The organism is Heyndrickxia sporothermodurans (assembly GCF_003055045.1).
In the GTDB taxonomy this organism is placed as follows: Bacteria; Bacillota; Bacilli; order Bacillales; family Bacillaceae_C; genus Heyndrickxia; species Heyndrickxia sporothermodurans.
The window spans coordinates 1-57,671 of record NZ_NAZB01000004.1; the positions used below are offsets into that span (position 1 = coordinate 1).

General features: G+C 36.6%; 46 protein-coding genes, 2 pseudogenes, 1 riboswitch and 1 other annotated feature (1 of these 50 running past the window's edge). Of the genes and pseudogenes, 34 read left to right on the forward strand and 14 right to left on the reverse strand.

Going from position 1 to position 57,671, the window contains the following annotated elements:
- Positions 1-19 precede the first annotated feature (19 nt).
- The gene (locus tag B5V89_RS00625) at positions 20-517 is read right to left on the reverse strand and encodes a GNAT family N-acetyltransferase (protein WP_108070027.1); all 498 of its coding nucleotides are present in this window, start codon (positions 515-517) and stop codon (positions 20-22) included.
- Positions 518-719: 202 nt separating this feature from the next.
- On the opposite strand from B5V89_RS00625, the gene htpG reads away from it, so the two are divergent.
- From htpG to B5V89_RS00665, 8 genes are all read left to right on the forward strand, one after another.
- A complete protein-coding gene (htpG, locus tag B5V89_RS00630; protein ID WP_108070029.1) occupies positions 720-2,597 on the forward strand; it encodes a molecular chaperone HtpG in 1,878 nt (625 codons plus the stop codon).
- A gap of 488 nt (positions 2,598-3,085) precedes the next feature.
- Positions 3,086-3,763, forward strand: coding sequence for a PspA/IM30 family protein (locus B5V89_RS00635; RefSeq protein WP_108070031.1), 678 nt, complete (start codon positions 3,086-3,088; stop codon positions 3,761-3,763).
- 97 nt (positions 3,764-3,860) lie between these two features.
- The gene (locus tag B5V89_RS00640; protein ID WP_108070033.1) at positions 3,861-4,889 is read left to right on the forward strand and encodes a TFIIB-type zinc ribbon-containing protein; all 1,029 of its coding nucleotides are present in this window, start codon (positions 3,861-3,863) and stop codon (positions 4,887-4,889) included.
- On the forward strand, positions 4,886-5,674 hold the full coding sequence (locus B5V89_RS00645; RefSeq protein WP_244913423.1) for a TPM domain-containing protein: 789 nt from the start codon (positions 4,886-4,888) through the stop codon (positions 5,672-5,674). The genes B5V89_RS00640 and B5V89_RS00645 overlap by 4 nt, the downstream gene beginning before the upstream one ends.
- Positions 5,675-5,708: 34 nt before the next feature.
- On the forward strand, positions 5,709-6,686 hold the full coding sequence (locus tag B5V89_RS00650) for an SPFH domain-containing protein (RefSeq protein ID WP_108070035.1): 978 nt from the start codon (positions 5,709-5,711) through the stop codon (positions 6,684-6,686).
- Positions 6,687-6,841: 155 nt separating this feature from the next.
- Positions 6,842-8,212 (forward strand): 23S rRNA (uracil(1939)-C(5))-methyltransferase RlmD, encoded by a 1,371-nt coding sequence (rlmD, locus tag B5V89_RS00655; protein ID WP_108070037.1) that lies wholly within the window; start codon positions 6,842-6,844, stop codon positions 8,210-8,212.
- A 465-nt stretch (positions 8,213-8,677) separates the two neighbouring features.
- On the forward strand, positions 8,678-8,938 hold the full coding sequence (locus B5V89_RS00660; RefSeq protein ID WP_066229970.1) for a hypothetical protein: 261 nt from the start codon (positions 8,678-8,680) through the stop codon (positions 8,936-8,938).
- Between the two features lie 442 nt (positions 8,939-9,380).
- Positions 9,381-10,397: a transglutaminase-like domain-containing protein gene (locus B5V89_RS00665; protein ID WP_066229972.1), complete on the forward strand. Its 1,017-nt coding sequence runs from the start codon at positions 9,381-9,383 to the stop codon at positions 10,395-10,397.
- A 694-nt stretch (positions 10,398-11,091) separates the two neighbouring features.
- Here B5V89_RS00665 and B5V89_RS00675 read toward each other — a convergent pair.
- Positions 11,092-11,661 (reverse strand): Uma2 family endonuclease, encoded by a 570-nt coding sequence (locus B5V89_RS00675; protein WP_107920422.1) that lies wholly within the window; start codon positions 11,659-11,661, stop codon positions 11,092-11,094.
- A gap of 333 nt (positions 11,662-11,994) precedes the next feature.
- Between B5V89_RS00675 and B5V89_RS00680 the strand changes: the two genes are divergently transcribed.
- The 6 genes from B5V89_RS00680 (at position 11,995) to B5V89_RS00705 (ending at position 19,735) form a co-directional block, all read left to right on the forward strand.
- The gene (locus tag B5V89_RS00680; RefSeq protein ID WP_066229982.1) at positions 11,995-12,978 is read left to right on the forward strand and encodes a LacI family DNA-binding transcriptional regulator; all 984 of its coding nucleotides are present in this window, start codon (positions 11,995-11,997) and stop codon (positions 12,976-12,978) included.
- A 150-nt stretch (positions 12,979-13,128) separates the two neighbouring features.
- Positions 13,129-14,370, forward strand: coding sequence for an MFS transporter (locus B5V89_RS00685; protein WP_066229985.1), 1,242 nt, complete (start codon positions 13,129-13,131; stop codon positions 14,368-14,370).
- Between the two features lie 72 nt (positions 14,371-14,442).
- Entirely contained in the window at positions 14,443-15,852 is a 1,410-nt protein-coding gene (locus B5V89_RS00690) for a glycoside hydrolase family 32 protein (protein WP_066229993.1), read from the forward strand.
- Positions 15,853-15,904: 52 nt separating this feature from the next.
- Entirely contained in the window at positions 15,905-16,900 is a 996-nt protein-coding gene (locus B5V89_RS00695; RefSeq protein ID WP_108070039.1) for a carbohydrate kinase family protein, read from the forward strand.
- Between the two features lie 141 nt (positions 16,901-17,041).
- Positions 17,042-17,344: a hypothetical protein gene (locus B5V89_RS00700; protein WP_244913424.1), complete on the forward strand. Its 303-nt coding sequence runs from the start codon at positions 17,042-17,044 to the stop codon at positions 17,342-17,344.
- Positions 17,345-17,650: 306 nt separating this feature from the next.
- The gene (locus B5V89_RS00705) at positions 17,651-19,735 is read left to right on the forward strand and encodes a sigma-70 family RNA polymerase sigma factor (protein ID WP_108070041.1); all 2,085 of its coding nucleotides are present in this window, start codon (positions 17,651-17,653) and stop codon (positions 19,733-19,735) included.
- A 42-nt stretch (positions 19,736-19,777) separates the two neighbouring features.
- Here the strand turns inward: B5V89_RS00705 and gad are convergent.
- Positions 19,778-21,145 (reverse strand): annotated as a pseudogene (gene gad, locus B5V89_RS00710) (glutamate decarboxylase).
- A gap of 734 nt (positions 21,146-21,879) precedes the next feature.
- Between gad and B5V89_RS00715 the strand changes: the two are divergent.
- From B5V89_RS00715 to B5V89_RS00730, 4 genes and pseudogenes are all read left to right on the forward strand, one after another.
- Entirely contained in the window at positions 21,880-23,733 is a 1,854-nt protein-coding gene (locus B5V89_RS00715) for an LXG domain-containing protein (protein WP_108070043.1), read from the forward strand.
- The gene (locus B5V89_RS00720; RefSeq protein ID WP_231553261.1) at positions 23,730-24,020 is read left to right on the forward strand and encodes a hypothetical protein; all 291 of its coding nucleotides are present in this window, start codon (positions 23,730-23,732) and stop codon (positions 24,018-24,020) included. The genes B5V89_RS00715 and B5V89_RS00720 overlap by 4 nt, the downstream gene beginning before the upstream one ends.
- A gap of 199 nt (positions 24,021-24,219) precedes the next feature.
- Positions 24,220-24,351: pseudogene (locus tag B5V89_RS00725) on the forward strand (transposase); the annotation flags it as partial.
- A gap of 53 nt (positions 24,352-24,404) precedes the next feature.
- Positions 24,405-24,614: a hypothetical protein gene (locus B5V89_RS00730; protein WP_108070045.1), complete on the forward strand. Its 210-nt coding sequence runs from the start codon at positions 24,405-24,407 to the stop codon at positions 24,612-24,614.
- A 173-nt stretch (positions 24,615-24,787) separates the two neighbouring features.
- Here B5V89_RS00730 and B5V89_RS00735 read toward each other — a convergent pair whose 3' ends face one another.
- Both B5V89_RS00735 and B5V89_RS20680 read right to left on the reverse strand, forming a co-directional pair.
- Positions 24,788-25,666: an IS3 family transposase gene (locus tag B5V89_RS00735; RefSeq protein WP_425319814.1), complete on the reverse strand. Its 879-nt coding sequence runs from the start codon at positions 25,664-25,666 to the stop codon at positions 24,788-24,790.
- A gap of 38 nt (positions 25,667-25,704) precedes the next feature.
- Entirely contained in the window at positions 25,705-26,016 is a 312-nt protein-coding gene (locus B5V89_RS20680; protein ID WP_066229168.1) for a transposase, read from the reverse strand.
- Between the two features lie 1,148 nt (positions 26,017-27,164).
- A riboswitch (cyclic di-GMP riboswitch) is annotated at positions 27,165-27,249 on the forward strand.
- Between the two features lie 210 nt (positions 27,250-27,459).
- Here B5V89_RS20680 and B5V89_RS00740 point away from each other — a divergent pair.
- The 4 genes from B5V89_RS00740 to B5V89_RS00755 all read left to right on the forward strand — a co-directional run bounded on the left by B5V89_RS00740 (position 27,460) and on the right by B5V89_RS00755 (position 34,347).
- The gene (locus B5V89_RS00740) at positions 27,460-29,238 is read left to right on the forward strand and encodes a methyl-accepting chemotaxis protein (protein WP_108070049.1); all 1,779 of its coding nucleotides are present in this window, start codon (positions 27,460-27,462) and stop codon (positions 29,236-29,238) included.
- A 96-nt stretch (positions 29,239-29,334) separates the two neighbouring features.
- Positions 29,335-32,925 carry a non-ribosomal peptide synthetase gene (locus B5V89_RS00745; protein WP_108070051.1) on the forward strand — a complete coding sequence of 1,197 codons (3,591 nt, stop codon included), beginning with the start codon at positions 29,335-29,337 and terminating at the stop codon, positions 32,923-32,925.
- Between the two features lie 11 nt (positions 32,926-32,936).
- Positions 32,937-33,611 (forward strand): 4'-phosphopantetheinyl transferase family protein, encoded by a 675-nt coding sequence (locus tag B5V89_RS00750; RefSeq protein WP_066235524.1) that lies wholly within the window; start codon positions 32,937-32,939, stop codon positions 33,609-33,611.
- Positions 33,612-33,846: 235 nt separating this feature from the next.
- On the forward strand, positions 33,847-34,347 hold the full coding sequence (locus B5V89_RS00755; protein WP_066235522.1) for a YehS family protein: 501 nt from the start codon (positions 33,847-33,849) through the stop codon (positions 34,345-34,347).
- Between the two features lie 219 nt (positions 34,348-34,566).
- Here B5V89_RS00755 and B5V89_RS00760 read toward each other — a convergent pair whose 3' ends face one another.
- Entirely contained in the window at positions 34,567-35,175 is a 609-nt protein-coding gene (locus tag B5V89_RS00760; protein WP_108070053.1) for a TetR/AcrR family transcriptional regulator, read from the reverse strand.
- Positions 35,176-35,428: 253 nt separating this feature from the next.
- Between B5V89_RS00760 and kynU the strand changes: the two genes are divergently transcribed.
- Positions 35,429-36,712 (forward strand): kynureninase, encoded by a 1,284-nt coding sequence (gene kynU / locus B5V89_RS00765; protein ID WP_108070055.1) that lies wholly within the window; start codon positions 35,429-35,431, stop codon positions 36,710-36,712.
- 80 nt (positions 36,713-36,792) lie between these two features.
- The gene (locus B5V89_RS00770) at positions 36,793-38,187 is read left to right on the forward strand and encodes an amino acid permease (protein WP_244913425.1); all 1,395 of its coding nucleotides are present in this window, start codon (positions 36,793-36,795) and stop codon (positions 38,185-38,187) included.
- Between the two features lie 118 nt (positions 38,188-38,305).
- Here B5V89_RS00770 and B5V89_RS00775 read toward each other — a convergent pair whose 3' ends face one another.
- Positions 38,306-38,887, reverse strand: coding sequence for a Uma2 family endonuclease (locus B5V89_RS00775; RefSeq protein ID WP_066235516.1), 582 nt, complete (start codon positions 38,885-38,887; stop codon positions 38,306-38,308).
- Between the two features lie 607 nt (positions 38,888-39,494).
- Between B5V89_RS00775 and B5V89_RS00780 the strand changes: the two genes are divergently transcribed.
- Entirely contained in the window at positions 39,495-40,115 is a 621-nt protein-coding gene (locus B5V89_RS00780; RefSeq protein WP_108070057.1) for a TetR/AcrR family transcriptional regulator, read from the forward strand.
- A 188-nt stretch (positions 40,116-40,303) separates the two neighbouring features.
- A complete protein-coding gene (locus B5V89_RS00785) occupies positions 40,304-41,818 on the forward strand; it encodes a DHA2 family efflux MFS transporter permease subunit (RefSeq protein ID WP_108070059.1) in 1,515 nt (504 codons plus the stop codon).
- Positions 41,819-42,007: 189 nt separating this feature from the next.
- Here B5V89_RS00785 and B5V89_RS20685 read toward each other — a convergent pair whose 3' ends face one another.
- From B5V89_RS20685 to B5V89_RS00805, 4 genes are all read right to left on the reverse strand, one after another.
- Positions 42,008-42,277 carry a type II toxin-antitoxin system RelE family toxin gene (locus B5V89_RS20685; protein ID WP_066235508.1) on the reverse strand — a complete coding sequence of 90 codons (270 nt, stop codon included), beginning with the start codon at positions 42,275-42,277 and terminating at the stop codon, positions 42,008-42,010.
- Positions 42,270-42,491, reverse strand: coding sequence for a hypothetical protein (locus tag B5V89_RS00795; RefSeq protein WP_066235507.1), 222 nt, complete (start codon positions 42,489-42,491; stop codon positions 42,270-42,272). The genes B5V89_RS20685 and B5V89_RS00795 overlap by 8 nt, the downstream gene beginning before the upstream one ends.
- 89 nt (positions 42,492-42,580) lie before the next feature.
- The gene (locus B5V89_RS00800; protein WP_108070061.1) at positions 42,581-45,256 is read right to left on the reverse strand and encodes a YhgE/Pip domain-containing protein; all 2,676 of its coding nucleotides are present in this window, start codon (positions 45,254-45,256) and stop codon (positions 42,581-42,583) included.
- Positions 45,257-45,456: 200 nt separating this feature from the next.
- Positions 45,457-46,056, reverse strand: a complete 600-nt coding sequence (locus B5V89_RS00805; RefSeq protein ID WP_280523946.1) for a M15 family metallopeptidase — start codon at positions 46,054-46,056, stop codon at positions 45,457-45,459.
- A gap of 270 nt (positions 46,057-46,326) precedes the next feature.
- Here B5V89_RS00805 and B5V89_RS00810 point away from each other — a divergent pair, with 270 nt between their 5' ends.
- The 3 genes from B5V89_RS00810 to B5V89_RS00820 are packed head-to-tail and all read left to right on the forward strand — an operon-like array spanning position 46,327 to position 48,553.
- Complete coding sequence (locus B5V89_RS00810; protein WP_107921237.1) at positions 46,327-47,109, forward strand: transporter substrate-binding domain-containing protein; 783 nt, start codon at positions 46,327-46,329, stop codon at positions 47,107-47,109.
- A 21-nt stretch (positions 47,110-47,130) separates the two neighbouring features.
- Complete coding sequence (locus B5V89_RS00815; RefSeq protein WP_066235497.1) at positions 47,131-47,793, forward strand: amino acid ABC transporter permease; 663 nt, start codon at positions 47,131-47,133, stop codon at positions 47,791-47,793.
- 16 nt (positions 47,794-47,809) lie between these two features.
- Positions 47,810-48,553 carry an amino acid ABC transporter ATP-binding protein gene (locus tag B5V89_RS00820; protein WP_108070063.1) on the forward strand — a complete coding sequence of 248 codons (744 nt, stop codon included), beginning with the start codon at positions 47,810-47,812 and terminating at the stop codon, positions 48,551-48,553.
- Between the two features lie 59 nt (positions 48,554-48,612).
- Here the strand turns inward: B5V89_RS00820 and B5V89_RS00825 are convergent, their stop codons facing one another.
- Positions 48,613-49,857 carry an aminopeptidase gene (locus B5V89_RS00825; RefSeq protein ID WP_066235493.1) on the reverse strand — a complete coding sequence of 415 codons (1,245 nt, stop codon included), beginning with the start codon at positions 49,855-49,857 and terminating at the stop codon, positions 48,613-48,615.
- A 470-nt stretch (positions 49,858-50,327) separates the two neighbouring features.
- On the opposite strand from B5V89_RS00825, the gene B5V89_RS00830 reads away from it, so the two are divergent.
- The 3 genes from B5V89_RS00830 (at position 50,328) to B5V89_RS00840 (ending at position 54,463) form a co-directional block, all read left to right on the forward strand.
- Positions 50,328-51,791 (forward strand): protein adenylyltransferase SelO, encoded by a 1,464-nt coding sequence (locus B5V89_RS00830; protein ID WP_108070098.1) that lies wholly within the window; start codon positions 50,328-50,330, stop codon positions 51,789-51,791.
- Positions 51,792-51,838: 47 nt separating this feature from the next.
- Positions 51,839-52,054, forward strand: a binding site (T-box leader).
- Positions 52,055-52,096: 42 nt separating this feature from the next.
- A complete protein-coding gene (locus B5V89_RS00835; RefSeq protein WP_108070065.1) occupies positions 52,097-53,959 on the forward strand; it encodes an arginine--tRNA ligase in 1,863 nt (620 codons plus the stop codon).
- A 183-nt stretch (positions 53,960-54,142) separates the two neighbouring features.
- Positions 54,143-54,463 (forward strand): nucleotidyltransferase domain-containing protein, encoded by a 321-nt coding sequence (locus tag B5V89_RS00840; protein ID WP_066235478.1) that lies wholly within the window; start codon positions 54,143-54,145, stop codon positions 54,461-54,463.
- A gap of 676 nt (positions 54,464-55,139) precedes the next feature.
- On the opposite strand, the gene B5V89_RS00845 is transcribed toward B5V89_RS00840, so the two are convergent.
- Positions 55,140-55,676, reverse strand: a complete 537-nt coding sequence (locus B5V89_RS00845) for a histidine phosphatase family protein (RefSeq protein ID WP_181294579.1) — start codon at positions 55,674-55,676, stop codon at positions 55,140-55,142.
- Between the two features lie 83 nt (positions 55,677-55,759).
- On the opposite strand from B5V89_RS00845, the gene B5V89_RS00850 reads away from it, so the two are divergent.
- The gene (locus B5V89_RS00850) at positions 55,760-56,062 is read left to right on the forward strand and encodes a hypothetical protein (RefSeq protein WP_066235475.1); all 303 of its coding nucleotides are present in this window, start codon (positions 55,760-55,762) and stop codon (positions 56,060-56,062) included.
- 34 nt (positions 56,063-56,096) lie between these two features.
- Here B5V89_RS00850 and B5V89_RS00855 read toward each other — a convergent pair whose 3' ends face one another.
- Complete coding sequence (locus B5V89_RS00855) at positions 56,097-57,230, reverse strand: LuxR C-terminal-related transcriptional regulator (protein WP_108070068.1); 1,134 nt, start codon at positions 57,228-57,230, stop codon at positions 56,097-56,099.
- A 224-nt stretch (positions 57,231-57,454) separates the two neighbouring features.
- Between B5V89_RS00855 and B5V89_RS00860 the strand changes: the two genes are divergently transcribed.
- Positions 57,455-57,671, forward strand: the start of a protein-coding gene (locus B5V89_RS00860) for an SDR family NAD(P)-dependent oxidoreductase (RefSeq protein WP_108070070.1). 539 nt of this gene lie beyond the right edge of the window; only the first 217 of its 756 coding nucleotides appear in the window; the start codon lies at positions 57,455-57,457; its stop codon lies beyond the right edge, outside the window.

Consider the following 57,671-nt stretch of genomic DNA (forward strand, 5'->3'; position numbering starts at 1 on the left):
TAGAACTTTTTACAATACCCTATTTAAGCAATTTATAAAGATAGTACTCATTAACCGGTTTTCCATCAATGATTAAAGAATGAACCTTTTCTCCCTCAATAATAAAGCCCATTTTTCGATATAAATTAACAGCTTTAACATTATCTTTTATGACGGATAGTTCTAGTCTTGTAAACCTTTTTTCTTTTGCCCATGCAAACAAGCTTTCGAAAAGACGGGAGGCAACACCACGTCCTCGATAATTTTCTTTAACACCTAATACTAGATTTGCTGAATGTCTAGTCCGTTTTACGCTTCCTCCAATTGCAACTATATACCCAATGAGCTTTTCGTCGTCCTCTGCAACTAAAATGATCGAACGGTCATCATTTAAAAAGTTTTCGATTCTTTTTTCTTCTTTCTCAAGATCGATGACTCGTTCACCCGGTTCATAAAGCATAAATCCAGATTCATCAATTTCTTTACATAGCTGTGCAAATGCAAGTGCATCAGTTTGCTGTATAACTCTTATATTCATTCATCTCAACTCTTTCAATAGTGATTACCGAAAAGGTTTCGTTAGGAGGGCCAAAAATTCCTTCTTTAAGACCAAAGAATTAACCCTCCAATAAATTGACAGTAACCAATCATTTATGTTATTAAAATAATGTAGTTAGCACTCTTCGTGTTAGAGTGCTAAAATGAAAGATAGAGTATTTAATTTGGAAGGAGATACGAAAATGGCAAAGAAGGAATTTAAAGCAGAGTCGAAACGACTGTTAGAAATGATGATCAACTCCATTTATTCTCAAAAAGAAATCTTCTTAAGAGAATTGATTTCTAATGCTAGTGATGCGATCGATAAAATTTATTACAAAGCATTAACAGATGATTCATTACGTTTTGATAAAGACAGCTATTTTATTAAAATCGATGCTGATAAAGAAAATAGAACATTAAAAATCTCTGATACTGGGATTGGGATGACAAAGGAAGAGCTAGAAAACAACCTTGGAACGATTGCGAAAAGTGGATCCCTCGCATTCAAAAATGAAAATGAATCAAAAGATGGCCATGATATCATTGGTCAATTTGGTGTCGGCTTCTACTCCGCGTTTATGGTTGCCGACGAGCTAACCGTTATCAGTAAAGCACTAGGCAGTGATGAGGCATACAAATGGGAATCAAGAGGTGCCGATGGGTACAGCATTGAGCCATGTGATAAAGATTCCGTTGGTACTGAAATCACTCTGAAAATTAAAGAGAACACGGAAGATGAACAGTATGACGAATATTTAGATGAATATCGCTTAAAAGCCATCATCAAGAAATATTCCGATTTTATCCGCTACCCAATCAAAATGGAAGTAACAAGCAGCAAGCTAAAAGAAGGCAGCGAAAACGAATATGAAGAGTTCAAAGAGGAACAAACCATTAATAGCATGGTTCCGATTTGGAGAAAAAATAAAAGCGAGCTAACACCTGAAGATTATGACAATTTTTATCAAGAAAAACGTTATGGCTTCGATAAACCGTTAAAACATATTCATATTAAAGTCGATGGGACAGTAAGATACAATGCGATTTTATTTATTCCGGAAAATATTCCTTTCGATTATTACTCGAAAGAATTTGAAAAAGGACTAGAGCTTTATTCAAATGGCGTGTTAATTATGGAAAAATGCTCTGACCTGCTTCCTGATTACTTTAGCTTTGTAAAAGGAATGGTTGATTCAGAAGATTTATCTTTAAACATTTCACGTGAAATCTTACAACAAGATAAACAATTGAAATTCATTGCGAAAAACATTAAGAGCAAAATTAAACGTGAATTGGAAAGTCTGTTAAAAGACGACCGTGAAAAATATGAAAAGTTCTATAACTCGTTTGGCAGACAATTGAAATTTGGCGTTTACAACGATTTTGGCCAAGATAAAGACGTGTTGCAAGACTTAATCATGTTCTATTCATCAAAAGAGAAGAAACTAGTTACTTTAGATGAATATGTATCAAGAATGCCTGAAGATCAAAAATACATTTATTATGCAACAGGCGACTCAATCGATCGAATCGACAAACTGCCGCAAACAGAACTTGTCTCTGAAAAAGGATATGAAATTCTTTACTTCACTGATGATGTTGATGAATTCGCAATCAAAATGCTTATGAAATATAAAGAAAAAGAATTCAAATCCGTTTCTAGTGGTGACTTAGGCATTGAAGAAGAAAGTGAAAAACAAACAGAATCTGAAGAGAAAGAAAGCAAAGAACTTTTCGATTATATGAAAGAAGTATTAGCTGACAAAGTGAAAAATGTCAGAGCTTCTAAGCGCTTGAAATCACACCCTGTTTGTTTAACAGCTGAAGGCGAAGTATCCATCGAAATGGAAAAAGTTCTAAACGCAATGCCAAATAATCAGCAAGTAAAAGCAGATAAAGTGTTAGAAATCAATGTGAATCATGAAGTGTTTGAATCATTGAAAGCAGCTTTCGAACAGGACAAGGACAAAGTAAAACTATTCACGAACCTTTTATACAATCAAGCCTTGTTAATTGAAGGTTTACCGATCAACGATCCGGTTGAGTTTACGAATGATATTTGTAAAGTAATGGTATAAAGGAAAAGGGTTGTCTGAACAAAAAGTGTCAGACAACCCTTTGTTTTTTTAGGACTAATTGTTAGGAATTACTATGATTTATTTACTATCAGTTTTAAATTAAAATATCTTCTTTTGTGACAAATTGGGTCATATTTCTACAAAACTATTAATCAAACGTTTGATTAAATTGGGCAATGCCATGATATAACTGGGATTAGATAATTAATCAATCGTTTGATTAAAACATCTTTTCGTAGTTTTGGTATATAAAGATGAAAGTTAATTTCAAGTTTGTAAAGTTTCGTAATCGTTTTGTCCAAGTGAAAAAATGAAACTTTTTTTAAAGAAACTCAGTATATAGTATTAATAAAAGTTTTATCTGTTCTTTATGAAGATGGTATTGCATAGGTAAAGGATAGAGTGCAGATTATGTAAAGCAATCAGCTATGATAGTAGATAGTGAAATTTTAAAATTGATGATAAAGAATAAGGAGGAATCACATAAGATGAGTATTATTACAAGATTTAAAGATATTATGTCCAGCAATATTAACGCATTATTAGATAAGGCGGAAAATCCAGAGAAAATGATCGATCAATATTTAAGAAATTTAAATAGGGATTTAGGAAAGGTAAAATCAGAAACGGCGTCAGTTATGGCGGAAGAGCAGCGGTCAAAAAGGGCGTTGACTGAGTGTCAGGATGAAATGGAGAAGATGGAACGTTATGCTGTAAAAGCATTAGAAGCGGGTAATGAAGGCGATGCGAGAAAGTTTCTAGAAAAGAAGGGTTCATTAGGAACGAAATTTACGGAACTACAAGCCTCTTATCAATTGGCATCTTCTAATTCACTGCAGATGAAGCAGATGCACGATAAACTTGTTGCAGATATTGGTGAACTAGAATCAAGAAGAAGTATGTTAAAGGCAAAATGGTCAGTTGCTAAAACACAAGAACGGATAAATAAGCTAGGGTCATCCGCGGCAGATTCTGGCCATTCAATTTCAGCTTTTGGACGAATGGAAGAGAAAGTGAATCGTGCTTTAGATGAAGCGAATGCGATGGCTGAATTGAATGCTGGTCCAAAGGATGATATTGAGGATTTAACCGCTAAATACGACGATTCTCCCAATGTAGATAATGAATTAGCTGCGTTGAAGGAGAGAATAAAGAATAATGGATAACTCCTTTTTGGAGAGGGATTGACTCAAAACGGTTTTATCCAGTGCTTAACAACTATCCATTATAACCTTTGCTTGATAAATACGAGGTGAGTAAAACGTGATACTTCATTATAAATGCCCGAGCTGTGGCAGTGACATGGGGTTTGACAGTGAATCCGGAAAATTGTCCTGTGAAAGCTGTGGGAACCAAGAAACAATTGAAAATTACCCAGAAGAACTAATCGAATCAAGATTTTCCGAAGACGAGGCAAAGGAATACCATTGTGAGAATTGTGGAGCGGTGTTAATTACCGAAACAGAAACTGTAGCGACAAGCTGCAGTTTTTGCGGTGCTGGTGTAGTTATAGCAGATCGCTTATCAGGTCATCTTGCACCGGCAAAGGTTATTCCGTTTACAATTAGTAAGGAAGAGGCTAGAGAAGCTTTTAAGAAATGGTGCAGAAAAGGGCTACTTACTCCTAAAGGATTTATGAACGCGGATCGAATTAAAAGTATCACAGGAATGTATGTGCCATTTTGGCTATTTGACTTAAATAGTAAGGTGCAAGTTGATGCAGTTTGTACGAAGGTCCGAACATATACAAGAGGAGACTATATTTATACGGAAACGAAATATTATGATGCTTTTCGAGATTTGAATCTTGATTATGTAAAAATCCCTGTTGATGCGTCTGAGAAAATGAATGATGAGTTAATGGATAAGCTGGAGCCTTATCCATATGAGCAGCTAAAGGATTTTAAAACCCCATACTTAGCGGGTTATATTGCTGAAAGATATAATTATTCGGATGAAGAATTGCTTCCTCGGGCGAAGGATAAAATTAGCGGATATATTGACTCTTATGTTAGTTCTACTTTTTCCGGCTATCATTCCGTAAGCTATAGAAATAAGCAAGTTGATACGAGAAATGTGAAAAGTGATTATGTGCTTCTCCCTGTATGGATGGTCAGCTATGATTATAATAAATCCGAGCATACTTTTGCGATGAATGGACAGACAGGAAAAGTCGTTGGAAAACCACCTACTAGTAAGGGGAAAGTGGCTATGTGGTTTGGCGGAATTGCCAGCGGCACCTTTCTTGCCTTAAAATGCTTCTCCTTATTTATGGGAGGTGGCTTTTGGTGAGTAAAGCGAGAAAAATTGGCCATTTCTTTATGTTATTGTCCATCATTTTTGTGTTATTTTTACCTAGAATAACAGCGCAGGCTGAATCGCTTAATCAAAAACAATTCGTGTATGATGATGCAAAATTGTTAACGAAAGAAGAAAAGGCAGAGTTAGAGGCATTATCGAGTAAATTGAGCAAGGAAAGAAACACAGCTTTTCTCATCATCACTGTCAATGGAACAGAAGGAAAAAACTTCGTTCAATACGTGGAGGACTTTTACGATGAAAAAGCCCCGGGGTATGATAAGCCTCATGGAAATACAGCAATATTATTCATTGATATGAAAAATAGAGATGTGCATATAGCGGGATATAAAAAGGCAGAAGATTATTTAGACAATAAGCGCATTGATTTAGTTCTTGATAAAATAACTCCAGATCTATCAAATGGTGATTATTTTCATGCATTCTCAAAATTTATAACTCTTTCACATGAGTACATGGGATACAGGCCGGGGATTAGTCCAGACAATTTAGTGTTTAAGTGGTGGTTTCAGTTACTCATCGCTATAGGTGTTGCTGGGCTTATCGTTGGTTTAATGGCCTATAGATCAGGAGGAAGAGTTACTGTAAATTCACATACGTATTTGAATAGTAATCAATCGAGAATCATTAATAAGTCTGATCGTTTTGTTAGACAAACCGTGACCAAACAGAAAAAACCATCTAATAATAATAACAGTGGTGGAGGCGGAATTTCCAGAGGGGGCCATTCTCATAGTGGCAGCAGTGGCAAGTTTTAACTATGTAATAAAAGTAGAAAGGAGCAGATGCTAGGTGTCTATTTTTAGAAACCAATTTGCTAATGTAGTAGAATGGGAAGAATTCAGAGATGATATGATTTTCTATAAATGGAGAAATCGTGAAATTAAGAAGGGAAGTCGATTAATCATTCGTCCGGGCCAAGATGCGATTTTCCTAAACAATGGAAAAATTGAAGGTGTATTTAAGGATGAAGGCGAATACGATATCGAATCGCAAATCATTCCGTTCTTATCGACCTTGAAGGGATTTAAGTTCGGCTTTAACAGTGGCATGCGGGTGGAAGTCCTTTTTATAAACACGAAGGAATTTAATGTAAAATGGGGAACCAAAAATGCGATTAATATGCCTGCACCAGGGCTTCCAGGCGGAATTCCAATCCGTGCGAATGGCACATTTAATTTTAAGGTAAACGATTATACTGCCTTAATCGATAAAATCGCTGGTGTAAAGGAACAATACTTAGTAGAAGATGTGAGGACACGAATCACGTCCATCCTTGATCAGTTATTCATGAAATGGATCGCAAGGGAAGGTAAGGATATGTTCAACCTTCAGGCCAACTCCTTTGAAATTTCAAAAGGGATTCAAGAGGACTTAGATATGCAGCTCATTGATATCGGCTTATCAATAACCGGTTTCAACGTCATGAGTTTCAATTATCCAAAAGAAATTCAAGATATGATTACAAAAAATGCGTCATTTGGAATGGTTGGAAATGTCGATCGTTATCAGCAAATTTCGATGATTGATGGGATGGCATCTGGTAAAATGTCCGGGAGCGGGACAGCATCAGATATGGCTGGAATGATGATGGGAATGAATGTTGCAAATCAAATGATGAACCAGATGAATCAAAATCAGCCTAATCAAGCTCCTTCACAGCCACAGGCGCAGGCAGATGGGCAAAAGAAACCAAACTTCTGCCCGAATTGCGGAACCAAAACGGGGGAGGCAAATTTCTGTCCGAACTGTGGTCAGAAGCTTATATAACAAAACCGCTTATGATAAACCAGTTTTTCTTTTTTTAGAAATCTGGTTTGTTTTTTTGTAAAGGATATTCCTCGTCCTATGACTTCGCAAAGAAAACAATAGTGTGATACAATCGTTTCATTATATAAATCGGTACAAAGTAAAGGAAGAAACACATGAAAATTCAGCTACCCGTTCAAAAAAATGATTATATAGATGTCACGTTTGTTGATTTAACCCATGACGGAAATGGCGTGGCCAAGGTCGATGGCTACCCAATCTTTGTCCCCAATACTTTGCCGGGTGAAAAAGCAAAGGTAAAAGTGATAAAAGTAAATAAAGGCTACGGCTTCGGACGTTTAATCGAATTGTATGAAGCAAGCCCTTACAGAGTCGAACCGGACTGCCCAATTTATAAGGAGTGTGGCGGATGCCAGCTCCAACACTTAAGCTATTCAGGTCAGTTGAAAGCAAAGCGCAAACAAGTACAGGACGTTCTACAAAGAATCGGAAAGCTCGAAGATGTCGTTGTTCACCCTGTTCTCGGAATGGAGGATCCATGGCGCTACCGCAATAAAGCGCAAGTTCCAGTAGGTGAACGAGAAGGCGGACTCATCGTTGGGTTTTATCAAAACCGCAGCCATGACATTATTAACATGGAAGCCTGCTTCATCCAGCAGGAAAAAAATGATGTAGTCGTTCAAACGGTAAAAGAAATTTGTGACCGCTACGGAGTCCGCGCGTACAACGAACAAACACATAAAGGAACACTACGCCATATTATGGCGCGCTATGGTATGAAAACAGGCGAAATTATGATTGTCCTCATTACCCGTACGGCAGAACTTCCAAATAAGAAATCTATCATTGAAGAAATCATAGCTAAGCTGCCTGATGTGAAATCCATCGTCCAAAATATTAATCCGAAACGAACAAACGTCATCTTTGGCGATGAAACAAAAGTACTCTGGGGAGAAGAAGTAATTTACGATTATATCGGCAACATCAAATTCGCCATTTCAGCTAGATCTTTTTACCAAGTAAATCCTGAACAAACGAAGGTCCTATATGACCAAGCATTAAAATATGCCAACCTAACCGGCGAGGAGACCGTCATTGACGCATATTGCGGCATCGGTACAATCTCACTCTTCCTTACGGAAAAAGCAAAAAAAGTATACGGGGTTGAAATCGTCCCTGAAGCCATCGAAGACGCCAAGCGAAACGCTGAACTCAATGGAATTTCAAATGTGGAGTTTGCTGTTGGCGAGGCTGAGAAAGTGATACCAAAGTGGTATGAAGATGGAATCATTGCAGATGTATTAGTCGTTGATCCACCACGAAAAGGCTGTGACGAAACCTTGTTGCAAACGATTATTGATATGAAACCGAAGAAGGTTGTGTATGTTTCATGTAATCCTGCGACATTAGCAAGGGATTTGCGAGTGTTGGAGGATGGCGGGTATCGGACGGTTGAAGTGCAGCCGGTGGATATGTTTCCGCAGACGACACATGTTGAGTGCGTTGCAAAATTAATACTAATGTAAATTAAAAGAGCCAAGCCTATATGGCTCTTTTAATTTTGAGCTGTCTTTGCCTATGAAATTAAAATTAGGGACTACATCGTGTAGAACAAATTGGGAAGCAAAAAAATTCGGGCCGTGCTAAGCATCAATAAAAAGGTGACAATGTTTTATGATAATATGGAATTAATAGTTTTGTTAGGAAGAGTGATCTAGATATTACACTAAATTAAATAAGGAAAAGAGACGATTTAAATTAAAAAATATAAAGTTGAGTGGGTGGTATTCAACGCCTACAATCTTCCTTCTAACTATTTAAAAAGAGTCTATCCTAGCATATGCGAGGGAAGAGGCGGAGAAGGGCAATGGAAGAGGCTAAAATGGTTTAAAAAGTGTTCTTACAGAGGCATGTATGTTATCTGGAGCAAACCTAGTGTTAGAATAAAAAAATAATGAAATAATATCACTTATGAATGGAGGCGCATGTGAATGAAATGGTCTGAAGTACGTCAACATTTTCCGGAACGGTGTGTCTTAGTAGAAGCTTTAAAATCAAAAACAAGAGGAAAAGAAAGAATCATCGAAGAGATGTCAGTAATTGATGACTTTGAAAACGGCAATGCAGCATGGAAAGTGTATAAAAAACTGCATTCTGAAAATCAAAACCGCGAATTATATATCTTTCACACCAATAACGAAGAAATAAAGGTAATCGAGCGGTCATATATAGGAGTGCGTAGAAGAGTATGAAACTTCAAATGGATAATCACTATACGGACTATATGGGGGTTCAGCGCTATTTGAAGACACCCTAGCGTTGGGTAAGATTTTAATATCAGGCTGTAATATCCTTTAATTGCAAGTAGTTCAGTTTTGGAGTACAAAATGAAAATTAGTACTTCAAATTGGACTACTTTTTTTGTATGCCTTCGATATACAATTCAACACACATATTGGTATAATTTTGTGGCAAAAGTTGATTAAATGTTAGAATTTTAGAATAACTATGTATCCTTAAATATGAAGTTATCATTTAACAACTCAGAACAACAAAATGACCAATAAAAGTATAAATATAAAGGGGGCGGTTAATTATGCTAAATCTAAAACAACTAACTGGGGTTAAAAAGATTTGAACGGACGTATCATACCCCTATAAACTACCGACGTTCTAAAAAAACGGAGGACTTAAATGGTAAGTTATGTGAATGAAATTGAACAATTAATCAATGGTAAAGTTTCTGATGTCAAAAAATCAGCTTCAAAGGTTAATCAGGCAAGGAATCAAGATAAGTGGGAAGGCACTCAAATTGAACAAATATTTAAACAACGAACCTATTGCCATCCCAAAGCTGATATTATTGTAGATTTAATTAGACAAATTCCTAGCCAATATGATAATCAGCAAAAAGTATATTGGATATTCAATTGGCTGGTATCGAATATTAATTATAGCCGTCTAAAGCAGCCCCATTTTCCATTAGTACGAACAGATGTTGACACACTTTCATTAAGGGAAGGGACCTGTGGGGATTTTTCAAATTTATTCGTTTCTTGTATGCTTCATTTGGATATTCCAACAAAATATGTTCGAGTTAAACGAGATGTTTATAATGACGAACAGGACCATATATGTGCAGCTTTTTTTGACGGGGACCGTTGGATGTTAGTTGACCCAACGCCATCCTACGGGCTTATAAATGGTTGGGATATTCGCCATAAGGAAATTGAATTAATAGAACCTGAAAAACATTGGGAAGAGTTACAAAATGAAGAATACCAATGGTTTTCAATTGCAATGAACAAATATAATGATGCTGCAATTTCTGGAATACTCTTTGCCCCGTGGATTCACGAATCAATTATTCATACTACCAAGGACCAGACAAAAACGGTATTCTTTTTATTAACTTTTGATAAAAACTATAATTGGAAACTATGGGTAACTTATCACGAGCAATCTGCACGGAAAAGGAGCTGTCCTATCCGATTGCGTTCAACTAAGAAAGGGGTTTATGAATGGGACGAGTGTTTAGATGATACACTTGAAGTATGGGATGAAAACCGTTGGGAATCGAAAGGTTTTTTACTAGAAGGTGATTTATCCAGAAATAGCCTTCTAAAAACCGTAATAAAGGAAATAAGAATGGTAGAGCCCTCAATATTAGAAATAATTTATTTTATTGAAGATAGGGCAAATCAAAAATAAATTTAAAATTACCCAATATGTGAAAACGCTTGGAAACCAAACCCTCTTTAATCATTTAGAGTAAATAATTCGTTAAAACCAAATTATTATTGATAGTAACCTTAGTGTGACCTGCACCATCACCTTCTTAAAACAGATGATAGGGTGGAGATGAAGTTTTTACTACATTTCCGACCTATTTTTTTGCCCATATATAGCTTGCATAGATTGGTAGAAATTATTATCCATTTAATTTCTAATAATTTGTTCCTTAATATGCATACTTCCATACTAAACATTAATAATGATGAGCTTGCGGTAACGAATTTTTCGGATAAATTGGCCGAAGGATCTAAAGTAGTGATCGTTGACAGTAAAACAGGTAAAACACTGAACAGCTTTGAGACGAAACATCCAGTAGAAAAATTGTCTTATATTCAACAAAAATTTTATACCGTTGATAATACCGATAACACGATAAGTATTTATGACAATCATGGAAAAGAGCTGAAAACCATAAATGCACCCACAATGGTGATAAATTTTCTCCTTGTACATTAAATTTTTCGGTCTCAAAACAGATTCGTTGATATGATTTTCACTAATTCATCAGTTGCCCACATTGCTTGTAAGTAAGATAATATATGCAACGTAAGAAAAGAGCCTTTCCATAAGGAGTGGCTCTTAAATATTAGGAGAGTCAAATTAAAGTTATCTATGCAAATATTCGATTTAGGTCTAATTTAAAATCGGGAAAAAGATTAACTGAAATTGTATCATCTTTTGTAAAGACTCCCTGAAACTTGTATTGAGCATCGATTAAAAGATGTATTTCTACAGAATTGTTAACCGGGTCAACAATCCAGTATTCGTGTACACCTGCTTTTTCGTAAAGTTGATATTTCTTCCAACGATCTAACTTAACAGATGAAGGTGAAAGGATTTCGATAATCATATCCGGAGCCCCTTTACACCCCTTATCATCAAGCTTTTCTTTATCGCACACAATTGATAAATCGGGTTGAACAACATTATTTATATCATCGTCTCGTTTGTTATCTGCCAAAAGCCGTACGTCGAATGGCGCGAAAAAAACTTCACAATCTTTTTCTCGCAGGAAAACTGAAAAAGCTGTAGATAATTCCCTGAGAACCTGTTGATGCCTGCGTGAAGGGATAGGAGACATATTAAAAATTTTTCCATCAATTAACTCAAGCCTTTCACCTTCATTCCATGTTAGATAATCGGCATATGAATATTTCTCTTTTTCGTTCGGAATGGCCATTAAAACATTCCTTTCAACTTATACTTACCCATATTTTATCATAATCGAAAACCTTACACATCTTTCCGTATTACGATCAGGTGCAGGAGTTAAACGTTTGGATTTTATCGTTTTTTTACCTATTATTCTACTGCCTTACGTTGGAATCCTTATTTTAGATATTTCGCACGAAAAATCAATAAATATAAAACTATTGGAAAGTACGTTCCGGATTTTATAATGTAATATATTGGATTGGTTATCATTGGGTATGTTGGTAATAGGGTGGGCGAATATTCTTTTATGATATAATATAATTGGTTGATTTTTGTAGAGATTGCAGGGGGACTTATAATGAAGCCTAAAATTGAAGACGTGGCAAAATTAGCTGGGGTTTCACCAACTACAGTATCACGTGTTTTAAATAATCGCGGTTACATAAGTAATGAAACAAGAGATAAAGTGCAAAAAGCGATGAATGAACTCAACTATTTTCCTAACGATGTTGCACGTACATTATTCAATAAACGTTCAAACTTAATTGGCTTAATTTTGCCAACAACATCCAATCCTTTTTTTGGTGAACTTACTTTCCATTTAGAGAACATTTGTGCATCTTTGGGATATAAAGTGTTACTTTGTAACAGTTTAAACCAGATTGATAAGGAAGAAAAATATTTAGAGATGTTATTGAGAAATCAAGTGGATGGAATTATCGTTGGCACACATAATCGAGGTATTTTAGATTACCACAAGCAGGGTTTAGCAGTTGTTGCTATTGACCGTTATCTCTCAGAAACGATTCCTGTTGTAAGCTCTGATAATTATGAGGGTGGGAAAATGGCGACCGATCTACTAATTGAAGATGGTTGTAAGTGTATTGCTCTGATAGATGGAGTGGGGGAATTAGAAACACCAGCAAGATTAAGAAGAAAAGCGTATGTAGATTTGATGGAGGAGTACGGAAGGGCCCCCATTATTTATGAAATTCCGGAAGTATTTGATAAGAAAAGCCAGCAGGATGTCATTAGCAGATTGTTTCATGAGTGTCCGGAGGTCGACGGCGTTTTTGCAACAAACGATATATTTGCCGCATCCTTTATAAATGAAGCCACAAGCCGAGGAAAAAATGTACCAGGCGATGTGAAGGTTGTGGGTTATGACGGAACGGAAACAGCTCAAATTTTATTGCCTCAATTAACAACTATTAAGCAGCCTATTGAATTAATCGCCAAAACAGCGATCGATATCTTACTAAAAGAAATAGAAAGAGAATTTACTGATTTTCCACTAGAAACACGGCTCCCTGTTAAATTATCAAAAGGGACATCAGCGTAAAGACATTGCTTATTGCAGTGTTTTTTATTTTTTTTATATGTCAACGGGTTGACATATGAAAGCGGTTGACATATAATCTCCTTGAAAGTGCTTTCACCTAAACTATTTTTTTAAAAATAATTTAGACCCTACTATACGAGGAGAATGAACATGAAGGAATCAAAAACTCTCTATTGGAAGTTAAGTGCTTATTTTTTCTTTTTCTTTTTTACTTGGTCATCTAGTTACTCTTTGTTTTCCATTTGGTTAGGGCAAGAGATGAAATTAAGCGGGACAGAGACAGGTATCATCTTTTCTGCGAACGCAATCTTTGCATTATGTATGCAGCCGCTTTATGGTTATATCTCTGACAAAATAGGTTTAAAGAAAAATATCTTGTTCTTTATCAGTATTTTACTAGTACTTGTCGGGCCATTTTATATTTATGTTTATGGACCGCTGTTACAATATAATGTTCTATTAGGTGCAATTGTTGGAGGACTTTACTTAGGAATCGCCTTTCTCGCGGGGATTGGTGCAATCGAATCATATGTTGAAAAAATCGGCCGTAAATATGGTTTTGAATACGGGAAATCAAGAATGTGGGGTTCACTTGGCTGGGCGGCTGCTACCTTCTTTGCAGGACAACTGTTTAATGTCAATCCGAATATTAACTTTTGGGTTGCCTCTATTTCGGCGGTTATACTAGTAGGTATTATCATCTCTGTAAAGGTAGAGATCACAAATCAGGAAATAGAGAGAGCCGAGTCCATTACATTGAAGGATGCCGGACAGCTCTTTTTTTTAAAAGATTTTTGGTTCTTCATGCTGTATGTTATTGGGGTTACCTGTATTTACGGTGTTTATGATCAACAATTCCCTGTATACTATTCATCGTTATTCCCGAATGAGGCAATGGGAAATCAAGTCTTTGGATATTTAAATTCATTCCAAGTATTTTTAGAAGCAGGCATGATGTTCCTTGCCCCATTTATCGTTAATAAACTAGGTGCGAAGAACAGTTTAATTTTGGCGGGATTTTTAATGGCCATAAGAATTATCGGTTCAGGACTTGTTGTTGGACCAATTGGAATTTCATCTATGAAATTAATCCATGCGGTTGAATTACCAATTATGCTAATTGCTATTTTTAAATATTTAGCCGCTAATTTTGATACACGTTTATCTTCTGTATTGTATTTAGTAGGATTCCAATTTGCTAAACAGGTTGGTGAATCGATTCTTTCACCAATTGCTGGCCGATTATATGATAGTATTGGTTTTCGTCAGACCTATCTCACACTGGGTGTGGTTGTCCTAACCTTTACCATTATTTCAATTTTTACTCTATTAAACTCTAAAAAAAACAAAAGAACTAATCAACCTGTAGGTATGTTAGAAGAAGTCGTGTAGGAGGTTTTGTAAGTGTTAACACAATCTAAAATTCAACAAGCAGAAGAAGCCCTTCAGAAGGCAAAGGTGAAAATGAATCATCGGTATCGATTAGGATACCATATCATGGCTCCTGCAAACTGGATTAACGATCCGAATGGTTTAATTCAGTACAAAGGGGAGTACCACGTGTTCTATCAACATCACCCATTTGATGAAAATTGGGGACCTATGCACTGGGGACACGTGAAGAGTAAGGATTTGGTCCACTGGGAACACCTGCCGATTGCCCTTACACCGACAGAAGACTATGAAAAAGATGGTTGCTTTTCAGGAAGTGCAGTAGATGATAATGGGGTATTAACCTTAATTTATACAGGGAATATCTTTGTTGATCGTGAAAAAGATATAGTTGATCAATCACAATGCATTGCGACAAGTGTAGATGGAATTCATTTTACAAAAGAAGCCGCCAATCCGGTGATTTCAAAGCACCCAAAGGAAGGATCCGGACATTTCCGGGATCCAAAAGTGTGGAGACATGGGGAGTACTGGTATATGGTTCTAGGCACTCGAAAAGGAAATACCGGTAAAGTGATTCTGTATAAATCAAAGGATTTAAGACAATGGGAGTATCTTGGTGTCTTGGCTGAAAGTGATGAAACCCTTGGGTATATGTGGGAATGTCCGGATTTTTTTGAACTCGACGGAAAATATGTCTTAATATTCTCGCCACAAGGTATGGAAGCAAAAGGAGATTTATATAATAATCTGTTTCAAACAGGTTACTTAATCGGTGAGTATGATTACGAAACAAATAAGTTCATACATGGTTCCTTCACTGAATTAGATCATGGGCATGATTTCTATGCTGTCCAAACACTCCTAGATGATAAAGGCCGCCGAATCGCGATTGGCTGGATGGATATGTGGGAATCAAATATGCCAACGAAGGAAGATGGCTGGTGTGGTGCATTAACACTGCCAAGGGAATTAACATTAGGAGAAAATATCGAAATCTTAATGAATCCTGTTGAGGAGTTAACTTTTTTACGTGAATTAAAGAATAGTGTATGTACCGATAAATCTTTCTCTGGAACTCATTTAGTTGAAACAAAAGAGGATCTAATTGAATTAAAGCTAGAATTTGACTTGACGAAAACCGCTGCTGAATCTGTTGGCTTGAAAATTCGTGGAATTAACCAAGAAGAGACTACATTACTGTATCAAATAGAAAATCAAAAGTTAACGCTCGATTGCACTAAGTCCGGTAAGGGTGAAGATGGGGTTAGACGAACAAAGGTCGAATCGAATCAGGTACTATCCTTACGAGTGTTTATTGATCGATCCTCTATAGAGGTATTTGTTAATGATGGTCAGGCAACGTTGACTAGCCGCATTTATCCCAAAGAGGAAAGATTAGGTATCGAACTATTTACTGAAAATGGCGATGCCCATGTAATTGATTTTACCTATTGGAAACTAAAGGATATATGGAGATAAAATACAAAGGAACAAGCGTTATGCGCTTGTTCCTTGTTTTGGGGTGAAAACATTGAAAAAAGTTTTTTGTATTGGTGAAACATTAATCGATTTTATTCCAGCTCAGAAAAATAAAACATTGAAAGAAGTCACCAGCTTTGAGCGAGTTGCCGGCGGGGCACCCATGAATGTTGCGATAGCTGTAGCGAAATATGGTGGCAACTCTGTCATGTTAACTAAAATAGCCAATGACCATTTTGGCGATTATATAATGGACATACTTAAGGAAAATGGAGTAGACACTTCATACTGTTTACGAAGCCATGAAGGCGAGACCGGGTTAGCGTTTGTTTCTGTGGATCAAAATGGGGAAAGAAGTTTTAATTTTTATCGGAAAAATGCCGCAGATTTATTGCTTTCACCAGAAGAGGTAAAGTCAGAATGGTTTCAGCCGGGGGACCTTCTCCACTTTTGTTCAGTTGATTTAATTGAAAGTCCGATAAAACTAACACATAAAAAGGTTATTGAAGATTTTAGGAGAATAGGCGGAATTGTGAGCTTTGATCCAAATGTCCGGCTTCCTTTATGGCCAGATGAAGAGAGCTGCCGCCGAACTATTCATGAATTTTTGCCGTTGGCCGATATAGTAAAGGTTTCTGATGAAGAATTGACTTTTATAACTGGGATTGAAACAGAAAATGAAGCAATCCAATCTCTTTTTACAGGAAATGTAAAAGTAGTGATTTATACAAAAGGAAGTAAGGGAGCTGTCATTTATTTGAAAAACGGAAATCACTATGAAGACAAGGGATTTAAAGTGACAGTAGCTGATACAACCGGCGCGGGTGATGCTTTTATCGGGGGATTCCTATCAGAATTACAATCACTAGACATAACGATTGAGAATCTTTGTGAAAAAGTTAGCGAAAACCATCAGCGAATCCTTGCATTTGCTAATGCAAGTGGGGCCCTAACTGCCTCCGTTAAAGGAGCCATTCATGCTGCTCCGGCCAAACATCATGTATTGAATTTCATCGCTACTCAACGGGATAAACAGTGTTTACAATGAAAAGATTTAGAGACTGGTAATGAAATTCTGGCGGCTGTTACCCATAAAATTTTTGCATAAGCTTTATAGCGCGATAACGACTGATGTAACAATACTGCCGAATCTGGTGTATTTTTAGACAATGCTGTGTGGATTGCTGTGGTGGCCTGTAATAGTGGTTCCCATTGGAAGGCCAATAAAGATGCAGCCGAAAAATATGGAACTGGTTGGGCAACAACCGCTGCTGCGGGTTACGTATCGGGTGCTGATCAATATGCAGGTGCTAGTTCTGTGGATAACCAAGCATTATTTGATGACTTATGTAATCCTCTCCAATCTCTAACAACATTTAAGCAATTATTATCCGGTACATCTGATAACAGCGATACAAATAACAACAACGATAACGGTAATACAAACAATACACCGCAAGAAGATCCTTATCAAACCGGGGCTGAGTTTTAGAGTATCGCTGTACTTGGAACAATATAAGTTGATCAACAACTTTCAAAAATAAAAACAAAAAAGCTATCACTTGATTAAATGTGATAGCTTTTTTGTACCTTTCTTGCAATTACGCTTTAAAAGAAATCATGTACAATAAAAAAGAAAGGGATAATATTGTTTTTTAGAGGGGAGATTTTATACGGAAAACATCTAAGAATAAAAATCAGAATAATGATAACCTTTTTAAAAGAAAGAATGATAGAGTAGTATTAAAATACAACTTTCATTAGGTTTAATGAGAATATTCGAGGGGGGAATGCGTTGATGATTCCAGCAAAAATAGAGCCCACTTTCATTACTACAAAAAGAGAAAAGGGCATGGAATCCATCATCGATTGGTTCGATCTGCATAAACAGTCGTTCTATACTTTGGGGTGGTCCTATCTTAGGAATCAAATGCAAATGGGGGAGCTTTTTTACCGGACCATTATAAATGTCCACAAAGAGTTGCCACGATTAAAAAAAGAAACATCATTTGAAACGAAGGTTACATCTATTTTTATACAAACCTGCCGGGAGCTTTCTAATGAAAAAAGTCCACAAGCTATAGAGGAAAATGAAACACACCAGCAATTTTTTAATGTCCTTGATCAGTTGAATAAATATGAGAAAGAAGCGTTGACCCTCACTTATATAAAAGGACTTTCGCAGGAGGAAGTGGCACATCTTCTCCAAGTTTCAGTAGAAAAGTTGAAAGATCATTTGTTCTTTGGAATCCAGTCGCTTAGAAAAGGAATGGGCTATGAGCAAGCATTTAATGGCTGTAATGAATACCATAGGAATTACGTTGATTACTTAGAAAAAAATCTTGATCGTTCTAAAAAGATAGATTTCGAGGTACATATGCATCAGTGTCAACACTGTCGGGAGGATTTGGCGTCCTTTCAAGAAGTCATGGTAACTTTGTTAAACTCAACCAAAAGGATGTTTGAAGAATTCCATGTACCTTCTGATTTCATGGAAAATGTCAGAGCAAGGTTCGCGGAAAAGGAAAAGAACAGAAAATTGAAAAACAAGAAACGCAAAAAAATAGGGATTGCTATTGCAAGCCTTTTCGCATTGTTAATAGGTATAGGGATATTTACTGGCTCATTTACTAATCTTTACTATACATGGACAGAAGAAGATCCAGAATTGCGCCCATTTCTGCAAAAAGGCTTGGGTGAAAGGCTGAACTTGGAAGCTGAAAACAATGGGATAAAAATTAAAATTAAGAGTGCGATTGCTGATGATATTCAGACACTAGTTTTTTATGAAATAGAAGACACAAAGGGAGATAATCAATATCTTATAGATAATGGGGAAGGGGTTTCTGTCGATAACGAAATTGAAATGAATAGCGAAGCAGATTTAAGGTTCTATCCTCCTGATCTAAAATCGGATATAAACAAGAAAGAAAAGAACGTGTATCACGGAAAGATTAGTCTGCAGCCACTTTTAAAAGATAAAGGGGTTATAAAACTTTCAATTACACAGCTTCAGAAGTTAGTTCGTGATTCCTCTAATAGGAATAGCGTATGGGGTTACGAGGGCATGGAAGAAGCAGAATCCGGGAAGTGGAACTTCGAGATTCCTTTAACAAAAAAGCCATCTTTTGAATATGCCTTGAATGGAGAAACGGAGATTGAGGGGATTCCAGTTCGTTTTGATAAGTTAACCGTAGCTCCAACAACAACGGTTCTGGACTTTGCTATTAATAATGAACGGACGGATAAGCAAGTCGAGGGTCCTAATTTTGACAATATAGTAGTAAATGATAAAAAAGTGAAAGCTGATTTGTATAACGGTTATTCCGCTGAATATGTCGGGGATTGGATCATTTATCAGTCGAACTTTAACCCTCTTTTTGGAGAAAAACCAAAAAAGGTAAACGTTCAATTCGCTTCTGCTCGATTAACGTTTAAAGACGAAAAAACTATTGAACTGGATGCTTCTAAAAAATATCCTCAAACCTTTGAATATGCGGGAAGTAAAATCTCCATTGACAAGGTGAAGGTTGGAAAACCTACCAAGGTTGTAATAAGCAATTCTGAAATTAAGAATCGTGCATACGAGACGCTCGACTTTGAATTTTTTGGTGATGGTAAAAATGAACCGAGTTCAATGGAAAGTGAGACTCAAGGAGTGCTCGTTGATAAAAACGGTAAAGAATACGATATGAATTTAAACCCTTTCGCATATGAAGAAATCGAGCAGCCGCGTTATTTCGAAACTGTTTATAATATGACATTACAAACCGACAATCCTAAAGAAAAAGTGATTCCCAAAAGATTGGTTATTCATGGATATAATACAATGAAATATATCGATGATGTTGTGAAGATTTCTGTGAAGCATAAAAAGGAATAATCATCCAAGCCCAGTGTCGAAACTGGGCTTTTCTAATATAGATCAATGGCGAAAATTAATGTCGCAGTATGTTTCATGTGGCGTTGGGTGATCCAAAGAATTTAGATAAGATACGGCCTGTTTAAGGTTATTCAAGAATAATTGAGCCATATTAATGGAAAATTCATTTCGAACGACAACACGCATAATTGTTACATTTTCCATGTTTGCAGGTAAAGGATATGCTGGAACATGCCAGCCAAATGCAAGTAATTGGTGAGATAAATTGTAAAGAGACCAATTGGAGGTGGATCCTTCTTTCAGTCGCCAAGTTACTACCGGAATATCTGAGCCATCTGTCAAAATTTCAAATGGTCCTATTGCTTGAAGCTTGCTGCTAAGAAAATGTGCTATTGTTTGAGAGGCTTTTTGTACCTCATAGTACCCGGCTCTTCCTAGACGGAGGAAATTATAATATTAAAGCAGTACTTGGGCGCTTGGGCGAGAAAAGCTCAGGGCGAATGTTGGGAAGTTCCCACCTAAATAGGATACATGAAAGATGAGATCTTCGGGGAGATCTTCAGTTTCACGCCAAATGACCCATCCAATACCCGGGTATACTAACCCGTATTTATGTCCGGAAACATTGATGGATTTTACCCTAGGCAGCTGAAAATCCCAAACTAATTCTGGCTGAAGGAAGGGTGCTACGAAACCACCCGATGCAGCATCAACATGTATTGGTATATCGAGACCCGTTTTTGACTGAAGTTCGTCTAAAGCCTTTGCGATTTTCTCGACTGGTTCATACAGGCCAGTATAGGTCACACCAAAAGTAGGCACCACACCGATTGTGTTTTCATCTACCGCAGCAAGTACCCCTTCAGGATCCATAGTAAGGTGATCTGGTGTAATGTTTACATAGCGCGGTTCTACATCCCAATAGTTCGCAAATTTTTTCCATACAATTTGAACTGCCGAACTAAAGACGATATTTGGCCGATGAATGGACATGCCTTGCTTCTTTCGTGCTTTTTGCCACCGCCGTTTCAATGCAAGCCCTCCAAGCATGCATGCTTCTGATGAACCTGATGTTGAAACACCAATTGAATGAAGCGGATCAGGAGAATGCCAGAGCTCGGCTAATATTCTAACACAACGATTCTCTATCGCCATTGTCTGTGGATATTCGCACTTATCAATGAGATTTTTGTTGTATGTTTCTGCATAGAGACGATCTGCGGTAGGTTCCATTCTAGTAGTAACGAATGTTGCAAGATTAAGAGTAGGTTTGCCATCCAACATCATTTCATCAAGTATCATTTGTATTGCTGATTCGGGTTGCATGCCTATTTCGGGTATTTGAAACTGAGAAATGACGTTATTCCCATTACGAAGGGAAGGATGTTCAAAATAATTGTAAGGAAACATTTTTTGGTCGGAGTAGCGTTGTCGCCATTTTGAACGGCTACTCCTTACCGGCTTTCTGAACTTGTTATATGGATCATAAATTGAATTCCTTGAGCTTTCTGCTCTTTTCCCCCTATGCGAAGGTAAATGTGTATAGTTTGGCAGGTAAGGATTAACCTGGCTATAGTACGGCCGATACGGTTTATAAGAGATATTCACCAAGCCTCCCTTATTCAACAATTATTTTATAAGTATGAAGAACAATTTTAATCTAGAAGAGGTTAGAAGGAATTTCGTAACAAAGGGGATTTCTTATCGATAATTTTCCCTTGGTTATTTTTTGTGAAAATTATTTGAATTTCTTGATTAAAAAATTCTAATCTACAAAAAATCCATTCCTAATATCCACAATGTGTAATTTAATGGAAAGTATCAGCGCAATAAGAACCGCAAATCTTCAGTTTTTCACCCCTCAATGATAAAAAATTATTTAAATAGGAGTAAAGACCCTCTATTTCACAACAAAAATTCAAATTGACTCTATTTATCCTTAGTTGGATAATATAACCATAATTATTTCGCGACTTAATGTGCAAAAACTTCTATATATCTATCAATCTTTTTTACTAAAAAGTGAAATAGCCGCGAAGTAAGCGATTAAAAGTAAGAAAGAAGAGTATCTGGACAATTTCAGGCGATGAAATAGAAAGCTGGTGAAAAATGAAAGTACTTGATGTTCACGGTTCCGTGCTGGTATGGATCAAATTCAAGAACGACTGGAAGCATTGAATGAGCAAATTGAACAATTACAGCATGCCATTGACGGAATCATTACACTGGAAGATTCGTTAAAAGGGAAAAGCGGCGAGGCAATTCGCTCCTACTATCAAGAAATTCATCAAACATTTCTACTCTTTTTTCAATCCTTTCTCGCAAATTATGATACGATGATAGAAAATATGAAACATTCCCTGCATGGGCTAGAACCAGATGAAAATGGGTTGATAAACGAAGTTTTTCTTGATTACAACTTAGAATATGGCCTAAAAAAGGTTGAAAGTGTAACAAGTTCACTAACGGACGAAGGCAATCGCATCATGCAGAAAGTCAGTGATATTGTCCACTTACCAAAATTACAAGATGACGAAACAATGCATCAAATTAAACAGGCAAAAGAAAAGGTGAAGACGACTCTTCATCAGCTGCATTCTTTTGACAAACAAGCAACACGATCACTGGATTCCGTTCGTAAAGACATTCAAACGATGTCCCGATTTATCGAACAAATGGATTCGAATCTTAAGGGAAACAAGGAAATCATCACCAACTTTACACCTCAGAAATTAATGAGGGAAGAGTCCTATCGGAGTCTACTAGGTGAATTCGTACAAAAAGGAAACATGACTCCCATTCAAACGATTCATAGGGAAGCTTACGGAAACTACAAAAGTATTAAATACCTGGTCTATCCAGACGGGCTTATCGTTATGGAATACCAGAAGATTGGAAAGGACTCAAATGTTTATTATGAAGTCGTCACAGATATCCCTAAGGAAGTCCAAGACGGCGCAAAGGTAGGAATCATTGAACCAACAATTGATAACATCTTGAAAGGAATATATGTAGGTTCCGGGCAAGCAGTAGGAGATACCATTGAGGGCTGGAAAGGCCTTTACAAATTGGCCGAAAAATATCTAGGTCCCACCTCAAGCCCCGACCTTCTAAGGAAAGCAGGCTTAATCGGAACCGACCTTTACCTTGATTCAAAAGCTGTATTCGGAAGAGCTGTTGATACAGGCAAATATATGGTGAAAGCTGTAAAAGACGGTTTTGTACGGGATGTCATCAACGGAGATGCGGAAAGTAGGAGTGAATATTTTACTTATCTTTTTACGACTTTAGGAATTGGAGTTTTAGGCGATAAAGGGATCAGCAAAATTGGCAATCTAGGTACGAAAGTTGGCGGATTTGGCGGGATAACAACAAAAGTTGAGGGACTGAGTCCGTCTTTGGGAACTGTGACAGCAGGACCCATTCCTTATAATGTGATGAATCGTCTGGAGGATCAGATTCAGCTAGTGGCGAGGAAAGCGTTTGGGGATGGTACTAAGGGTATAGATAATGCTACTGTTACTAACAAAAGAAGTAATTTATATAGAGGTGATAGTTTACTTCACTCTCCAACTAGACCAAATGGAACTGGTAAACCTCATATATCGAGTTCAGGTGATTTAGTTCCAGCGAGTAAGGAAGGTTTATATAAAGGGCGACAAGTGACTGTTACAGAGCATATACTTGGAGGTTACAGAAAAGGAGCTAAATCTAATAGTCCTTATACTAGTTTTACAAATAATAAAAATGTGATTGGAAATTATGGAGAAAATGCAATTGAACTAGATATATCAGCCTTACGGAAAGATATACAGTCTGGAAAGGTAAAAGACGTTGTTATACTCTCTCCAAAGCAAATTCAAAAGTTAATTGAGAGAGATACTGTTTCTTCTGATTTTTGGAAGAATAGAGCGATTAACTGGACTAAAAGGGACAATGAATATTTGATTAAAGGGGAAGTTCCTAGCCAATATATTAAGGTTTTGCCTAAGGAGTGAGAATTTTGAAACTATACTATTTAAACGAATTTTTAGGAGATATAGTCAATATTAATGTTGAAGGAATGTGGATTAATGCTAAAATTATCCCTTCAAAAAATATAGACAAATTCAACGATTTTTTTTCGGCGATTGTTGATGAGGAAAATGATTTTGAAGAAACTAATTATAGCGAAGAATGGTTAGATGATAGCAATTGGTATATTATTGATAATGAAAATAGGAAAAAGGGTATATATATACCTGCGGTTTATCCCGATGGGGAAATTAGCTGGAGATGGAGATGAATTATATATAGAAAATATTGATTATAATTGATTATATTGAGAAGTTATTAATAAACCTTGATTGGCAAAATGTCTTTCAAGGTTTAATTTTTGTGGGCGCTGCCTAGTGCCGAATGAACTGCTTATTATTTTCGAAGCGGAGATAAGGATTGTAAGCCCTTTATGAAGTTTAATCAAATTATTTAGTACCTGTAACACCATTAAAACGTTAGGGATGCAGCTTGAAACCATGCCAGGAATTGATACGGTTACTTCATCCGCTTTAATTGCAGAGATTAGTGTTATTCATTGGTTCACAAACTCTGACAAACTAGCAAGATATGCAGGAATTCCAAGATAACTGCTTCATCAGCATTTAAAGATAGAGCTACTGCAGAAAAAGTAGTGAATAAAACTTTTAATGATCCGACCAATGCTAAGAAAATAGAAAATTGGATGAATAGCTCCTCAAAGGATAATTTAGTGTTAAATTATAAAGGTGATGGTACACCAATCGGTAGAGGTGTTAAGAGAGGCACAACTCAAGTTGAAGACTACTCAAATGCTAAAATCGGATTAACCCCCGTATTTTGGACACTATCTCTCTTAATCTAGCTTTTTCTTAAAATTACATTGTTTTTCGTTTCCTTTTGTCCTTTTTGGAGTCTAGCCATTTCTTCCATTCCATCAAGGGTAAAGGCTTCGCCCGACTATCGTCGCCCTTGATTCCACTCCAGAAATAGCTGTTTTTATTTTGGGACAAAAGGAAGAAAAAATGGAAGGGCAGATTAAACCCGAACCTCTTTGATTTGCATCTTTTCCTGCATTTGTTTCTTGTAAAATTCCATTGGTGATAAGTCTAAAATACTAGAATGCATGCGTCTCTCATTGTAGTAAACCATGAATTCTGTGACAACTTCATAGACCTGTGCATATGTTTCAAATTGCCATCTGGATAAGCAATCATCCTCAAAGATCCGATGGAACGACTCAATATGGGCATTCATATTCGGTGTTTTCGGTGGAATTCTTTCGTGCTCAATTTTGTAATTTTCACAAAACTCCTCAAAGGTATGGGAAATAAACTGTGGTCCATTGTCTGTTCGAATCACAGGTTTTTCCAATTTATCGAATTGTTGGCGTTTAAATAAAGCACGCTGCAACGCTTGAATCACGTCGCTGCCTGTACAACTAAGGCCGATATGGTAATCCACAATGCTTCGGTCATAGACGTCGATTATAGACATGACAAAGAAAAATCGATCTTCACCTTCGATGAAACCGTACTTAATGTCTGCCTCCCAAAGTTTATTAGAACAGCTAATGATGCGGTTTCGTGCTAGTTTTCTAGGGTATGAGACTTTCTTTTGCCGTTGCGGGCGTAAAATATCAAGTTCTTTGCACAACCGGTAAACTTTTTTCTTGTTAATGATAAGATGGTATTTTCGACGAAGTAATTTTGTTAATTTACGATAGCCATAGTTGAAGCCATCGCCTGCAATTTCTTCAAGTAGGTATTCTTTGATTTGTTCATCAGATACCTTTTGGCCGTCCTCTTTGATGGAATAACCGGGTGCTGGCCGTCCCTCACTTACTTTCTTCTCTTCCACACGATAGTTCTTTTGATAATAGTATGTGGATCGAGAAATACCAATGATTTTCAGCACTTTTTTGATCGGGTAGCCTTTTTGAATCCAACTATCGGCTACTTCAAGTTTTTCAGCAAGTGAGGGTTTTTCTTTTTTATAAGATCTCGTAGAATGGCGATTTCAAGGTCTTTTTCGCCTAGCAGTGTCTTAAGTCTTTCGTTTTCTTTTGACATCTCCTTTGGATCAAAATCAGGTATTACGGCAACATCTACATCTCCATACTGGCCATTTTTGTATTCGGTGCACCAACGACTTACCATGTTGGCATTTAGGTTATAACGACGAGCTACTAGGGTCTTATTCCCTGTATCGATCGCCTCTTTGATGACTTGTAATTTAAATTCTTTTGAATGTTTTGTTCTTGGCATGATGTCAACCTCCTTGGTACATTAAGCAGTATAAAATAAATCACTCTTATTGTCCAAGTTCATTTAGGGGCTTATAAGAAATGGTACGTAAAAAGAATTTATTGTTTAGGCAGAATGCTCTATTTTTCAACAGTCACAGTTTAATTACATGCAATCTAAATTTGATTTCCTGAGAGAAAGTAGTAGAGATTACTATAACATTTAAAGGAAAAAAATAATTTTATTTAGAACACTATTAGTAGAACCTTGAAGGGGTATTTACCTCAAGTTTTTTTTATATGAGGGGCTACCCAGTGCGAATAAACTCCTATTTAGAGAATCCCTAAGGAAGTCCAAGAGACGCAAAGGTATGAATCATCGAACCAACAGATGATAATTTCAGGCAAAGCAGTAGGAGATGCCATCGAGGGGTGGAAAGGCTCTTATAAATTGGCTGAAAAATATCTGGGTCCCACCTCAAGCCCCGACCTTCTATTGAAAGCCGGCTTCAGATGAAGAAACAGATACCTATATGTGCCCTAATCAGAAACGTATTGAATTTCAATATCATTCTGTCCTCACATTAATGGCAGGGAATTTAAGAAAATTCCCGCTAACTACTAAAGTAATATAAGGATTCACCTTTCTCACTATTTGATGCTAGTTATATCCCAGACTCTTTTTTTTCACAAAATCACAAGCGCACTAGATGCTAAAGCGAGTCTGATAAATAAGCGGAGAAAGTTCCCTTAATTAGCATAATAGCACTGAAATTAGCTAAAATAGACGGAAGTTTTCCGGCTATTTACTCAAAAAACATGAAAATAGGTAATTTTTCTTTGCTTAATCGGAAAATTTCCGCTTATATCCCCCAAACCAAACTTTATTCAGCAGTATAACCGGAGAATCTCCGCTTATTTATATATCACTAGTTACTCAATAATGGTTTGCACAAAAAGTTCACATTTTTAAAGTAATTCCCTATTTTATTATTCACATATAACATTTTACCCTGTATAATGTCTTGGTATGGGTAAAATTAACCAAGTAATCCTCTTTTACTTGAGTATAATATCCTATTGGATTGATAGTTATTTAGGTCTACTTATACATCCTATCTCTAAATTAGAAACAGATTTCTAGCTAATACAATTTAATAAAGGATTACCTTATGATAATGGCAAACTTATTGAAAGATAAGGACGCAAAGCTACGGATCTAAGGCTTATAAGCTAGGACCGCCGGGTTACCAAGAAGGATTGGAAATTTGAAATGAGTTTAGAAGTATAGCTATAGCTTCATTTAATTTCATTTTATTAGAAGCTCACCAATCTTTAATTGGTGAGCTTTTTTTCTTGTGTAAAACCTTTATTAAACCTCTATATTTGATGGAAGCGCATGGCTGGTAATGAAAGAGTATAGACCTAGTGATTTGGTAATTATCTGGAGAGATTTAATAAAATAATGAAAGGAATGATTATTTTGAAGAAGTTCTTTAGTTTTGCAAATGTTTCATACAAAGCGCGATTTACGATGGTAAGCGTCATAAGTACATTAGTAGTTGCTATTGTTGTTACAAGCATTAGTTATTTTTCAGACATGAATTTTCTAATGGATAAGTTAGCAACCGATTCGACCAACACGGTAAAGGCTTGGTCAAAAGATTTAAATAATGATGATATTTTATCCTTAATGGAAAGTAAGGATGAGAATAGTGAGATTTCGAAAAGTCTTGTCGAACATTTTGATAAATTAGCAAAATATCAACCTGCAGTGGCCCAAGGGTACATTTTTGGGACTGAGTTGAAAAATGGTACAGATACGAGTGTTGTTTCAGGACCAACCTTTCTTATGGAGGATTTCAAGAAATCCAATCTTAACATCGGAGATATGTATACACAGCCTGAAATCATTGCCAAAGCCATTAAGAAAATGAAAGAGACAAAGTCATTAGTCTCTTCTGAACCCTATAAAGATTCTTTTGGAACATGGATTACGGTGTTAAAACCAATTATGAACGCGCAAGGTGATGTAGTAGCTTATTACGGAGTAGATTTTGAAGCAAAATCTTATATTGAGGGTAAACATCATGAAACGCTGATTATTATTAGTATTTTAATAGGATTATTGATTGTGGCATCAGTGATTCAATACTTTATTATGAACAGAGCATTTAGACCTATCCAGGGCATGATGGTTGGGATTGAAAAGGTATCAAATGGAGATTATTCAGTTAAATTAAAAGAGACGAAAGGTGAGTTTGGTCAATTAGCAGTTAAATTTAATGTGATGGTTGAAACGGTTGGAAAACTCTTAAATTCGGTGAAATCTGCATCTAGTGAGACTACAGATCATGCGAATACTCTTTACTCCTCAGTGGAAGAGTCAGGTAAAACAATTGAACAGATAACAAGTGAAATTACCGAAATGTCGTCGCGTTTTAATACTCAGACGGAGGCAACAGATGAAGTTCTCCAATCTTTACAAGAATTAGCTACTGGTGTTGATTCAGTTGCACGTAATTCAACAGATGTCAGTGAGCTTTCTGTTAAAACGGAAGAGCAAGCTCAAATAGGGAATGAATCAGTCAACAAAGTTAAAGAGCAAATGGCCTATATCAGTAGTTCAACGAAAAATTCGGAAGATAGCATTTTAGCTTTGAAAACACGCTCAGATGAAATCAGTAAGATTGTTCAGTTAATAACCGACGTCGCAGACCAAACTAACTTATTAGCTTTAAATGCTGCCATTGAAGCTGCAAGGGCAGGAGAACAAGGAAAAGGATTCGCAGTAGTAGCTGATGAAGTAAGGAAACTTGCAGAGCAGTCAAGGGAATCAGCTAAGCAGATTGAAGAACTTATTTCCGGTATTCAAACTGAAACAGAGAAAGCAGTTGAATCCATTCAAAGTGAAGCAAAATTTGTTGATGAAGGGGTCAAATTGGTAGAAGAAACGGAGAAAGTTTTCTCTGAAATCTTGCATTCTGCTGGTAAAGTAGCTGTTCGTATACAAGAAGTATCGGCGGCAACACAACAAATTGCTGCAGGGAACCAACAAGTAACATCAACTTTTGAACAGTTATCGGTAATCACAAATCAAAATAATGAAACAGTAGAGACGATCTCGGAAAATATTCAGGAACAAGAAGCAACTTTTAAAACAATCATCCAATCAGCTAAAGATATGAGCCAAGTGGCAGAAGGTTTAGATAGTGTTGTATCAACTTTAAAGGCTGAAAGATAGGTATAAAGGTGAATGGACAGGTGTTCGTGATGGAAATCTAGAACACCTGTTAGAGCTTTATGAATCTACCATAAATAATTGAAGGATAGAGGGATTATGACAAAACAGATTAACATCAAAGCAAATATCAATGAAATTATTAATACGTTAAATTTTCCAGTAAAACAAGAACTGAAATCAACTTCCAATAAATTCAAAACCTCCTTAAAAAACTTACCCTATACAGACAATGTTTTGCTTGTAACAGCTTTTATTTCATGGATTCATCGCATGACAAATGAAGAGACGGTTTCTCTAGATATACATAAGGATGGTCAATTTTACCCGTTGGAAATCACTTTCTCAGAGGAGACTACAGTTAAAACAGTAGTTTCTATGGTACAAGAAGCTCTTTTAAAAGACGGAGTAGAGGCTAGTACAAACCATATTATATTCACAGATAAGCAAATCGATGACGTGGAAGGTAATGTATTTCAGTTGGTTGTAGAAGGGAATAGCTTCTATTTAGCTGGAACAGAGCAAATAATTAATGCCAATTTTGAGCAACGCTACTTATCTAGCTTCAATATTCTAGCACTTGACCTTAATAACAATAAAGAAAAGGCGGTACTTGATTTAGAAATATTAACACCCGAAGAAGTAGATCTATGGAAAAGCATCAACGATAATAAAAAGGACTTTCCGAAGGGGGAAACCTTACACGGTATCTTCTCTAAAACGGCTAGAAATTATCCTAAGAAATATGCCCTTTCCAATGAATCTGAAAAAATTACTTTCCGAGAATTAGAGAAATACTCCAATCAAGTAGCAAACTATTTAGTAACGAATGGGGTCAAAATAGGGGATTATATCGCCGTGTATATGGAAAGAAGCATTGAGGCCATTGTTGGAATGTTAGGGGTCATGAAGGCGGGAGCGGTATATGTGCCGCTAAGCCCGGACAACCCAAACGAGCGAAATGCATATATTATGCAGGATGCGAATACAAAAGGCGTTCTTACAAATCGGGAAAGCATGCATCTCATTGATGGCGTAGCGCCTGAAGATGCACAAATAATGAACATTGAAAATATTGCCGGCCCAGCAACACCTGTTCATGTAGATGTGAAAGCGACGGATATTGCATATATTATTTATACTTCAGGGTCAACGGGGAAACCAAAAGGGGTTAAAATTCCACATAAAAGTATTATCACATTTGGCTACTCCGAATTAGAAATTTACGATATTACGAGTGAAGATACGTTAACACAATTTTATACATTAACTTTTGATGCATCGTTACTGGAGCTTTGCCCGATGATTTTCACTGGTGCATGCTTATATATGCTTTCAAAGGAAGAACGGTTAGATGTAAGTCTATTTGCAGATGCCATTAAGCGCGAAAATATCACGTCAGCCATGATGTTACCGATGAGTGCGTTGAAGCAGTTCTCCTTATATGCAACAGATAAAGATGTAGAAGCTTTTCGTAACTTAAAATATTTTGGAGTCGGAGGAGAAGCTTTAACAGGAGAAACCGCTCGTTTATTCCAAAATCGCTTTGGAAATATTCCATTAATTAATGTGTATGGACCGACGGAATGTTCCGTACTCTCCACCACTTATACTGTGACAGATAAGATACCGGAAGACTTAGTCAATATTCCAATCGGAAAACCATTGAAGAATTATTCCGTTTATATTGTAAATGAAAAGGATCATTTAAATCCAATTGGTGTACCAGGTGAATTGCTTATTGAAACAGAAGGCCTGTCTGAAGGATATTTAAATCTACCGGAAAAAACTTCAGAGGTATTCGTAAAAACTCATCTATCCGATCATTTGGTGTACCGTTCCGGAGATATTGTGAAACTTTTAGATGACGGAAATATTGAATTTGTTGGTCGGAAAGATTCCCAAGTGAAAATTCGTGGATATCGTGTCGAAATGGGTGAAATTGAAGATAAGCTATTGCAAGTAGATTTCATCGAAGACGGCGCCATTGTAGCAGCAGATGTTAACGGCGACAAAATTCTGGTTGCATACTATAAACAAAAAGATAATGAGATTGGATCACCAAAAGCGGTGTTAGACTTTTTAACCACAAAGGTACCTAAATATATGATTCCTTCTTATATCATAGAGTTAGAGGATCTGCCGCAATTACCAAGCGGAAAGATTAACCGCAAAGAGTTAGCCGCGCGACCAATCGAGTTGAAGTCAAGCTTTGATGAGGATAAAAAGGCGCCTTCAAATGAAGTCGAGGAAAAATTTGTTGAAGCATGGAAAAGTGTTCTCGGACTATCATCAGTCGGTGTCGATGAGAACTTCTTTGAAATTGGAGGTCACTCGTTAAAGGTTCTAGCGACGCTATCAATCTTAAAAAAGGATTTCCCAACCTTAAAAATCAATGATTTCTTCACCTATCCGACGATTGAAGCATTAGCTCAAAAGATTAGGCACGATCAGGTAGTAGAAACAGAGGAAAATGTATTTACTAACTTAAAGGAAACAGATTTATATGAACATCCAAAACGCTTACATACAAATTTGGATTATAAGGCAGTTTCGCAAACGGGAGTACTATTAACAGGGGTAACGGGCTATCTTGGTTCGCATATTTTAATCGATTTAGTAAGAGATACTAATACAACCGTTTATGCATTAGTAAGAGCGAAATCCCGGGAAGAAGGCTTAGAACGTTTAAAGTCAACGCTTAGTTACTATGCACCACAGAATTTCTATATTAACTATAACTTGAAAGACCGAGTGGTTGTTATACCTGGTGACTTCACGAAAGCTGATTTGGGCTTATCTAAAGAAGACTATGCAAAGGTCCAAGAAAAAGTGAATTCGATCATCCATTGTGGTGCAGATGTACGCCACTTTGGAAGCAAAGAAGAATTCACGAAGACGAACGTGGATAGCACGAAGAATTTATTAAAGCTAGCCGAACAATTATGTAATGCTCGTTTTCATTATGTGTCGACATTAGGAATCCCTGAAGACCTCGCAATGGAAGGGAATTGGGATAGGTTCTTACAGGCTACTAATATAGCAGATGCTCCCGAAATTATGAGCTTATATACTAATAGTAAACTGGAATCGGAGAAATTAGTCGAGGAGTATTATAAAAAAGGATTGCCCGTTACCATTTATCGTCCGGGAAACATTACTTGTCAATATGAGACGGGCATGTTTCAAATGAACATTAATGATAATGCTGTTTATCGAATGTTAAAAGGATTCATCCTCTTAGGTGTAGCACCGGATGTGGACTATAAAATGGACTTTACTATGGTTGATTTTGCAAGTAAATCGATTACGACGATTGCTATGTTAGATGAATCTATCGGTGGAGTTTATAACATTTGCAATCCATTGAATATCTCTTATAAAGAATTTATTCAATCAATAAACGACTTTGGGTATGACATAAATTTATTACCTCAACAAGAATATGTAGATTACTTGTACTCCGATCAACCGAAGGATAAGGAAGGCTTGGAGTTAGCAATGGCAGGTTTAGAGGGAGACGGTGCTAAAGATTCGCCACTTGTTTACACTTGTCCTCATACAATGAGTGTGTTGAATAAAAATGGGGTGAAAGTGCCAACTCCAGACAAAGCTTTTGTTTTTCGTATGCTAGAGCATGCTATACACGTAGGATATTTCAATCGACCTGCAGTTTTAGCGAGAGTATAAGTAGATGTAAAATGCTGTCCAAAGATAATACAATAAGAATTTGTCAAATATCAGCTAGCTTTAACCCTAGAGTCTATGATCAATTATTTCGTTTCATCAATACGGGTGAAAAAGATTATTTAATGAAGTACAAAAAATTTGCAGATAGGTATAATTCCTTACTCGCATTATCGTTGGCAAAGAGGTTAGCTAATAAGAAGCTTAATGTGCAATTGAGTCTATTACATACCGAGCTTGGCCAACCATATTTAACGGGTCATCAAGAGCATATTTCTATATCACATTGCGAGAATACGATTGTAGTTGCAATGTCTACTAATAAAGTTGGGATAGATGTGGAAAAAAATCTATCAACACTAGGATATGAATTTGAATTATTTTTAGCTGATGAGGAATATGAACTTCTTAATAATAGTAAAAACAAGGTTGATTTTATTACAACGCTATGGACATTAAAGGAAGCCTACTTAAAGTTAATAGGAAGAGGTTTTTTCATCGACCCTACAAACATTTCTTTCAACAAGATAAAGGAAAGATGGTTTTTAAAAGATGACTTTTGTTCCTTTTTTTCAAGAGATTTACCGAATGGTATGAAATTATCTATAGCTTCTGAAGTGGAAAAAGAAATCAACTTTGAAAAAGTTACAGAATCTGAACTAATAGAATGGTTAAATAACAGCATATAAAAAATGTACTAAATTCTGAGTGTACATCTGCTGTATTTGGAAGAGATAGTTACACACTAAACACGCATGGAAGTAATATCGCAGAAGAAGCAGGTTCCCAATATGGGAAAAACCTGCTTCTTTTAATGTTTGAGCGGCAAATACACTTTCTTCGGATAAGTTTTGTTGGTATATTTAATTGAAGTTGAATTATATTTTTTAAATAGGGTTGCACAAATTATACGGAGGTCTGAAGATGGACAATAACGATATATTAATTCGATTACGATACGCGTTGGAATTAAAAAATAAAGAGATGGCAGAGATATTTAGACTTGGCGGCATAGAGGTATCAGTACCGGAGGTGGTCAAGATACTCATAAAGACATATGATGAGGAGGATTTCGAGAATGAAGATCAAATAAAATGTACACATAGTATGTTGGATTCATTTTTAAATGGCCTGATAATTTACAAAAGAGGGAAACAAGAGCCGAAACCTGGACAAGCTAATCCTCCGGAAGCTCCTTTAAAGACTAGTGGAAATGTGAATAATCTTCTTTTAAAGAAAGTGAAAATTGCATTGGCTTTAACGACGGAGGACATGCTAGATATTTTTAAACAGGCAGGGTTACGGGTATCAAAGGCAGAACTAGGGGCTTTATTACGAAAAGAAGGACATAAAAATTATAAAGAGTGTGGAGATAATTTCGCTAGAAACTTCTTGAAAGGGCTAGCTATCCGATATAGGGGATAGCATTCTGATGACTTAAAAGGTGACCACTTGCTTTCAAATAATCTTTATAAAATGAGCTATTATTGACCAATATGTTTCCATATATACATATGCTTATATGCATGTTACGGGTTGGTTGCGAAAGCTCCATTAAATAATAGTAGATGGAATGGGAAATCCATAAAAGATACCGCCATTCCATCTACTTTGATTAATCGTTTTGTTGATGATAACAACTACTTAAATATAAAGTCCATTGACATATAAGACAGTAATGGAGTTGGCAATCTCCTCGACTGAGTAGGGAAGCTCGTTTCGTACAATTTCCCACAGGTACATTTCATTCATGAAAAACCAGCCGCGTGCGATTAGCTCATGATTTAATTCAGATCTGGCCAACCCTTTTTGTTGGGCATAAGCTACGTCATCTGAAATTCTATGAATAAATTTTTCGCGAATCGCTTTCCACTTATCCGAAATTAAACTAGAAACACCAATTGCCTGTTCAAAGACACGTAACATCTCCCGTTCGGCTTCCGCTAGTAATAAAAAGGATTTTGCCTGATGTTTAATTATTTTCTCTGCCTCCGTTTTAGATTGTGGTAAAAATGAGATTTCCGCAATCTCATAAAAGCGATCCATAACATCCTCCATCAATACAATTAAAAGCTCCTCTTTTCCTTCAAAATGTACATAGGCTGTCCCATAACCAATATTTGCCTTTTTTATCATTTGTGAAATCGTTGCTTTTTGAAATCCCTCTTGAAGAAAGACCTCCATAGCAGCTTCTAATAATTTTTTCCTTGTTTTTGCTGATCGCAAATGTCGTTTGTCCTCTTTCTGTTTCATACGAACCCTCCATTATCTCTAGCATATAAGGATTTAATAAAAAAAGGAAGTAAAGTAATCGTTTTCTTTTCCATTTAGTTTCAAAGCGTTTTATGAGGAAAAAAGCTTAGTTTTAAAAAACGGAAAAACCAATTTTGGATTTAAGTATTTACATAGTGTTAAATCTTCAGAAAATAATAATATTGACATGATGTCATATTGTTTGTTATATTTTGTTTGTAAACGATTTTAATAGAGGGAAGCGGGGATTTAAATGGAATCAACATTTTTACCAACATTAGATTTTGCTAAACAATTAGATAAAGAGGATACTCTTTCACATTTTCGTGAAGAATTTTACTTAAAGCCAGGTACCATTTATTTAGATGGTAACTCACTGGGACTCCTATCGAAGAGAGCAGAGAAAACTCTTCTAGAATCTTTAGATGATTGGAAACAGTATGGAATAGATGGCTGGACAATGGGAAATCATCCATGGTTCTTTATGGCAGAGGAATTAGGCAAAAAGCTCGCACCGCTAGTAGGTGCTTCACCTGAAGAAGTAATTGTTACGGGTTCCACAACAGTTAATCTCCATCAGCTCGTTACAACTTTTTATAAACCAGAAGGAAACCGGACGAAAATTTTGGCGGATGAACTGACGTTTCCAACCGATTTATATGCATTGCAAAGTCAGTTAAGAAATCATGGTTATAATCCAGATACACATTTAGTCCTTGCGAAAAGCAGAGATGGCCGCTTTTTAGAAGAAGAAGATATTATTGCCGCAATGACTGATGAGATTGCCTTGATCGTGCTTCCAACTGTACTTTATCGCAGCGGACAAATATTAGATATAAAACGATTAACTGAAGAAGCGCATAAACGTGGGATACTAATCGGCTTTGATGGTTGTCACTCTGTAGGTTCCATCCCGCATTCTTTCAGTGACTGGGATGTTGACTTTGCCTTTTGGTGCAACTATAAACATTTAAACGGAGGACCTGGCGGTGTTGCCGGCCTATTCGTCAATCGGAAACATTTTGGCAAACTTCCCGGGATGGCAGGATGGTTCAGTTCGAGAAAAGATAAACAATTCGATTTAGAACTAACCTTAACACCTGCCGAAACAGCAGGGGCTTTCCAAATAGGCACCCCTCATGTGTTAAGTACGGCTCCTTTAATTGGATCATTAGAGATATTTGCAGAAGCCGGTATTGAAAATATCCGTACAAAGTCATTGAAAATAAACCAATATTTAATGGATTTAATTGATACGGAATTAGCGGGATTGGGATATACCATTGGAACACCACGGGAAGATGCACGACGTGGCGGACATGTGTATCTTGAGCATAAGGAAGCCGCAAGAATTTGTAAATCATTGAAAGAAAATGCTGTTATCCCGGATTTCCGAGCACCCAAAGGGATTCGTCTTGCACCTGTTGCACTTTATACGTCCTACGAGGATGTTTGGAATGCAGTACAGATTTTGAAGAAAATTGTGGTGGAAAAACAGTATGAGAAATTTGAAAACACACGTGAGATCGTAGCTTAAAACGGAAAAAATGAAACTTGATCGAAGGGTTCATTCCCTCTGATATAAGTTGGGGAATGGAAGATGGAGGGGATGAAGGAATGAAAGGGAGCACTGGCGGTGAGGGATTAAAGCGGCAGTTAACAACGGGACAGCTGTCAATGATATCAATGGGGATGGCAATTGGAACAGGGCTTTTTCTAGGAAGCGGACTGGCAGTTGGGGCATCAGGACCAAGTGTAATTATTAGTTACGCGATTGGTGCATTTATTGTTTTATTATTAATGGGTTGTCTAGCAGAAATGACGGTTGCCCATCCAACATCAGGTTCATTTGGAACAATCGCCGACCGATACCTTCATCCAATGGTTGGATTTCTTGTCCGATATTCGTATTGGATTGCCCAAGTTCTTGGGATTGGTGTTGAAGTAAGTGCTATTGCTGTTTATATGAAATACTGGTTTCCTTCGGTTCCAGGAATTGTGTGGATCATCGTCTTCGGAGCTGTACTAATTTATGTAAACTTGACAAGTGTTAATGCATTTGGAACATTTGAATATTGGTTCTCAATGATAAAAGTGAGTGCCATTGTAGGATTTATTCTTCTTGGGGCATATGTTCTTTTTGGACCAACCGGCCAACATCACGGAGGCATGAATAATCTAGTTAGTGACGGTGGTTTTTTTCCCTTCGGTTTCAAAGGAATGTGGATAGCGGTATTTATTTCGCTATTTAGTTTTTTAGGCACGGAATTGATAGCGGTTACAGCAGGTGAAGCGAAGGATCCGGATACTGCTGTACCAAAGGCATTAAAAGCAACTGTATTCCGCTTAACTGTATTCTATGTGTTGACGATGACCATCATGTTAATGATTGTTCCATGGAGTCAGGCTGGTATTGAAGAAAGTCCATTTGTGAAAGTAATGGATTATTTAAATATCCCGGGCGCATCCGGTATTATGAACTTTATTGTGCTGACAGCCGCTTTATCGTCTATGAATGGTCAGCTGTATGCATCTTCACGGACCATGTACTCTTTATCGACAGAAAGATTTGCTCCAGTAATATTTGGCAAACTGAATAAAAAAGGAGTTCCAACCGTAGCATTAGCTGTTTCTACAGCAGGAATCATCGTCGCTGCTGTCGTCAGTGCATTAATGCCGGGGTCATCCTATGCTTTTATGATGGGAATCTCGATGTTCGGTTCTCTCTTTACTTGGTTAGTAATTTTTGTTTCCCATTTATTTTTCCGAAAAAGATGGGAGAAAGCCGGCGGCCGCAAATTACCAGTGAAAATGCTTGGTTTTCCATATTTAACATTATTGGGCGGTCTCCTCCTGTTAAGTTTAATGATTACCGCATGGTTTACTGATTTTAAAATCATGCTTCAATTTGGGGTTCCGTGGCTTGTTTTCTTATCACTTGTCTATTTACTCGTGAAGAAGAAAAATCACGATGTCACCCCAGCAAATAAGCAGCATAAAGATGCTGTTTAATACACTTTTTCTAATCTTATTCCGGGTTTACTCTAAGAGTAGCCCGGGATTTTTTTCGATGTGTTTATAAAATTCAACCCTCTATCCGTTAACACTAACACATTTAGGGCAGGTATTTTTAATAATCCGTATCTCTAAATATATTCATTAAATCAATCGAAAAATCCTCAAACAAGTTAACTGGAATATGATCTTCTTTAAAATATATACCAGCATGTTTATAGGCTCCATTTTGTAGCAAATAAACGTCAATAGTCTCATGTAAGGGATCAACAATCCAGTATTCTTTTACACCTGCTTTTTGATAGCGATTGAACTTAATAAGTTTATCTTTTTTTGCCGTTGATTTAGAAAGGATTTCAACAACTAAATCAGGAACGCCAACTATTCGTTTTTCATGAATCTTATCTTTATCACATACCACAACAAGATCAGGCTCTACCCATTCTTTAATTTTTTTAATGTCGTTATCTTCCTCAGTGAAACAAACATCAAGTGGAGATCCAAAAACACTGCAATTTTTTCCTCTTAAATAAATATTAAATTCAGTTAACAACTCTCTTTGAATGGCTTGATGTTTAGTGGAAGGTGCTGGGGACATATTGTAAACTTGGCCATCAATTACCTCATACCTTATATCATCGCCCAATTCCAGATATTCTGAGTACGTAAGTGTGCTATCGTTTCGTGGTATAGCCATGCAATCACGCTCCTCATTACAATTATTATCTATTTATATTATACTTGTTACCTCATAACCACAACAAGCCATGTCTAAGCCTGATCCTGGAAGTCATTGCTCTTTATCCTGCAATGTTGATCATCGGTTTTGATAACTTGTGGTTTCACTTATATAAATTAAACGATAAAAAAGAAACCCACTAAACAAATATTTTTAAATTACTGCCAAAATTAATACCATCCTGTTTTACAAGGGATTATATATTAATCTTTGAAGTAGTCTCTGAAGTAATCTCTGGTATTGGTTTGGTCAAATTGACATTCTCCACTGTTCAAAATGACCGCTCTATTTGAACATATTTGTCGCAAAATTGCCAGAATTTAAATAGTGAATTGTTGGAATCAATTTGGTACCTTACATTGCCGTCAAATTAATATGCCCAATTGTTAATGAATTTAATGAAAGTGTAGGGTGTTAGACGTGTATTATTATTCGATGGATTTTATATTTAAAAAAATGTGACACAACGTCATTTTTATTATTGACTTATGACAATGTGTCATATATAATAATGAAATGCAATTGCATATGACACGTTGTCACAAATCGAGGTGAGAAAGTAACAATGCCAAAACAAACGTTTTTTCACTTATCTAAAGATAAGCAGGAAACTTTAATTATATCCGCTAAAGAGGAGTTTTCCAGAGTCCCATTACATGAAGCATCGATTGCAAATATTATTAAAAATGCCGGAATTCCTAGAGGCAGCTTTTATCAGTATTTTGAGGATAAAGAGGATTTATATTTTTACTTGTTAAATCAACTATCGAAAAAAAATGCGGAACGATTCATATCCATTTTAAAGGAGAAGGATGGTGATATTTTTGAAACATTTATCGAATCCTTTCAATTTATGATTAGAATTCACAAAAATCCTGAGCATAAAAGCTTTTTTAAAAATGCTTTTTTAAATATGAATTATAAGCTTGAAAACACATTAGTGAATAATCTTTACGAGGAGAGTCAGAAAAAACAGTATTTCGATATCATTCATTTGATTAATACTAAAAATTTGAACATAAAGGACGAAAAGGATCTGCATCATATAATGAAAATTGCTACAGCAGTAACCTTTCATAATCTTGTTCATATGTTTGGTAAGGAATTATCGGACGAAGAAACATTAAAAAATTATATCGATCAAATAGAACTTCTAAAAAGAGGCTTATATAAGGAAGAGGACTAATGACCTTTGAAGCAAGGAAAAAGAAGAAGATAAATTTAAAAAACATTGTGGAAAAACTTCAAAAAAAAGGGATAAACGTTCGGATTTGTAAACGACCTAATTTCAAATATATGGGCAATCAAAATGCCTAGGTGATACTAGAAAATAGTCCATTAAGTTAATTTTACAGAATAAGGAGATACAAAAATATGGATTCAATTATACAACAAAAGAAACCACCGTATTTAATGCTGGCGATTTTATTTATAGGAGCTTTTGTTTCTTTTTTAAATAACTCGCTATTAAATGTCGCATTGCCGTCTATTATGGTGGACTTGAAAATTAAAGATTATTCAACCGTTCAGTGGCTGGCCACAGGTTATATGCTAGTCAGCGGTGTCTTAATTCCAGCATCAGCTTTCTTGATCACACGCTTTTCAAATCGTAATTTATTTATTACAGCTATGGCGATTTTTACACTAGGTACTGCAACGGCAGCCTTTGCACCAAACTTTAGTGTATTGCTTGCTGGGCGAATGATCCAAGCAGCTGGTTCTTCGGTAATGGGACCTTTGTTAATGAATATTATGTTAGTTAGCTTCCCTCGTGAAAAACGTGGGACAGCAATGGGAGTTTTCGGATTAGTTATGATTACAGCGCCGGCTATTGGGCCAACATTATCAGGTTATATTGTAGAGTATTATGACTGGCGATTACTATTCAAAATGATTTTGCCTTTAGCGATCATCAGTTTACTGTTAGCAATTTGGAAAATGAAAAATGTAATGGATCAAAACAAAAAGGCTACTGTTGATTTCTTCTCCATTATATTATCTACTCTCGGTTTTGGTGGATTATTATATGGTTTTAGTTCCGCAAGTTCAGATGGATGGACTGATTCATTAGTCTTAACTACTTTAATTGTGGGTGCTATTGCCTTAGTCGCTTTCATTATCCGTCAATTAAAACTGAAGGAACCGCTTTTAGATTTACGTGCATATAAGTACCCAATGTTTACACTTGCATCCATAATTGCAATCGTAAACGCGGTAGCTATGTTCTCCGGTATGATTTTAACACCGGCATATGTACAAAGTGTAAGAGGTATATCACCACTTGATTCCGGTTTAATGATGCTTCCTGGTGCAATTATAATGGGGATTATGTCACCAATAACAGGGAAACTATTCGATAAATTCGGTCCGCGAATTCTTGCTGTGGTAGGCCTTATAGTTACAGCAGTTTCAACATACATGTTAGCAAACTTACAAATCGATTCTAGTTACTCTTATATTATTTTAGTTTACACGCTTCGTATGTTTGGTATGTCAATGGTAATGATGCCAATAATGACAAACAGTTTAAATCAACTGCCAAATCGCTTAAATCCACACGGTACGGCGATTAACAATACCGCACAGCAAGTGTCCGGTTCGATTGGTACAGCCGTTCTTGTAACCATTATGAATTCCGTGACAAAAACAAAAGCAGAAGACTTAATGACAAGCGTCGACCCAACAACTTTAACAAAAGCAACAGAAGCTTTATTAACGCAAAAAGCTTTATTAGCCGGTATTCAATATTCATTCTATGTAGCTCTTGCTATAAATATTGTCGCTTTAGTATTAGCCCTATTTGTTAAACGTGTCGATACAAGCAACACGGCTGTCAGTAAGTTAAATTCACAGGAAAGCACACAAATGAAACCTGCTGAGGTGAAATAAGGGATCATCAGGTCCCACTCTAACACCATCAGAAGTTATGAAAGAATTTATACAGTGATTTGGAAGAAACCTTGCCATGTTGAATACGTGGTAAGGTTTTTTTGTGCTGAATGTTTTTATTATGTGGGATTATAGTTAATTGGTAGGAAATTGGTTAATATTCATAAAGAATATTCTATGCATAGATTATTATAACTTTTTATATATATCCCCTCTGCTATCGATATCTTGAATAAAAATTATAAGCTTTTCATTTAGTATTTGATATATTATCCTGTACTTTCCTACTCTAACTCTGTAAATATTCTCATACCCAGTAAGTTTTATAGTTCCTGCATAGGAGTAGGGATTTTCAGTAAGAGCATGTATGACATTAATTATTCGTTCTCTTGTAATTTTGTCACTCTTATCAAGGAACTTTTTAGAGCCTTTAGACAATTCAAGTATATATTTACTCATCTTCTAAATATTCCTTACGCAATTCATCTATTGTATACGAACTAGTTTCACCATTTTCATATTCTTTTAGAGCTTCTTTAATTAACTTATTTTCATCTTTAGTTGGTTCTTCTTCAGAAATGGTCAAAAGTTTAATGACCTTTACAAGATCTGAAAGTTTTTCGTCGGGTACTTCTTCAATTAATTTATGAATATCTTCTCTCCTAATTGCCATTTTACCAACTCCTTTTTCTTTTATTATAGCGTACCTGTTAGGGATTTGGGACGATATCTAGTTTTAAGCTAAATTTCGTCCCTTTTATTCTAATGTATAAGCTTACTTTTCTTCGCTAATTCAGCTATTTTTTCAGTATGCTTCGCTAATGGTTTTTTCAAGAGTATACCTAAGGCAAACCCGATAATTAAAAATAGCAAGAGAAACAGAATATTATGGATAACTAGATCATGTACCATTCCGCCGACCGTTTCTCGCATTAAATTAATGGCATAGGTAAATGGCAAAAATGGATTGATTGCTCGAAAAAAAGGTGGGGTTACTTGAATGGGAAACGTCCCTCCCGATCCTGAAATTTGAAGTACGAGCAGAATAATCGCCAATCCTTTACCTACATTCCCGAAAATAGAAACGAGTGTGTAAACAATGGACATGAATACAAAGCTAATAAAAATACCGGAAAGAATAAATGGGACTTTATCTGCTACATATGCTTTCAGGAGGAACAAATCCCCTAAAGTAACAATTAACGCTTGAAACAAACCTATTGTAGCGAAAGTAAGAAATCTCCCAAAATATTCATGATAAGGGGAATAAAAAGATTCTCTATTCTCCACATCCACCCTTAATAAGGAAATCAAGAGCAGTGCACCTACCCAAAGACTTAATGTCGTGTAGAAAGGTGAATTCGCTGATCCGTAGTTTGGAATAGGAAATACTTTATGTTCCTTTAATAGAACAGGGTTTGCTAGAAAATCACTTTCTTTATTGATATCATTTTTTAACAGTTCAATGATGTCTCCTAAATTTTCCTCATTATTAAACTTCCGTACTTTATTTGCTGCATTTTTAACTGCCTTTTCAAGGTTGGGCAAGTCATTTCGAACTAAATTAGCAATTTTATGTGCTGCTTCTTCCACTTCAGGAAGCTTTGTGCGAATGAGTTCCGCTACCCGTCGAATATCATTTTCAACACCTGGTAGATCATTTCTTACAAAATCCGCTGCCTTATGAATTTTTGGTTCTAATTTTGGAAAGTCATTGTGAAAAAAGTTTGCCGCGGCATTTACTCCTTGAACGACTTTTGGCATGACTGTTTGAATTTTTTGTACTGTTTCATGGACCTTTTTTTCAATATCAGGAAGATCTTGCTGCAATTGTTCTAATCGATCGTAACCAAAGTTCGCAGCTTTCGCTGAATCCTGTAAAATTTGTTTAATGTCAGGAAGCTTTTCTTTGGCTGTATTTAAAACAGAAGCTGAATCTTTCGTTACTTGTAAAAGCTTTTTATACCCTTCCGTCATATTTGGCGCAATTTCCGAATCGTATCGACCAAGAATATCATTTAATAACTGACTTGCTTGTTGAGATGTTTGGTTTAATTGGGAAATCAATTGGGAATTCGGTTGCTTTCCTTCTTTTAAAGGAACTTCAATTTTTCTGACAAGTGAAAGCTGCTGTTCAAATTTTGCCTTTGTATCCCCAAGTTTCTGAATAACTCCCGTAAGTGGTTTGTTTGGCATATTCTCATTGATGCGAGTAAACATTCCAATGGTTCGATCGATTTCGTTGATCCCGTTTGTCAATTGTTCATCTAAAGCTTGTGACATTTGTAGTGCTGATTCCGGATTCATGCTATTATCTTTTAAGCTGTTCGTTAACCCGCTGACAGTATCAGCTGTTTGTTTTAAAAGTAATAAATTTTGCTTCACAATCGGGATCATCGAGGCAAAAGCATCTTCATTTTTAGTTAAAAAGTCATCTGCCGCGGCAGCCATCTCTTTTCCATTTCCTACTACCTGTTCCACTTTAGGCATTGACTCTTGGGCTGTTTGAATGATTTTCTGAGCCTTTGCCGTGTCATCCAATGCTGTTTGAATCCCTTTTTGTATAGTGTCAAAATGTTGGTCGATCTCAGTTACCTTATTTGCTGCTTTTTGGATGTCTGGTAGTTTTTTTTGTAAAGCTAAGACTCCATTTCCGATGTTTTTAAGTTCTGGTAACTTATCTTCTAATTTTAATATTTCTTTTGATGATTGATTGATTTCGGGGAGAATTTTTTCTAAAGCGATAATTTTTTGTCCTTGCTTTCGAATTTCCGGTAATTTCTTTTCAAATGCTAATGCTTTATTTCCCATGTCTCGAATATCTGGTAAATGCTTTTCTAATTCAAATAAAAGATTTTCCATTTTTAAAATAGTCGGTAATTCCCTTTGTAATTCAATGCCTATTTTATTAAACTCGGTAAGAACGGCCTTACTAACTGTTTTAACAAAGTTAGAACTGACATTTTCCGTTATTGTTGAGGCCCCTTTCGATGTAATCTTTGGGGCAATGGCATTGATTTTTTCATTAACACTGTATGTGATCTCCGGTTTTATTGGTTGATCATCTAAGAGAGTGGTGATCCGTTTTGAAAAATCTTTTGGAATATAAATGGTTGCATAATAATCCCCGTGTTCCAATCCATGCGCGGCTTTTTCCTCACTGACAAATGTCCAACCAAGTGCATTATTTTTTTTCAATGTGTTGACAATTTCCTTGCCCACATCAATATTTTTACCTCGTAAAACAGCCCCTTCATCAGCGTTTGTTACAGCGATAGGAATATGTGATGTATTTCCATATGGGTCCCACGAAGCTTTAAGATTAAACCAGGCATATAATGATGGGAGAATCATTAAAGCAATGATCAAAAACAGTGCAATCGGTGTTTTAAACACATTTACCCAATCATTTTTGTAAATTTGAAACACTTTTCTCATACATTTTCGCTCCAGTTATTGATGTTATAGTTATAGTTTTCCTTATCGGGCTGAAAGTATGAATTTAGATATACGAACTAAGAGAAAAATAAGCTTTTTTGTAAGTTATCCTAAAAACGAGTATATGAAACATTGATATAGAGCAACCAAACAAAAAAAGGTAGTTCCCTGAGGGACTGCCTTTTTGCGTATTACTAATATTATTTCGTTTCATTCGTATCAGCAGTCAAGGAGGAAGTATTCGGCCTTGCACCAGCTTGTAAATCAGAAATGCTTAAGCCAAAATTCATTTGAAGGTGTGGGTAATCTTTAAATTTCACCCAATCGCCACCCCATGAGAAGCCTAAGGCTTTTGCTATATCCACCACTTCGTACCAATCTTGTTTTCCATTTTTATTTCCATCGTATTGCATATCCCAAATAATGTCTCCAGAACGGTTCTTTAGTGCAAAATCAACTGCAAGCCCATAATTATGATAAGACTCACCACCTTTGGCATTCGTTACAATCGCTCCGCCAGCTGTCCGCCCCTTTTGATAAAGTCGATCTTGATCGGCTGCGCTACGAAAGTCATCCGTAATCACGACTGTGATTCCCTTTTTCGCTGCTTTTTGGATTAATTGCTTAGTTCGTTCTTTAACTATCGGATTGAGCTCCGTGGGGAAAGTGGGAGTATTTTTTTTATTTAAGTTATTAGTCAAATGATTACTTGGATTTTTAGTTGATTGTATATAAAAAAGCAATAATAACACGAGTGGAATAATAAATAAAAATCTTCCTTTTCTCTTTTTCTTTTTCAATGTTATACCCTTTCTAAATCAAAATATAGTCTTTATTTTAGACGAAGAAATCGTTTAATTGTTTCATAGTTTTTAGATATTTGGAGGAGTTTCCTATTTTAATGATAACATTTTTCTTCATATAAAAAGGAACCTAAATCTTGGTATATTTGTATTTTTTAATTATATAGAATGCCTAAATAGCACGGAATGTGTCTTTTTTTATGGTTGAAACTAATGCTTGCTGGGTAATACATAGTATGGCTTGAAAAGAGAGGAGAATCATCAGGCATGAGGAAACGATTGATACATATGATCACAGGCATGTTTTTAATAGCTGTATTGACAGCATGTGCCCAGAAGGAACAACTATCGGATGGAACCGAGCTGATTGATAAACAGAAGTTTATCTTTGCTGCCTCGGGAGAATTCAAACCCTTTAGTTATGTGAAAAATGATGACTTATCGATGACTGGTTTCGATATCGAGGTAGGTAATGCTATTGGAAAAGAATTAGGTCTCGAACCAGTTCAGAAGAGAATGAAGTTTAAAGGACTTATTGAAGGAATTAAGACGGGCAGAGCGGATGTCGCAGTTGCCAGCCACACCATTAACTCCGAACGGGCCAAGCAAGTTGCTTTTTCCACTCCATACTATTACTCGGGACCCCAAATATTTACTAGGCCTGATAGCAAAATTGAAACCGTGGATGATTTAAAAGGAAAAGAAGTTGCTGTAGCAAAGGGTTCTACGTATGCTGACACAGCAAAAAAGTACACAAACAATATTAAAATGTACGACAGTGATATTACGGCATTAAAGGCTTTAAGTATAGGTAGACATGATGCAGTGATTACCGACTTTGTCACGGGAAAAAGTGCAAAAAAAGAGGGCTTTGACATAATAGGGAAACAATTAATAGAAAGAAGTGAACAGGCTATTGTCGTTCCGAAAGATAATCCCCAACTGCTTAAACGAGTGAATGAAGCACTTCAAAAACTGCGTGACAATGGGACACTTGCCCGAATTAGTAAAAAGTATTTCGGTCAAGATATAACGAGAAAACCAGAATAATAGAGAAAGGGTGATCTTATTTTGCCAAGTATTTCACATTTTATCGAGACATTAATTAACAGTAAAGGTCTTTTCCTTGAGGCCATGTTATGGACCTTGAAGTTAACGGTCGTTTCCATCCTAATTGGAATTGTATTTGGATTATTTTTTGCCTTGTTAAAAATTTCAAGAGTAAAAGTTTTCGGCTATCTTTCAGATATATATGTATTCCTTGTTCGAGGTACCCCGCTCATTGTTCAGATTTTTATTTTGTATTTCGGTTTTAGTGGAATTTTTCTTATTCCCGACTTTTGGGCAGCAGCACTCGCACTTGCCTTTCATAACGGTGCGTATATTGCAGAAATTTTCCGCGGGACGATTCAGTCGATTGATAAAGGGCAAATGGAAGCCGGACGATCCCTCGGTATGACAAGAGGATTAGCCATGCGTAGAATCATTCTTCCACAAGCTTTCAAGAGAGCTCTGCCTCCACTTGGAAACCAGTTTATTATCGGATTGAAAGATTCTTCACTAGCTGCCTTCATATCGATGAATGAATTGTTCAATGTTGCGACGACTTTAGGATCGAATAATTTTGATGAAATGACTTATTTGTTAATCGTTGCCGTTTATTATTTAGTGCTTGTTGCCTTGTTAACAATTGTTGTGAGCTTGGTCGAAAAAAGATTGGCAGTAAGTGAATGATAGGAGGGAAAGGTTTATGAGTGAACGAGAAATAATTAGAATCGAAAATTTGAATAAATCTTTTGGAAGTTTGCATGTTTTAAAGGATATTAATGTTTCAATCTATGAAAGTGAAGTTATGTGCCTAGTCGGTTCATCAGGTTCGGGTAAAAGCACGTTGTTACGCTGTTTGAATTTTTTAGAAAAAAAGGATAATGGTAAAATCTTCATCAAAGGTGAAGAGATTACACCGAAAACCCATAATATTAATAATGTACGCCAAAAGGTGGGGATGGTGTTTCAGCACTTCAATCTTTTTCCGCATAAAACGGTTCTGCAAAACATTATTGAAGCACCGACCAAAGTGAAAAAAATTTCTAAAAGTGAGGCGGTTGAAGAGGCGGAAAAGTTGCTCAAAAAAGTTGGCCTTGAGGATAAAGCGGATGTTTATCCAAGTAAACTCTCCGGTGGGCAAAAACAGCGTGTAGCCATTGCAAGGGCACTTGCGATGAAACCTAATATTATGCTATTTGATGAACCGACATCTGCCCTCGACCCCGAGCTTGTTGGTGAAGTACTGGAAACAATGAAAGAATTGGCTGATGAAGGAATGACGATGGTAGTAGTGACCCATGAAATGGGCTTCGCCAGTGAGGTCGCCGATTCGATTATTTTCATGGATGAAGGTAGAATCATTGAAAGAAACAATCCAATGAAATTCTTTAACAGTCCAAAGGAAGCACGTACGAAGGAATTTTTAAAAGCGACAATGTTAAAATAATGAAACGTGATTAGTAAAACGGCAACCCTCTGTACAAGGAGGGTTGCCATCTTTTATTACTAAATCGCCCAGTCTCCATTTCTAAAGATCGGAACAACGGTGCCATCTTGTTTGATGCCATCAATATCCATTTTGTCAGAACCAATCATGAAATCAACATGAACGATGGACGTGTTCATGCCATGCTTTAATAATTCTTCCTGGCTCATTTTCGTACCACCTTGGATGGTTGTAGGATACGCGGAACCTATCGCGAGATGGTTCGATGCATTTTCATCAAAAAGTGTATTAAAGAAAGTAATATTTGACTGAGAAATTGGGGATGGGTCTGGAACTAAGGCAACTTCACCCAAGCCTGTACCACCTTCATTGTCAAATACCAATTTTTTTATCGCTTCATCACCTTTTTCGGCGGAAATGTCCACAATTTTTCCATCTTTAAAGTGAACCTCAATGCCTTCTATTAGCGTACCTGCATAGCTTAATGGCTTTGTGCTGCGGACCACACCTTCCATGCGATGGGTATCAGGTGCAGTGAAAACTTCTTCTGTAGGCATGTTGGCGATAAATTCTTCCCCTTTTGGATTAATACTTTCAGCACTTGCCCAAATATGGTTCTTTGGTAAACCTAAAGTTAAATCTGTACCAGGTGCTGTATAATGCAGCGCATCAAATTGGATTTCATTTAATATAGACGCTTTTTCATTTAATGTTTTTTTATGCTCATCCCAAGCAGCAATTGGGTCATCCTCATAGACACGGCAAGTTTTGAAGATTTGATCCCATAACGCATCTACTTGTTCTTCGGAAGTTGAAAGATCAGGAAATACATGTGCTGCCCAACCTGCTCCTGCAGCAGCGGCAACTGTCCATTTCAAGTCATCATTTTGAGTCGCGATGCGTTGGGCTTTGAATGCTTTACCGGCTGCATTTTGATAAGCCGCAACCTTAGAGGGATCAACTTCATTAAGTAAACCTGGATCACTTGAAACAATTGACAAACGACTAACCCGGTGATTTAGTACATGGTCATCGGATTCTTGAATTTCGTATTCAGGAATATTCGTGAGAACCTCTTTAGGTTGATGTAAGTAATGTAGTTTGCTAATTTCATCATCAGACCATTTGATAATGACTTTTTCAGCACCTAATTGGTAAGCTTCTTTTGTTATGTATCGTGCTAAAGGCGCTTGATCAACAGTAATTGTAACTTTTACCCAATCACCCGGTTGAACATTGATTCCTTTTGCAACTAAAAGTTTTGCATATTTCTGTAAATTATCCTCAAAATTAGGCAAGACCATTTTTATTACCTCCAATAGTTGTTGTTCTAGTTAGTTTAACCATGATAGCTACTCGTTATTATACTCTACGTTGTTTGTTGATAGTAGTAATTTGAACTAAATAACTTTCTACAGACAAGATTGCTGTTCCGAAAAATTTTAAATTGGTATTTCCCTAAGGGGTAAGTGAATACTCTCTTTTTTTATGGAAAAAACCACTTTCTTATTCGACATATTTTTTTCTTTACATTCAGTCAAAAGTCAGTAACGAAGCGTTTTATCCATTATTTAATCAAACGTTTGATTAAGAAAAGAACAGGTTGGATTTAGTCGATTATTGAAAAAATTTGAAATCTGCGAATACGTCAGCATAATAAATCGCTGAGAGTAGAAATTAAACATAATGTCTTTTAACTATCTTTTTGTGTAATATGGGTGGTATAAGTACGATAGTATTCATGAACGAAAATACAAATAAGGATGGAGAATCAATGATAGCAAATAAGGAATTTGGATGGAATTTTGACAATAGTTATGCTCGTCTGCCAAAGTTATTTTTTTCTCCCACCAACCCAACACCTGTACAGGCGCCTAAGTTGATCATTCTCAATGATCAGATCGTAAAATCCTTGGGTTTGAACGTTAAGGAGTTGCAAAGTGATGATGGGGTAGCAATGCTTGCGGGGAATAAGATTCCTGAAGGTGCAGCCCCGATTGCTCAAGCGTATGCAGGTCATCAATTTGGGCATTTTACTATGTTAGGGGACGGAAGGGCAGTGCTTCTAGGTGAGCAGATTACTCCCCAAGGTGAGAGGTTTGATGTCCAGTTAAAGGGTGCAGGCAGAACGCCTTATTCAAGAGGGGGAGATGGTCGCGCGGCACTTGGCCCGATGTTGCGGGAATACATTATTAGTGAAGCCATGCATGCTCTTGGAATTCCAACCACCCGTAGTCTGGCCGTAGTAACAACGGGTGAGTCAATTATCCGAGAAACGGAACTAACAGGTGCAATATTGACCCGTGTAGCTGCCAGTCATATTCGTGTCGGCACTTTTCAATATGTCGCTAATTTGGGTAAAGTGGAGGAACTTAAAATTTTGGCTGATTATACAATACAGCGGCATTATCCAGAGCTTGAGAATATTGAAAACCGATATCTTTCATTACTTGAGGAAGTAATTAATCGCCAAGCTAAACTGATCGCTAAATGGCAACTAGTTGGTTTTGTTCATGGCGTAATGAACACGGATAATATGACGATTAGTGGAGAAACGATCGATTATGGTCCATGTGCATTCATGGATACATATGATCCTGAAACGGTATTTAGTTCGATTGACATTCAAGGACGCTATGCTTATGGCAATCAGCCGTATATGGCAGCATGGAATCTTTCTCGTTTTGCTGAATCTTTATTGCCGCTTTTGCATGATAATCTAGAGCAGGCGGTTAAGCTGGCCCAAGGTGAGATTTCAAAATTTGGCGAACTATATCACTCCTATTGGATCGCAGGAATGAGAGCGAAACTAGGAATTTTTAACGAAGAGGAACAAGATGATTCCATTATTAAGGATCTCCTTGATTTAATGAAAAAACACCAAGCGGATTATACGAATACTTTTATTGCTTTAACGTTTGATAAGCGTGATAATAATAATTTATTTGGAACACAGGAGTTTGCTCAGTGGTATGAGCGCTGGCAATCAAGACTTGGTAGACAACCGGAATCGAAAGCAGAATCAAATCAATTGATGAGACATAGCAATCCTGCAGTGATTCCACGGAATCATCGGGTGGAAGAAGCACTAGAAGCCGCGGTTGAAAACGAAGACTTTTGTGTGATGGATAGGCTGTTGAATGTACTTTCAAATCCTTATGAACACTCTGATGAACAAGTTGAATACGCCAAACTGCCAAAGTCAACTACACCTTACCGAACTTTCTGTGGTACTTAATAAAGATTGACTTTTTTGTTTATTTGGATATAATGTTTAAAAATACTACAGTTTCTAGGACTGGGAGAGTAATTGTTGATGAGAGTCAAAGCGAGCCGGGTTGGTGAAAGCCGGTACCGAGTTAACAGTGAAACGGACCCATGAGAATGACTTTTGAATGTATTAGTAGGAAGTCACGGCTAAGACCGTTATCTTATTGAGTGGTTAAACGGTAAGTTTAACAACAAGAGTGGTACCGCGAATGCAAAGCTTTCGTCTCTTTTTAAGGAGATGAAGGCTTTTTTTTATTTAAAGGAGGTTTTTTTATGATAAGCCAATTGATTATAAACAACATCGAAAAGTCTGTGATAAGTCTTTTTCAAGAAATAGGTCTCAACTACAATGAGGATTTGAAAATTTCTGTTGAACAGCCATCACATTTGGAACATGGCGATTATTCAACGAATATTGCCATGCAGCTTGCAAAAGTTTTGAGAAAAGCACCAATTCAAATTGCGGGAATGTTGAAAAACAAACTGGAGCAAGATGGGTACTTGAAGAATTTGGTTAACAAAATTGAAGTCGCACCACCGGGATTTATCAATATGTATATCGATTGGAATCAGTGGTCTCAGAGGGATTTCACTTTTCCTTTGAACAACGGAGAAAAAGTAGTCATTGAACATACATCTATCAATCCGAACAAATCGGCTCATATTGGCCACTTAAGAAATTCGTGTATTGGTGATTCTCTTGTACGACTTTTAAAAAGAGCGGGATATAAGGTCGAAGTGCATAATTATATCGATGATTTAGGGAATCAGCTTGCAGACACAGTTGTTGGTATTTTAAATATTCCATATAAAAAGGAGCACTCTCGTTTTGGTGATTTCTGTTGGGATATATACTCCACGGTAAATAAGCAGTATGAAAAAAATCCTTCATTACTTGAACAAAGGACAAATGTTTTACATTCACTTGAAGAGGGGAATGAAAATTTGTCTTGGGTCGGGTTGCTTGTTGTAGATCGAATTGTTCGCGAACATATCGAAGAAATGAATGAGTTTGACATTCATTATGATTTGTTAGTATGGGAAAGCAATATTGTAAGGGAAGGATTTTTGACTGCGGCGTTTAACTTACTTAAACAAACAGAACATTTTCACCAAGAAACTTCCGGTAAGTTGAAGGGGTGCTGGGTGTTGAAACAGCCTACAACTGTCGCAGAAGATACCGAATCCGAACATAGTATGGATAAAGTTTTAGTTCGATCCAATGGCATTTTAACTTATACAGCAAAAGACATTGCTTATCATCTATGGAAATTTGGATTGCTGGAAAAGGACTTTATGTATAAACGTTTTACAGAAGGTTTATGGACAACGAGTATGAATGGAACGGATGCGTCATTTGGTCAAGCGGACTTCGTCATCAATGTTATTGACCACAGACAAGAATACCCGCAAGCAATGGTGAAACAAGCACTTGAAATATTGGGATATACAAAACAGGCTGAGAAACTTCGACATGTCAGTTACGGTGTCGTTTCATTAAGCCCAGCGGCTGCGAAGGAACTTGGTTTAGATACAACAGATGGAAAAGCATCGTATGCCATGTCTGGAAGACAAGGAATAGGAATAAAAATATCTGATTTAGTTGATCTTATGGAAGGGATTATTGAAAATAAACGTTCAGATAAAAGTGGTTTGTCGAGTAGAACAATTGCGGTAGCATCGATCCGTTACTACCTTCTTCGTTTTAGTTTATTAACCGAGGTCGTTTTTGATATCCAACAGGCGACAGAAGTGACAGGAAATACGGGTGTGTATTTAATGTATTCCCATGCTCGTGCAGTTAGCATTTTAAGTAAAGCCGAAGTTGACTTATATTCGGAGCAATTGGTTCCGGACAAAATAAATCAGATGGATAAGGCTGAATACGCACTACTCAGACATATCGCCACTTGGCAGGATACTCTTTATACGGCTGTTAAAGAATTATCACCGCACAGAATATGTACGTACGCACATGAGTTAGCAACTTTGTTCAATAACTTCTATGCAGCCTGCCCAATTATTAAAGCCGATAATGACAAAAAGGCGTTTAGACTTTGGCTTACGTTAAAATTCAAAGAAACAATTGGCGATGCATTGACCGTACTGGGGCTGCCGACACCCAATCGGATGTAAAACAAAAAGGAATGTCTTTTATCCTAATGAGCATGGATATGGACGTTATATCGGTGGATTTTTGCTGGGACAACAAGTAAAATTGGTTAAAAGAAGTTAGGATGTTTCAATTGTGAAAACTGTATAAAATTTATGTTCCAATTTTTAAATCATTATATGATAAACTTTCAAAGGAATGATTCGATGTTTGGATTATTGGATCGAGATTTTGAGTATATACAAAGAGCAATGGAAAATTTAAAAGAAATTGATAAAGCGATCATTTTTGGGAGTAGGGCTCTAGGGAACTATAAAAAAGGGTCAGATGTCGATATTGCGATATCAGGTAAAAATGTGACTAGTAAAACGCTTTATCAGTTGGACGATCTTTTAAACGAAGAATTTCCACTACCTTATTTCTTTGACATCGTGCAATATGAAGAAATAAATAATGAAAATTTGAAAAATCATATTGATACATTTGGTAGAGAAATATATAGAAAAAGTGAGCTTAGTCAGAAATAACCTGACTTTTGTGTCTAAAGTACGTGATAGAAAACTGAAAATCTTGTTTATCTTTCTAAAATGTATTTACTATATAAACATTCAATAAAGGATTATGTGGACGTAAGGGTTTCTATTTTAAAGAAAATGTATGATAAACGATTAGTTGGTTATAAATCGATGGGATATGTAATTGGTGATGGGAAGCATGTGTCAGAAAAAATGCGGTTATTTTAAATGAATTCTCTGTAGTGAATTCGAGAAGGTAAGGAGAGAGATCACGCCCTCAACTACCCGCAAGCATCGGAAGCGGGAAGATAAGGAGAGGAGCCGCCCTCTCATCTACCCGCAAGCATCGGATACGGGAAGATAAGGAGAAGAATCGCCCTCTCAACTACCCGCAAGCATCGGAAGCGGGAAGATAAGGAGAGAGATCGCGCCCTCAACTACCCGCAAGCATCAGAAGCGGGAAGATAAGGAGAGGAGCCGCCCTCTCATCTACCCGCAAGCATCGGATACGAGAAGATAAGGAGAGAGACCGCCCTCTCATCTGCCCGCAAGCAGCGGATTCGAGCAGGTGGGCATCGATTTCCCCATCATTTCCTACCCGCATCTCAAGGATTAGCAAACGAAATCATCGCAATATAGCACAAGTAAAGGGGAAAACTGGATCCTGATCCGCAAGGCCACGCAATAATTACAATTTAAATTCATACAATTCCCCATTTTTAGCAATAGTGAATTTTGGCCCTGTAAAGCCTCTTTTTAAAAGTTCTTTTCTTATGTAAAACATTAATGCGGCATGACTTACAATGAGTACATCTTCCTTATTACTCTTCAAAATTTCATCTAGCACGTAATTAATTTTCTTTTTTGTTTGCTTTATTTCTGCTCTTGTTTGCTTATTAAATAAATTGGAAAAACGAATGAAGAATGCCCACACGGTAAAAGGCAACTTCAATCTCGTACTAAAAACGGGAGCTGCAATTTCCTGAAGCTCCTCTAACTCAATAATGTCGCGATCATAAAGATGCCGAGCTGTTTTAATTGCTCGTGACATCGGACTTGAATAACAGGCTTTCCATTCAGTCGTTTTGGGAGGATCCTTTCTGTATTCAATTTCTGCAACATCATACTCTGCAAACCACTGTTTTACCTCTTCTGCAGAATATAGTCGTTTCTCCTTCGGAAAATCTTTCAACACTTTATAATGTCTTATTAAACCAATTTTCATGTTAATACTCCAATTCTGCATATATTCCGGAACAAAGACTACTGCCTGCAAAAAACGCATATATATCAAATGAGGTGATATATATGCTGAAAATTATCGAGGATGAAGTTCGTTTTCCTAAAGCGTTAGAAAAAGGAAGAACCATATCTCGTACATATCGGACCTATCCATATAGAGTATATCAGGCCAATTGTGCTTTAAGAGGGATTGATTATGGCTTTTCTGACCAAGAAGGGATGTTTTTTCGAACAACAATTGATACAAGCAGTCAAATTATTTCACCATATGAAGTGAAGGTAACAATTACATTTGGTTTTCGCTCACGTGAATTCGATAAGAAAACTGATGCAACAATAAAATACACATTATTTTTACAATACGTTTAAAGGGGGAGAACAAATTTGCCCCCATTGATTGTAATTATTTTAATATCCCGTATCGAAAGGCATAAGCAACAACTTGTGTCCGATTTTTAGCTTTTAATTTTGTCATTAAACTACTAATATAATCTCTTACTGTATGCTCGCTTAAATACAAAATTTCTCCCATTTTTTTATTGTCATACCCTTCAGCCAGTAAATCGAGGATCTCGCTTTCTCTTTCTGTTAGATGGAGATTAGAGGATCCCGATGTGCTTTCGCCACTTCTGGATAAATATAAACCGAGCCGATTTCCTACTTCCTCCAGAAAGTCTAATTCTTCCTTCGAACAATCGAACTCCTCACCTAACTGATCAAACGTTAACCATCCAAAAACCTGCTGTTTATTTACAATTGGTACAAAAATAACCGATGAAAGATTAAATAATTCGATATGTTCATCCTTTACATATCCTTTAGGATCCTTTAAAAAGATAGCTTTTTGTGCATTAAAAATTGTCGTTTCTCTTGAACTTAGTTGGCCCTTCATGCTTTGAACCTTCGGAAGTTCCGCACCGATTACTCCATAAACTTGATTGGACCAAGGAATGTAGGCATAGAATACACATCGTTTATACGAAAAAAACTCCTCACATTTTTTTAAAATATGCGCAAATTCATGAACCCTGGAGGAGCGTATAAGGAGTTTATTTAAACGATCCAAGGATTGGAGTTTAGTATTGTCATGAAAAGATTTCGAATGTACAACTGTCATGTCTTCGTTTACCCATTCATTAAAATGATAGATAAGTTGTGAATAAATGGATAACAAACACATGAGAATAGAGGTGCTTCGATTGTACTTAATTTGAATCATTAACGTAATTAAAGCTTTTTCAAAAATTAACCGAAAAAGATTAAAACTTTTTATAGATAAGAGCGATAATTGTGATTTGAGCCAAACGACTACATGGGTTTCGAACTCATCTTCAGATTCCTCGATGTTAAAGGTAACAAAAAATAGTAAAAACGAGTCCAATAATGAGCCTACTATTTTTTGTTCCTCGTGTGAAAGGGTGTCGTCCTGATTTAAGTAAATGCAAAGATTTTCTTCTAATTGTTGGTGGTGAGATTTTATAAATAAAACGAATTGCTTAAAAGTAATTTCGTCAAATGAATGAAGAGATTGTGCCATAGAAAATAGTTCTCCCTTACAAAAAATCCTCCTATAAAAGTAACACACCTATAAACGGAGGGAAGATTCTTTCATATTATACAGCATTTTATAGGATAGTATTTCAAAATGAAAGGAGTAAGATGGAATTGTGACAAGTTAATGAATCTTTTTATCACAAATAACAAATTATAGGAAAGTGTCGTTAGTTCGAAAGCATGAATAATGAAAGGATTGTGATGAACATGAGACTTGAAAATAAAGTAGCTATTATAACTGGCGGTGGAACAGGTATCGGAAAAGAAACCGCATTGTTATTTGCTAAAGAAGGGGCAAAAATTGTTATAACGGATATTAATAAAGAATCTGGAAGTCAAGCAGTTAAGGATATACAAGCAAATGGCGGGGAAGCTCTTTTTATCCAACATGATGTGAGCAATGAAGATGATTGGAAAAGAGTTG

Coding starts and splice junctions, on each gene's coding strand:
- B5V89_RS00840 (WP_066235478.1), top strand. CDS start 54,143: ATGTTTGGATTATTGGATCGAGATTTTGAGTATATACAAAGAGCAATG.
- B5V89_RS00800 (WP_108070061.1), bottom strand. CDS start 45,256: ATGAGAAAAGTGTTTCAAATTTACAAAAATGATTGGGTAAATGTGTTT.
- B5V89_RS00760 (WP_108070053.1), bottom strand. CDS start 35,175: ATGAAACAGAAAGAGGACAAACGACATTTGCGATCAGCAAAAACAAGG.
- B5V89_RS00635 (WP_108070031.1), top strand. CDS start 3,086: ATGAGTATTATTACAAGATTTAAAGATATTATGTCCAGCAATATTAAC.
- B5V89_RS00675 (WP_107920422.1), bottom strand. CDS start 11,661: ATGGCCATTCCGAACGAAAAAGAGAAATATTCATATGCCGATTATCTA.
- B5V89_RS00750 (WP_066235524.1), top strand. CDS start 32,937: ATGCTGTCCAAAGATAATACAATAAGAATTTGTCAAATATCAGCTAGC.
- B5V89_RS00810 (WP_107921237.1), top strand. CDS start 46,327: ATGAGGAAACGATTGATACATATGATCACAGGCATGTTTTTAATAGCT.
- B5V89_RS00820 (WP_108070063.1), top strand. CDS start 47,810: ATGAGTGAACGAGAAATAATTAGAATCGAAAATTTGAATAAATCTTTT.
- B5V89_RS00755 (WP_066235522.1), top strand. CDS start 33,847: ATGGACAATAACGATATATTAATTCGATTACGATACGCGTTGGAATTA.
- B5V89_RS00830 (WP_108070098.1), top strand. CDS start 50,328: ATGATAGCAAATAAGGAATTTGGATGGAATTTTGACAATAGTTATGCT.
- B5V89_RS00770 (WP_244913425.1), top strand. CDS start 36,793: ATGAAAGGGAGCACTGGCGGTGAGGGATTAAAGCGGCAGTTAACAACG.
- rlmD (WP_108070037.1), top strand. CDS start 6,842: ATGAAAATTCAGCTACCCGTTCAAAAAAATGATTATATAGATGTCACG.
- B5V89_RS00625 (WP_108070027.1), bottom strand. CDS start 517: ATGAATATAAGAGTTATACAGCAAACTGATGCACTTGCATTTGCACAG.
- B5V89_RS00775 (WP_066235516.1), bottom strand. CDS start 38,887: ATGGCTATACCACGAAACGATAGCACACTTACGTACTCAGAATATCTG.
- B5V89_RS00680 (WP_066229982.1), top strand. CDS start 11,995: ATGAAGCCTAAAATTGAAGACGTGGCAAAATTAGCTGGGGTTTCACCA.
- B5V89_RS00780 (WP_108070057.1), top strand. CDS start 39,495: ATGCCAAAACAAACGTTTTTTCACTTATCTAAAGATAAGCAGGAAACT.
- B5V89_RS00825 (WP_066235493.1), bottom strand. CDS start 49,857: ATGGTCTTGCCTAATTTTGAGGATAATTTACAGAAATATGCAAAACTT.
- B5V89_RS00660 (WP_066229970.1), top strand. CDS start 8,678: ATGAAATGGTCTGAAGTACGTCAACATTTTCCGGAACGGTGTGTCTTA.
- B5V89_RS00715 (WP_108070043.1), top strand. CDS start 21,880: ATGGATCAAATTCAAGAACGACTGGAAGCATTGAATGAGCAAATTGAA.
- B5V89_RS00740 (WP_108070049.1), top strand. CDS start 27,460: ATGAAAGGAATGATTATTTTGAAGAAGTTCTTTAGTTTTGCAAATGTT.
- B5V89_RS20680 (WP_066229168.1), bottom strand. CDS start 26,016: ATGCCAAGAACAAAACATTCAAAAGAATTTAAATTACAAGTCATCAAA.
- B5V89_RS00690 (WP_066229993.1), top strand. CDS start 14,443: ATGAATCATCGGTATCGATTAGGATACCATATCATGGCTCCTGCAAAC.
- B5V89_RS00665 (WP_066229972.1), top strand. CDS start 9,381: ATGGTAAGTTATGTGAATGAAATTGAACAATTAATCAATGGTAAAGTT.
- B5V89_RS00785 (WP_108070059.1), top strand. CDS start 40,304: ATGGATTCAATTATACAACAAAAGAAACCACCGTATTTAATGCTGGCG.
- B5V89_RS00835 (WP_108070065.1), top strand. CDS start 52,097: ATGATAAGCCAATTGATTATAAACAACATCGAAAAGTCTGTGATAAGT.
- B5V89_RS00845 (WP_181294579.1), bottom strand. CDS start 55,676: ATGAAAATTGGTTTAATAAGACATTATAAAGTGTTGAAAGATTTTCCG.
- B5V89_RS00850 (WP_066235475.1), top strand. CDS start 55,760: ATGCTGAAAATTATCGAGGATGAAGTTCGTTTTCCTAAAGCGTTAGAA.
- htpG (WP_108070029.1), top strand. CDS start 720: ATGGCAAAGAAGGAATTTAAAGCAGAGTCGAAACGACTGTTAGAAATG.
- kynU (WP_108070055.1), top strand. CDS start 35,429: ATGGAATCAACATTTTTACCAACATTAGATTTTGCTAAACAATTAGAT.
- B5V89_RS00745 (WP_108070051.1), top strand. CDS start 29,335: ATGACAAAACAGATTAACATCAAAGCAAATATCAATGAAATTATTAAT.
- B5V89_RS00705 (WP_108070041.1), top strand. CDS start 17,651: ATGATTCCAGCAAAAATAGAGCCCACTTTCATTACTACAAAAAGAGAA.
- B5V89_RS00855 (WP_108070068.1), bottom strand. CDS start 57,230: ATGGCACAATCTCTTCATTCATTTGACGAAATTACTTTTAAGCAATTC.
- B5V89_RS00795 (WP_066235507.1), bottom strand. CDS start 42,491: ATGGCAATTAGGAGAGAAGATATTCATAAATTAATTGAAGAAGTACCC.
- B5V89_RS20685 (WP_066235508.1), bottom strand. CDS start 42,277: ATGAGTAAATATATACTTGAATTGTCTAAAGGCTCTAAAAAGTTCCTT.
- B5V89_RS00685 (WP_066229985.1), top strand. CDS start 13,129: ATGAAGGAATCAAAAACTCTCTATTGGAAGTTAAGTGCTTATTTTTTC.